Source organism: Micromonospora sp. NPDC006431, from assembly GCF_042870725.1.
Classification (GTDB): Bacteria; Actinomycetota; Actinomycetes; order Mycobacteriales; family Micromonosporaceae; genus Micromonospora.
Window position 1 is genome coordinate 1 of sequence record NZ_JBIAHQ010000036.1, and the last position, 42,440, is coordinate 42,440.

Below are 42,440 nucleotides of genomic sequence, written 5' to 3' on the forward strand. Positions count from 1 at the left end.
CCGAGGACCCCACGTCCACTTCCACCACTGTCCGGTCTGAACGCCTTCATCCGTGTCGCACCAATCAACACATTCGCGTTGCTGAGATCAGCTCACTGCCCGGTGTCGGTGCGCAAGCAACAGGCGCTCGACCGTTCCCAAGGCGTCCGGCTCCGCTTCCCTCCGAGCACAGGACCTGCCCGTCTCGGCGTCCCCGGTGGCGTTCTACCTCCGTCCAAGACCAGGGCGGCCACCGACAGTAGGGTGAACTATTAGATATCAGGGCACAGCCGGAGCTCACAGACTGTAGTGAATAGACGACATGATGTAGAGAGATCCGATTAATTCGGAAGAATGGTTTTGCAGACCGCAAACCCACACTAGACTGCCCGCCCATGTCGTACAGCAACTCCGGCCCCGACGACCAACAACACCGGTTCCACACCCAACCCACGGCGCCGTCCACCCAACCCACGGCGCGGATCGAGTACGTGGACGTGCACCACGACTGTGGCCCGGGGCCGTGCACCCCACCCGCGGCGGCCTACCCCCAACCGCCGACCCCGCAGTACCCCTCACCCGCAGCCGCCTACGGCCAGCCCCCGGCACCGCAGTACCCCTCACCCGCCGCGTACGCCCAGCCCCCGATGTCGCCGTACGCCCCATCTGCCTACCCGCCGCCGCACTATCCGGACCCGCCGGCGCCTCGCGAGCGGCACCAGGGAAATACCGCTACCATCGTCGCCCGCTTGACGGTAGGTGTGACCGGCGGCGTGGCTTTCATCTTCGCCTTGCACATATTTTTTTCCTTGGCCCAAGCGAACCAAAGCAACGGGGTCGTGCAATTCGTGTATGTGTTGGCCAAAGTGTTCGTACTAGGGTTCGGTGACGTCTTCACGCCGAACGACGCCAAGATAGGGCTCGTTCTCAACTACGGACTCGCCGCCCTGGCGTACCTGGTTGTTGGGCGGCTGGTTGCCCGGACGCTCCGGCAGTAGCCGTCCACAAGCGTCCCTGATCCGCTTAGCGATCCTGGGTCGGATGGGGTTTCCGGGATCGTTTCCCACCGTGGTGGAGATGCATGGACGTGGAGATGGAATCCTGCGCCCAGTGCTGCTCATCGTGGCCAGTGGTGGTGGGTGTGCTGGGCGTGTTCACGTCCTGGTGTCGGTGGGCTGCGCGGAGCAGCCTCCCGGTCCGTTGGTGCGTGTCCCTCCGGACGCTTGCCCGCCTGACCGTGGGGCCGGGTGGGGGAGGGTGCCCCGCATCGCCTGGGCGCGGGGCGTGAGGTGCGGGGCCGGGTGGGGCCGGTCTTCGACCGGTCCCTCCGGCTGGCATTAGAGGTGCTTGGGGTGACGACGGCCTGGTTTACGCCACCTCGACGTCCTCACCGCAGGTCGGCGGCGATTCGGTCGGCGTCGGCGGTCAGGGCGTCGTAGCCGTCGGCAGTGAGCTTGCCGCCGCGTCGCAGGTCGCCGAGCTTCTCGCGCAGCTTCTTGAGCTGGTTCTCTGCCTGGTCCGGGTCGTTCTCGGCGATCTCCTTCGCGATCGCGTCCACCTTGGTGTGCAGGTCCTTCGCGGCATCCGGGTTCAACCGGCCGGCTTCCACCTGTTCCCGGATCGACTGGCGCATGCCGGCGATCGGGTCAGCCGGTGGAGTGGGGCTCGGCCTACGGGAGGTGGCCCGAGGGCTCGGTGTGGGGCTGGCCGGGTTGCGGGTGGCGGACGCGACGGTGCGCAGCGTCGGCGTGGTGGGCGCCACGGCCGGCACGTGGGGCGCCACGGCGGTGGTGGCCGATGCCGGCGGCGTGGGCGGCCCCGCGATCGAGGTGTGGTCGTCGCGGTCGAGCAGCGTGACGCCGGTCAGGGCGAGCAGCGCGACGCCGAGCACGGCCGCCGCCAGCAACGCATCGCGCCGATGCCGTGCTGGGCGGTCGCCCCACCTGGGGTGTGCCGAGCCAACTGTGTCCGGCCGGGGCTGAAGAGCGATCACCGGCATGGACCGTCCCGGCCGGCCCGGTTCCGCTGGCGTGACCGACACGAGGGGAACCGGCGTGCCGGCCCGGGGCAGCAGGGCTGCGAGGCGGTCCCGGACCTCGGCCGCGTCGGCCGGCCGGTCGGCGGGATCTTTGGCCAGCAGTTGGGCGGCCAGGGCGTCCAGCTCGGCGGGTACGTCGGGCCGGCGCTCGCGCAGCGGCGGGGGTGGCTCGTTGACGTGCTGATGCAGCACGCTGAGCGGCTCGCCGGTGAACGGCGGACCGCCGGCGAGCATGGCGTAGAGGGTGCAGCCCAGCCCGTACAGGTCGGTGCGGTGGTCCACCGGCTGGCCGAGGGCCTGCTCGGGAGACATGTACGAGCTGGTGCCGAGCTTGGTCGCCGGCTCGGTGAGGGTATTTTCCTCCTCTGCCCAAGGAAGGCGGGCGATGCCGAAGTCGCAGATCTTCACTGTGCCGGCGGCGGTGACGATCAGGTTGCTCGGCTTCACGTCACGGTGCACCACTCCGGCCGCGTGCGCGGCGGCGATCCCGTCGCAGGTCTGTACGGCGATCGACAACGCCTGCAGGACGGTGAGCGGGCCTTCGGCGATCAGCGCGGACACGGTCCGCCCCTCCACCAGTTCCATGATCAGGTAGGAGTCGTTCGCCTCGGTGCCGAAGTCGTAGACAGCGACGATGTGCGGATGGGTCAGCCCGGCCGCCGCACGGGCCTCGCGGTCGAAGCGTTCCGCGGCCATCGGCTCCTGCAGGCCCGCCGCGGTCAGCACTTTGATCGCCACGGGGCGGTCCAGGCGCAGGTCGCGACCGCGCCACACCTCACCCATGCCGCCGCTGCCCAGCAGCTCCTCGCACTGGTAGCGGCCATCCAGCAGACGTCTCGGCAAGGCCCTCACTGCTCCAACCCTGCGCGCCGCTACATGGGGGCGGTGACGCGACGGCCGGCATCGGGGTCATCGGACGAACCATCAGGAGTTCCTCATGGTGGGCGTTCCCCCAAGCTGGACAACGCGCCATCGGCACCGAGGAAACGGCCGGCCGGCGTCACACACCGCCCATCGATCTACCGACCGTCGCGCGACAATCACGAACACGCTGAATTCAATGGAAACGGTCTCTTAAAGGGGTGTAGGCGGACGGAACGGGGGCGGCGAAGGCGAATCGTTTCCGCGACTAAGATCCCGCGCGTGGATCAAACCGCCATCATTCCCGCCGTACCCGAACCACCCCCGGTCTTTGTCGATCCGAGCGGTCGGCGGCGGCGGTGGCTGCGCCGCCTCGCGTACGGCTTCGGCGTGCTCGGTGTCGGCTACACGCTGGTGGTGGGGGTGAGCTTCGCCGGCGGTCCGGCACGTCCCGAGACCGTCTTACCGTTTGTCGAACCCACTGCAAGCCCGTCCTGGCAGCCGCCCCCCACCCTCTCGCCCGATCAGTCGCCCACCGCTGGTGCCTCCGCCAGGCCTTCGGCCCGGCCCACCTCGCTGCGTACCGGCACGCCGGCGGCCGGCTCTGGCGCAACACCCCGTAGCTCCGCGTCGGCCAGGCCGAGTGCGCACCGGCCCTCCGTCCCGACGTCGCCCAAGGCGTCGCCGAAGCCCAAGCCGGGGCCCAAATCGCCAGGCCCGACCGGACAGGGGCCCGCCGGTGAGTGACCGCAGTGGCGTGGGGCTGAAGGCCCACCGTCACCCGCGCCGGACGTACCGGCGTATTGTGCCGCGTCCCAGTTGGACGGTGCTCGCGATGGTGTTCGTGCTGCTCGGGGGGTTGCTCTTCGTCGAGGCGTACGCCAACGCCGCTTTCGTGCCCGATCACAAGGCCACCCCCAGAGGCCAGGACAACGTGCCCACCGAGGTACGCGACGGCGGCCCCATCCTCAACGTCGGCGCCGACGGGCGTACCCAGTCGCACCGCCTGCCGCCCCGTACCCTGGCGCTGACCTTCGACGACGGGCCGGATCCACGCTGGACGCCGGAGGTGCTCCGGGTGCTGGCGCGGCACCAGGTGAAGGCAACCTTCTTCGTCCTGGGCACGCAGGTTGTCCGGCATCCTGAGCTGGCCCGGGAGATGGTGGCGGCCGGACACGAACTCGGCGTGCACACGTTCACCCACGCCAACCTTGCCGACCTCCCCGCCTGGCGCCGGCAGCTAGAGTACGAGCAGACCCAGATGGCGATCGCCAGCGCCACCGGAGTCCGGACCGCCCTTCTGCGCTTCCCATACTCGTCGCGCGCGGACGCCTATACCGACGGGGACTGGCCGCTGCTGCGGCAGGCCGGTGAGCTGGGCTACCTCACGGTGGTCAACGACGTCGACAGCCTGGACTGGGCGAAGCCCGGCATCGAGACGATGATCGCCAACGCCACGCCATCGGGCTACGCGGGAGCAATCTCGCTGTGGCACGACGCCGGTGGTGACCGGTCGGGAACGGTCGCCGCCCTTGACCGGTACATCCCGCTGATGACGGCGCGCGGTTACCGCTTCACCACTGTGACCGAGGGGCTGAACCTCGCGCTGGCCGGGGCAGGTGTTGCGGTGGCGGGGCACACCCCGGTCAGGCTCGGCGAGCGGTGGCGCGGTGACGTGCTGGCGCTGGCGGTGCGCGGTGCCGATGCCACGTTCAGCGTCTTCGGTGTGCTCTTCGTGATCGTCGGGGTGCTCACGCTCGGGCGTACCGTCCTGCTGTTCCTGCTCGCCCTGCGGCACGCACGCCGGCGACGGCGTCACGACTGGTCGTGGGGTCCGCCCGTGACCGAACCGGTCTCCGTGGTCGTCCCGGCCTACAACGAGAAGGAGGGCATCGCCGCGGCGGTGCGGTCCCTGGCGGGCGGCGACCACCCCGGCGGGATCGAGGTCGTCGTGGTCGACGACGGATCCACCGACGGCACCGCCGACATCGCCGAGGCCCTCCGGCTGCCGAACGTACGGGTGGTGCGCAAGCCGAACGGGGGCAAGCCGAGCGCATTGAACACCGGCGTCGCGTTGGCGCGGTTCAACCTGATCGTCATGGTGGACGGGGACACCATCTTCGAGCGCGACTCGGTCCGGCGACTGGTCCAGCCGTTCGCTGATCCTCGCGTGGGTGCCGTGGCCGGCAACGTCAAGGTGGGCAACCGTGGCAGCCTGATCGCCAAGTGGCAGCACATCGAGTACGTCATCGGATTCAACCTGGATCGCCGCCTGTACGAGACCCTGCGGTGCATGCCCACCGTCCCAGGCGCGATCGGCGCGTTCCGCCGGCAGGCGCTCAACGAGGTAGGCGGGATGACCGACGAGACGCTGGCCGAGGACACCGACATCACCATGGCGCTGGGCCGGGCCGGCTGGCACGTGGTGTACGAGGAGACGGCCCGCGCGTGGACCGAGGCGCCGACCACCCTCGGACAGCTGTGGAAGCAGCGATACCGCTGGAGCTACGGCACCATCCAGGCGATGTGGAAACACGCGGCTTCGGTCTTCGACCGGGGCGCTTCCGGCCGGTTCAGCCGCCGCTGCCTGGCCTTCCTGGCGCTGTACGGGGTGCTGCTGCCGCTCGGCGCGCCGGTGATCGACCTGCTCGCCGTGTACGGCCTGCTCTTCCTCGACCGGACGGAGACCGTACTGGCGTGGCTGGCGATGCTCGGCCTGCAGTTCGTCACCGCGATCACGGCGTTCCGGCTGGACCGGGAGAAGCTCGGAGTGCTCTGGGCGCTCCCACTGCAGCAGTTCGCCTACCGGCAACTGATGTACCTGGTGCTGCTCCAGTCAGTGGTCACCGCGTTGACCGGCGGCCGGCTGGGCTGGCAGAAGCTGCGCCGGACCGGGCTCGCGCCGCCAGCACCCGGCCGAGCCTAACTGGGGTCTGTCTCGACGTGGGTTCCGTTCTGGCCTGGGGTTGATGTGATGTTGCGGCGCGTCCGGGATCAGCCGGCCGCGTCGCGGGCGAGCGCGAGGGCATACTCGGGCCACCAGACCCCGCGCTCGGGTTCGCCGGGGCGGCAGGCTCCGTCGGACTCACCCGGGTACTTGATCCAGAGCAGCGCGTCGACCCGGTCGAGGCCGGGGGCATCGGTGGGTTCCTCGCCGAGCGCCCGGCCCGGCGGGTTGCACCAGCTCGGTGCGCCGTCCACGGTGGCGCCGGCGGCCGGGCCGTTGCCGTTACGACTCGTGTCGATCACGAACCGGACATCGCCGCCAAGGGCGTCGGACAACCGGTGGCCGTACCGGACGTTGTCCCGGGTACGGAGGAAATTGGCGACGTTGAGCGCGAACCCGTCGGCGTCCCTGACGCCGGCCTGGCCCAGTGCCGCGGCCAGCGACGCAGTGTCGCTGATCCACTCGGGGTGCCCGGCGTCCAGGTAAACCCGGGCCGCGCCGGTGCTCTTGAGCACGGCGACCGCGTCGCGCAGCAGCAGGAGCCGTTCCTTGAGGTTGCGGACGCACCGATCCACGGCGTCCGGGACCGCGCCGGGTTCGAGGACCACGATGACCGGCCTGCCCTCGATCCCGCCGGCCAGCTCACGGATCCAGCGCTGGTACTCCTGGCCGGTCGCGGCTCCCCCGGAGCCCTGCCGGTCACAGTCCCGGTCCGGCACGTTATGAATGACCAGGACCGGTGTCTGGCCCGCGATCGTCGCCTGGGTCAGGTAGTCGTCAACCTCCTCGCGAACCGGAGCATTGCCGCCGACCAGCCACTTCGCGCTCGGGCGGGTGCTGATCCGGCGCAGCGTCTCCGCGTCGGCGACCCGGCCGGCACGCTCCCATCGGTCGACCTCCTGAGCGGCCTCGCTGTCCGGGTCCACATAGAAGACCGGTGGCGGCGGGGGCGGCGAGAACGACGCGGAGTTGCCGACCCCACGTTCCGCAGCGCCACCGCCGCAGCTCGACAGCAACGCGATCAGTACGACCCCGGCTGGCACAAGGGCCCAACGGCGTCGCCCGGGACGGTAAATGGTGCGTACCACGGCGGTCAGGCTACCGGCGTCGGCCCCGCATTGGTGTATCCCGCAGCGCCCGGTAAATCTCTCGGGCGACGTGTCGTTTGAGGCAGCGCAGGATCTCGGTCTTGGTCTTGCCCTCGGCCGTGCGGCGGGTGACGTAGTCCTTGGTGGGCTGGTGGCAGCGCATGCGGACCAGGGTGATGCGCCAGAGGGCGCTGTTGGCGTCGCGGTCGCCGCCGCGGTGCAGGCGGTGGCGGTCTGTCCGGCCGGAACCGGCGGGGATGGGGGCGACGCCGTAGAGCCTGGCGAAGGCGGCTTCGGAGTGCAGTCGGGGGGCGGGTCACCCGACCCGGTGGCAGCGGTCTGCCTGCGATGACCGGGGCGAAATTCATGGCTGATGTAAGAAACGGCGTGCCCGAGACATTTCTTGGTGATGGAGAACCTCTGACAGGAAGGGCCGAAGTCAGTGCCAGAACTTCAACCGGAGGATCATTTCACCTCTGTGTACCGGGCGCACTACCGGCAGGTGTATGCGTATGCTGTCGCGCGCGCTGGTCGTCAGCTGGCCGATGAGGTCGTCGCCGAGACGTTTCTGGTGGCGTGGCGGCGGTTGCCGGCGCTGCCGAGGGCTGCGCCGCTGCCATGGCTGCTTGCCGTCGCTCGCAATGTGGTGGGTGAGCGATACCGTGCGGAGGAACGGCGGCAGGCGGTCGCTGCCGAGATGCGCGCGTGGATCACCGACGAGGAGTTGTCCGTCGGTGACGTGGCAGACGGTGTCGCCGAGCGGGCTGTAGTGCTCGCGGCTCTGGCCCAGTTGTCCGACGACGACCGCGAATTGTTGACGCTGGTCGCCTGGCATGGGTTGGCGCCAGGTCACGCGGCTCGGGTCCTCGGCTGCTCTACAGCGACGTACTACGTGCGCCTGCATCGCGCCCGGCGTCACGTGAAGGCCGCGATGGCCGCCGCCACCGAGCCGGAATTGCCTCGATCCGCCGCCACGCTTATTCCGAAGGAGTCAATCCGATGAGCCGCTCACCAGACGTCCTGAATCTGCTTGCCAAGGCCAGGCCGGCACGACTGAACCCACCGCCGAACCGGGCCGAGGACACCGCACAGGCCATTGCCGGCATCATGGCCAATGCCTCAGCCGCCGACCGGCATGCGGCGCTCGACCAGCCCCGCACGCCCCGACGTCCGCGGGCGGTTTTGCTCAAGGCGGTAGGGGTGGCCGCGGCGGCTGTCACCGCCGTCGCGGTGGCCGTGGCCGTGGCCGGGCCGGGCGCCGCTCCGCGCAACGCACCCAATGCCGCACCCGGTATCGTGTCGCCGGCCCCGCAGAGGCCGATGGACGCTAGCCGGTTGCTGCTCGTAGCAGCCGAACGCAGCAACAAAACCTCGCCAGACAGCGGGCGTTATCTGACCATCCAAACGGAGAGCGGCTTCGCGGTGCCGGTCGAGGCCGCCGACGGCACGTACACCATGTTCGCCAGGAGCGGTAGCCAGTACTGGCTGGCCCGCTCCAGCGCCGACCGTAGTTGGGTCATTTCGCAGTCGCTCGGCGCTGCGCCCGCCACGCCAAGTGACGAGGCGGCCTGGCGTCGCAACGGTTCCCCGGCAGTCATGAGGATCACCAAGCCGAAGCCGTTCGACCTGCAGATCGCCCCGGGCAAGGTTCACGGCAACACGGTCGACGCGGCGCACCTCTTCGCCCTTGGCGACCGAAACGTGTCGCAGGCGGAACTCGACGCGCTACCGGCTGACCCGGTTGCCCTCCGCGGCGCACTGCTCAGCCGCTTTGACGGGGGAGGCGGTGACATGCCCACCGACCGCGACCAGTGGCTGTTCACCGTCGCCGCCAGCGTGGTGATCGACCTGCCGGTCAGCAACAAGGTCCGCGCCGCCGCATACCGCATGCTCGCCACGTTGCCGGGGGTCCGCGGGCTGGGCGTCGTGCACGACATGCACGGCCGGCCCGGGCAGGCGATCGCATTCGCCCAGGAAAGCCCCACGTTCGGCCGCTTTGAGGTGCGTCTGATCATCGACCCGGACACCGGGCAGGCCCTCGGCAAGGAGATGCGCGCGGTGGAGCCGCGCGGCCCGCGGTCGCGGATCGAGCCAGGCGCTATCAGCACGTACCAGCTGGTGCTGGTCTCGCAGAACACCGACGACAATCCGCCGAAGGTTGACGTCACCGACTGAGCCACCGCGAGAGGACAGGACACGTGCGAAAGCTGTACCGAACTTGGTGATGGTGACCCTCGCGTCACCCCACGAGTAGGCTAGGCCCCCACGGACGTCCAGTGGGGGCCTACCGGGTCGCCGGCGTGACCTGGGACCGTCGCGACAGCAGACGCTGCTGGCAGCCCTGCTGGTCGAAGGAGGATGACAGGTGCTCCGGGAAACGGCGATCGACCGGGCCAGGGGCACACGGCCGCCTGCGTCGGTGCGAGCCGCCGTGTATTCGTAGGTGACCCGGCTGCGCCAGGCATTGGTCGTGGCGGGACCCGAGGGGACCGATGGACCAGCCATCGTGCGCCGACCGGCCGGGGTACACGCTGAGGATCAACGACGAGCAGGTGGATCTGCACCGCTTCCACACGCTCGTCGAGCTGTCATGCGGAACGACATTGCCAGAGGACCGCCGTCGGACTGCCCTGCGGGAGGCGTGGAACCTGTGGCGGGGTACGCGTTGACGATGATCTGCCGCACATACGGCTCCGGGTCACGGCTCGGCAGTAACTGCGATCGTCTGGCCGCGAACCACTATCGGCCCTCCCTGGTAGGTCTCGGGCTCGTCGGGGTCCTCTATCTGGTCCCAGTTGTCTACTCGTTCGTGAAAGTCACCGCTTCCACAGCCAGGTTCGCCGCTGGTCAGGCAGTCGTCGAATACGTGGAGCACGTCGATGAGGTTGTCGGCCCCGTGGCGAGTAGCCGACCGTCTCGACGATGAGGGCCCACTGCCCAACGTTCAGGTACCCATGGAGCCGAGCATCGACGGCGTAGTAGTAGCCGTGGCCGAGGTCCGGAAAAGCCTCGGGTGCTGGACGGTTCGAGAACGACGGAGCGCTGGATCTCTGTGACGAGTTGCGCGACCTCGACGGTGAGGCCGCGCGTGGCCCGTTCATCGAGATGACAACGGCGGGGTCATGGTTGGGTGGCCGCTGCTGCCGGCCTTAGAACTCCAATACCAAAGATCGTTAACCGCGCAGCGGCTGGATCAGACCTGTAGATAGATCAGGAGGCCGATCGTGGTGTTGGCGACCACGTGGGCGGCGAACGGATAGCCGATGCCGCCGGTCCGCAGCCGGATCACGCTGAGCAGGTAGCCCCACACCCCGGCCATCACGATGCCGAGCGGCCCGGAAGGGATGCCGTTGGCGTGCGAGATGCCGAACGCCACCGACTCGATCACCAGTGCCAGGTGGATTCCCCAGGTGTTGATGAGTTCGGTCTGCAGAACGCCACGGAACAGCAGCTCCTCCCAGGCGGAATTGACGAGGGCGAATCCCAGGATTGCGGCGAACGCCTGCCACGGGGAGGCGTGCTGCAACTGGCCCAGGAACTCCGAGAGCTTGGGGTCGTCGATGAGGGTCCAGAGGAACAGCCCGAGGACGCTGGTGACGACGACGGCGATGAAGAGCGCGATGCCGCCGGGCGTCAGCGGACCCCACCTCAGCCACGGCGCAATCGGACGCAGCAGGCCGCGCCGGTGCAGCACCCAGCCCGCCACCGCCGGCGCGACCACGAACAGCGTCGTGACCAGCGCCGGCGGGAAGCCCGCGAACACGTACAGGGAGAACAGGAATGCGACCAGGTCGCAGCAGATCACCAGGCGGAGCACGGCGGGCGACGGCCGCAGGGCCGCGACCAGCGTGATGAGCAGCAGGGCGATGCCGCCAGCCAGGGTGAGGGCGGGGCTCTCCGGCACGAGGACCACGGCGATGGCGAGGGCGGTGCCCAGGGTCAGCGCTCGCTCGGTGCGGGAGGAGGAGGCCACCACCGGCACGGTCATCGAATCGTGCATCGTTCTCCTATCCGAATTGCGCCTCGAACTCCTCAATCTCCCATTGTTTCAGTTCGACCAGCGCCACGTCCGAAGGGGTGAGTCCGTTGGCCCCGGTCCGGGTGACATATTCGCCCAGTTCGTGAAGGATGGCGAGCCAGCGGTCTGCGATCTCGCCGGCCTTTCCCTCGTCGAGGACCTCTTCCGGCCAGGTCATTCGGAGGGACAGGCGGGGACCGCCCGGTTCCATCTGGACGATCGCCACGACGTCCAGGGCGTGGGTCAGCGGCATCTGCGGCGGCTGATCGGTCAGCGCGAAGGAGCTCTCGTCGGTCAGCCAGTAATCGTTGCCGCCCCCGGCCATCCGGAACCGGCCGAGGTAGTTGAACCGGACCTCGGGGGCCGGCAACGCGGCCAGCACCGGGCGGGTCACCGGGTTGAGGTGGCGCAGCAGCCCGTACCCGACGCCCCGGAGGGGCAGCGCGCGCAGTTGCTCCTTCACCCGCTTGACTGACTCGACCGCGCGGACGCCAGGAGGGAGGTCGCCGGCCAGGTCGAAGCGCACCGGATAGATGCTGGTGAACCATCCGACGGTGCGGATCAGGTCCAGGCCGTGCACGACGTCCTCGCGGCCGTGGCCCTCGAGGTCGATCGGTACGCCCGTGCGGCTGCCGGTGACCTCGGCGAGCGCCATCGCCAGGCCGGTGACGAGCACATCCTGCGCGTCGGCGCCGAACGCCTGGGCGGCCCGGTCGAGGAGCGCCTCGGTCTCATCGGCGCCAAGGGTGCGCACCAGCGACCCCACCTTGCCGGCCCGGTCCCGTTCCGCATCGAGGGGGCGGCTGGCCAGCGTGGGCGCGTCCGGCGCCAGCATGCCGGTCCAGACCTCCAGGGTGTCCGCCAGCGCGGGGTCCTGGGCCGCCAGCACCAGCTGCTCGGCCCAGCGCTTGACGGACGTCACGGGCCGGTCCACGGTGGCCTGCCCGGCGGCGGCCAGGTCGGCTAGCAGAATGTGCCATGACACGGCGTCCACCGCCAAGTGGTGGGCGACCAGCAGCAACTGCCCCGCGTCGGCGAACCAGACCACCTCCAGCATCCGCCCCGCCGCGGGATCCAGCCGATCGCGGGCTTGAACGAACTCGCTGCTCAGATCTCCACCGGTCACCCGCCGTACGCAGTTGCGGGCGTCAACCGCTCCGGCCGGCGGGACGGACAGGCCCCACACCGTGCCGTCGCCGCTGCTGACCAGGCGCGCCCGCAGCGCGTCGTGCCCGTCGAGGACCGCCTGGACCGCGGCGACGAGCTGCTCCTCGCCGAGCGGCGGTACCTTCACCACCAAGCTCTGGTGGAAGCCCTGGACGTCGCCGCCGATCTCGCGCAGCCAGTGCATGACCGGCGTGGCCGGGATCCGGCCGGTGCCGTCGTCCGGCGCGGCTCCGCCCGCGTCCTCGGGCGTCGCGGTCGACGCCGCGCCGGCCAGCAGGGCGGGCGTTCGATGCCGGAACACGTCCCTGGGGGTCAGCAGCATGCCCGAGTTGCGGGCCCGCGCGGCCACCTGGATGGCCAGGATGCTGTCGCCGCCGAGCACGAAGAAGTCGTCGTCGGCGCCGATCCGGGCGATGCCCAGGACGTCGCCGAAGATCCGGCACAGGTCGTCCTCCTGGGGCGTGGCCGGCGCGCGGCCACCGGACCCGGACGCCAGGTCCACCGGCGGCAGCGCCTTGCGGTCCACCTTGCCGTTCTGGTTCAGCGGCAGGGCGTCCAGCGGGACGAGCACGGTCGGTACGGCGTAGTCGGGCAGCTGGTCGGCGGCGTATGCGCGCAGGGCCTGCAGATCGGAGTCGCCGACGACGTAGCCGATCAGGACCTTCTGCCCGGCCGGGCCGTCCACCGCGACGACCACGGCGTCGGTCACGCCCGGCGCGCCGCGCAGGACCGCGTCGACCTCGCCGGGCTCGATCCGTTGTCCGCGGATCTTCAGCTGGAAGTCGCGGCGGCCGAGGAAGTCGAGCTGTCCGTCGGGGAAGTAGCGCACCCGGTCGCCGGACCGGTACATCCGGGCGCCGGTGTCGCCGGCGAACGGGTCGGGGAGGAACTTCGTGCAGGTCCGCATCGGATCGGCCAGGTAGCCGCGGCCCACCCCGATGCCGCCGATGTAGAGCTCGCCCGGCATACCGAGCGGCACCGGCTGCAAATTGTCGTCCAGCACGTATAGGCGGGTGTTGCGCAGCGGGCGGCCGACCGGCACCCGGGCCACGTCGTACGGGGAATCCTTGGTGAGCACGGCGTGCGAGACGTCGTCGGAGCACTCGGTGGCGCCGTACGCGTTGATGATGTTGACATTCGGGTGGAGGGCGAACCAGCGCACGCACATCTCCGGCGGCAGGACTTCGCCGTTCACGATGTACCAGCGGAAGGCCGGCAGGTCTGGCGCGGCGGTGGCCGGCCCGCCGCCGCTCCACGCGGCGAGCGTCGCGCGCATGAAGGACGGCACCACCTCGAGGATGGTGACCTTCTCGGCGGCGATCAGCTGGAACAGCGCGAGTGGGTCGGCGGCCATCTCGTTGCCGACGATCCGGGTGTGGCCGCCGACCAGCAGCGGCGCGACCATCTGCCACACCGAGACGTCGAAGGTGAGCGGCGCGTTGTGCGCCACCGAATCGGCGGCGGTCATTCCGAGGTCGCGGACCTTCGCCACAAGGTGATTGATCATCCCGTGCTGGGAGACCATCGCGCCCTTCGGTCGGCCGGTGGAGCCGGAGGTGAAGTAGACGTAGGCGAGATAGTCGTCGTCCCCGGCCAGCGGACCGAGGTTGTTCGGGGCGTCGCGGTCCTCGTCGAGGACCACGATCTCGATCGGCCGGTCCGCAGCGGCGGCGATCGCCTCCGCCAGCCCGGCGTGCTCAGGCTCCACGAGCAGAAGATCAATCCCGTTGTCGTGGACGAGCGAGGCGTTTCGGGTCAGTGCGGCATCCACATCCAGCGGGACGTACGCCGCGCCCGCGCCCCAGATGCCCAGCATAGACGCGACGACCTGCACTCCCCGGCCGGTCAGCACGCCGACGAGCACCTCCGGGCCGGCGCCCGCCTGCCGCAGCTTGCCGGAGATCGCGCTGCCCCAGCCGACCAGCGCGGCGTAGTCCAGGCTGGTCCGGTCGTCCACTGCCGCGACGGCCCGGGGTGACTCCGCGGCGACCTTCCGGATGCGCTGGACGACGTTCTCGAAGGACTCGCTCTCGTCGGTGGCGTTCCAGTCGACCAGCACCCGCTTGCTCTCCGCGGGCAGCAGGACCTCGGTGTCGGCGATCGGGCGGTGCGGGTCGGCTGCCAGCCGTTCCAGGAAAGCCAGCATGCGATCGGCGTGCAGGTCGAGGTCGTCCGCGGTGTAGCTGCGCGCCGTGGCCGCGAGGTCGAGCACCAGGTCGAGGCCGGCTCCCGGGTGCGCGGTGAAGGCGATGTCCTCGACCGGGCCGTACGACACGTAGCGCAGCGTTGCCGGCGTCCCGGCGAAGTCGAACCGCTGGTCGATCGGCAGGACGTTGACCTCAGGCCCGTACAGGCGGCGCCCGGAGTCGAGATAACCCAGGTCGCGCCGGAGGAACTCCTGGTTGTACCGCTGATGCCGGACCAGCCGCTGAGTCTGCAGGCTGACGGCCCGGATCAGGTCCACGACGGTCGCGCCCGGTTCGACGGTGAGCCGCAGCGGCAGGACGTTCGACATCATGCACGGCGTCCGGAGGGCGGCGGGAGTGCGCCGCGCGGTCACCGTCATTCCCAAGACGATGTCGCGCGCGCCCGTGGTGCGGTGCAGGTAGGCGGCGACCCCGGCGAAGAACGCACCCGGCCAGCCCTGGCTGGACAGGCCCGCGGCGGCGGTCAGCGAGTCCAGGGCCGACGGCGGGATCGTACGGGTCAGGCGCAGCTGGCCGTTGCCGGGCAGCGACACGGTGTCCGCGAAACCGGCGACCTCGGGCCGGTCGGCGAGGTGGTCGTTCCAGAAGGTCCGGTCACGCTCGAAGTCCGCCGAGCCGCGGTAGCCGGCCTCCTCCTCCAGGAGCTCCTCGACCGTCGCCCAGGATGCCTCGGGGCAGCGGGCCCCGGTCACGTCGGCGGTGTAGAGCTCGGCGACCCGGCGGGCGAGCAGGCCGGCGCCGTACCCGTCGATGACGACGTGGTGCCCGCGCATGTACCAGATCCAGTGCTCGTCGCCGAGGGCGAGTAGGGCGGTTGCGAACAGGTTCCGCCCGGTGAGATCGGCCGGGCGGTCGATGTCGGCGGCCATCCAATCCACCGCGGCCTGCCGGGGCTCAGCCGTACCGGTCAGGTCGACGTGCGGGAAGTCCATGTCCTGGGCCGGCGCGACCACCTGGTGGAAGCCGTCATCGTCGACGGACACCTGCAGCCGGATCGCCTCGGACTCCTCCATCACCCGGCGCACGGCCCGGTGCATGGCGGACCGATCGAGCGGGCCGGTGATCTCCACATACTGGCCGGCGGTGTAGGAGCGGTCGTGCGGGTTCAGGTACTGCGCCGTCCACACGCCGGACTGCGCGGCCGAGAGCGGGAGCCGTGACTGCATGCGTATCTCAGCCCTTCTGCACCGCGGAACGCGGCAGCGCGGTCGGCATGGCGGTACGGGGCACCCGGTATTCCGGGTCCACCTCGCGGGCGGCGGTGCGGCGGGCCAGTGCGGCCTCGATCGCCGGGGCCAGCCGCTTGGCCTTGGCCAGCTCCGCGCTTTCGTGCCGCTCGGCGAACTCCGGCATCACCTCGCGGGCGAACAGCTCCATCGAGGAGCAGATGTGCTCGTGTTTGATCCGGCCGGACTGGGCGATCAGCAGGATCTGGTCCACGCCGGCCGCCTCGTATTCGCGGAGCGTCCTGCGGATCTGCTCCGGGGTGCCGATGCCGCTGTACGCGCCCTCGAGCACCGCGGGAAACTCCTTGTCGACCTGGTCCCGCGGCGTGTCGAGCCCGAGGTCGCGAGCGAGGTCGCCCTTCCCGGGCACGTGCGAGCCCAGACCCCAGTAGTAGGCGAGCGACCGGGCGAAGAACCGGTGGTCGGCCAGCCCGCGCTCGCGCGCGGTGGCCTCGTCCTCGTCGCACATCAGGTAGAGCGTCATGGCGACCTGGGGGTTGACCGAGTAGCCGGCCGGCACGCATTCCTCCGACTCGATGGTTGCGTAGTAGTCGCCGATCCACTTCTCGGCCTCGTCTGGTGCGACGAAGGAGAAGGTGAGGGCGCCGAGGCCGTGCCGAGCGGCGTGCGTGAGGCTCTCCCGCTTGCTGCACGCGGTCCACATCGGCGGATGCGGCTTCTGCAGCGGCTTCGGCACGATGTTGCGCGGCGGCATCTGCACGTACGTGCCGTCGTAGCCGGCAAACGGCTCCTCGACGAACATGCGGGTGACCGCGTCGATTGACTCCCGCCATTGCGCTCGCTTGGCCGACATCTCGATGCCGAACGCGCCCAGCTCGACCTCGGTGCTGGACTCGCCGGTGCCGAACTCGGCCCGGCCGTTGCACAGCAGGTCGAGCATGCCGATCCGCTCGGCCACCCGGGCCGGTGCGTTGATCCCCGGCGGGAGCACCATGATGCCGTGGCCGAGCCGTATCCGCTCGGTGCGCTGGCTCGCGGCGCCGAGCAGCACCTCGGGCGCCGAGCAGTGGCTGTACTCCTCGAGGAAGTGATGCTCCACGGCCCACGCGTAGTCGAAGCCGAGCCGGTCGGCCAGCTCGATCTGCGTCAGCGTGTCGTGCACGATGCGCAGCTCTGAGTCAGGCCGCCACGGCCGAGGGAGCTGAAGCTCGTAGAACAGACCGAACCGCATGATCGTCCCTTCGCGAGGAATGCTGCCGCCGGGGAATACGATAAGAGGAATTCGTGGCCTGCCGGACCTGAGTTTGCCGCCGGTCCCGGTCGCTCTTAAGCGCCGATTAAGGTGCCTTTTATGGTCTGCTGTTACTGTCCTGACAGTCTCGCCCGCGATACCCAGTGCCGCGTCCGGAGGAAATAGCGATGTCAAAGAGCCTTGATATCAGGAACACGAGTGAGCTCCAGTCCTGGTTGCGGGAGCGGATCGCGTTCTATCTGGACCAGCCGGCGGACACCATCGATCCGGACACCGAGCTGGCACACTATGGTATGAACTCCGTCTATGCCGTCAGTCTGCTGGCCGACCTGGAGACCAAACTCGGCGTAGAAATCGATTACATGCAGGCGACATGGGGCTATCCCACGGTCAACAAGCTCGTCGAGTACCTCGAGGCCCTGCCGGCGAATCGCGAGGGTGAATAGATGACTGGATTGTTGTCCCCCGCCCAGGTGCTGGCGGGTGCCTTCGACGATTACCTGGGCGACCCCTACGCGGGCGGGACGCCGTTCTCCTACGACGAGATCGTCGCCGGTGATGAGGCCTCGGAACTGCCGCCGAACGCCCGCTCGACGATCGAGAAGTGGGGGTTCCACGAACTTCTCGTGCCGGTGGAGCAGGGTGGCCGGCTGCGCACCCTGGACGAGCTGCTGCACGTCTGCCGGGTCCTGTCCCGGCGCAACCCGACGATCGCCGTGATGTACGGCTCCGCCCTGCTGGCGGCGAACCCGGTGTGGCTGTGGGGCAGCGCGCGGCAGAAGCGGGAGCTCGCGGACGAGCTGCTGTCCGGTGGGCTGGCCTGCTTCGGGGTGTCCGAGGCCGATCACGGCAGCGACCTGCTGTCCACCGAGGGGACCCTGGTCCGCGAGAACGGCGGCCTCCGCCTGAACGCGGCGAAGTGGCCGGTGGGCAACGCCACCCGGGCCCGGTTCGTCACCGTGCTGGCCCGCACCGGCGAGCACGACCTCTCGCTGGCTCTGGTGGACAAGCAGCAGCTGTCCGACGGCGCGGTGCGCCACCTGCCGTTCGTGCGCACCCTCGGCCTCAAGGGGCACGACCTGAGCGGAGTCGAGTTCCACGACGCCGTGCTGCCGGGCGACGCGTTGGTCGGGCCGCCCGGCATCGGGGTGACCCAGGTGCTCAAGACCCTGCAGATCACCCGGACGGCCATCGCGGCGATGTCGCTCGGCGTGATGGACGCGGTGCTGCGCATGGGGCTCGGCTACGCCATGGACCGACGCCTGTACGGCGATCGGATCTTCGCCATTCCGATCATACGGCACCAGCTCGTACAGGAGCACGTCAACCTCTTCATCGGTGAGTGCACCACGCTGCCGATCTCCCGGGCGCTGGTGCTCGCGCCGGAGCGGCTGAGCCTCTGGTCCGCGATCGCGAAGTATCTGGTTCCGGTCATGGCCGAAAAGACGGTGCACAACGTCGGTGTGGTGATGGGCGCCCGCAGCTACCTGCGCGAGGGCGTCGCCTCCGGCGCCTTCCAGAAGCTGCAGCGCGACCATGCGATCGCGAGCGTGTTCGAGGGCACCACCCACGTGAACCTGCACTGGATCGCCGAGCAGTTGCCCGCCGTGGTGGCCGGCGCCGGCGAGCCGGACGACGCGGCGCAGGATCTGCTGCGGCAGCTGTTCGACCTGGGCGACAACACCGCGGCGTGGCACCCCGACGGGCGACGGCTGCGCCTGGCCAACGGCGGCCTGGACGAGATCACCGCGGCCTGGCCACTCGCCGTCCGCCGCGCCGAGGCGCTGCTGCGGGGGCCGCGCCCGCCCGCGGCCGGCGCCGAGATTCTGGACCTGTGCGCCCGGCTGAGCGAGCTGCGCGCCGCCCTGTACCACCGCATCGCGGCCACCGAGTCCTGGCAGTCAAGCTCGGTCGCCGCCATCACGGCCGCGAATGAGCACTGTGCCCACCACGCCGCCGTGTCATGCCTGCTGATCTGGCTCGACAATCGGGATCGCCTCGGCGGTGCCTTCGCCGACGGCGGGTGGCTGGTGCTGTCGCTTCAGCGGTTGCTGCAGCGCCTCGGAGTGACCGTGGCGGTCGACGAGCGGCACGAGGCGGAGCTGGCGCAGCAGTTGGAGCGCGGCGCCGAGAAGAAGGACTGGTTCACCCTGGCATCACTCCCGGCCGGATGAGCGTCGGCGTGTCCGACTCGCCGTGTAGCCGGTCGAGACACGCCAGAGCGAGAGCCTGGAGGCTGGACACCATGGCGTCGGCGGGCAGGCCGGCGGCTTCGTACGCGATGGGCAGTTCGGTACAGGCGGCCAGCACCGGAACCCGGTGCTGGCGCCACAGCCCGCGGGTCGCCGCCGCGAACACCTGCCCGGCTTCGGCCGTCCGTCCGGCCTTGACCAGGACGCTTGTCTGCTGAATGGAAGCCTGAGCCGCGGCGCCGGGCACGTGCAGCGGGTAGCCCAGCCGGCGGGCCCGGTGCTGGTAGAGACCGCTCGCCACGGTGCCGGTGGTGGCCGCGAGCCAGCCGCCGCCGGGCGCCCGCCGGACGGCCTCCCGCAGCGTGGCGTCGACGATGTGCACCAGGGGCAGCGGCAGCTCGTCGCCGATCCGGTCGATGAAGGCGTGCGCCGTGTTGCAGGGGACGGCCAGCAGGTCTGCCCCCCAGCGCACGAGATCCAGCAGGGCCGCCCGGATCGGGATCAGCGGGTCCAACCGGCCGGCCAGCACTGCGGCGCTGCGGTCCGGGATGCCCGGCTCGGAGATCAGGAGTACGCGCGGGTGCTCCTGATCGCTGGTAGCCGGCGATTCGGCGGCCAGCAGGCGGAGGAACTCGGCCGTCGCGGCCGGACCCATCCCGCCGAGGACGCCGAGGTTTCGCCGGATCGTCATGCGGCCGGGGAATCGCCGGCCGAGAGTTTGCCGGCCGGCCGCTCCAGCTGGGCCGCGATCCGGGCGGGATCGACACCGGCAGCCGGCCCGCCGGTCCAGTGCAGACGGAGTCGTCCGTCGATCAGGCTCACGCCGAGCTCCAGCGGATACACGGACGGCAGCGCGGTCAGGCCGTGGCCCGGCAGGGCTGAGGGCTGGAACGGCTCGGCCTGGCTGGCCTCCGCCCCGAACGGCCCGAAGTAATGCAGCCGGATGGGCGCGATGTCCGGCCCGGCGACGGGCCCGACGGCGAGAAACGGGCCGAGCGTGGTCTCGGACCCCGCCGTGTGGTCGACGACGTCCACGGTGAGCGGGGGAGTGCCGATCACGGCCAGCACAGCGGTGATCTCCGCGGGCTGGGCGGTGGGCGGAGATGCCCAGTCGAGCTGGGCGAGGAACGATCCGGCCGGCGGCGGCTCGGGAGCCGCGCCGTCGAGCCAGTCCCACACGTCGGCTAGATCGGTCAGCAGCAGCCGGAACGAGCGGACGTCGAGGACCAGGGCGTGCGCGGCGAACAGAAGCAGGCGTGCGTCGTCGGTGTCGACGACCGCGCAGCGCACCACCGGGCCGGCCACCGGGTCCAGCTGTGCGAGCAGCCGGTCCGCCAAGGCCGGCAGCAGGTCGACGCGCGGCTCGGGGCGCCCGGTGAGGTCGACCCGCGGCACGGCGATGCGCCCGATGCCGCCGTCGGCCTGCGTCCACCCGCCGTCCGGGCCGTCCGGGCCGGGCGGCGCGAAGCGCAGCCGGAGCGCGTCGTGGCGCAGCATGAGCCGCAGCACCGCGCGGCGGACCTTGGCGAGGTCCGCGTCGTCCGGCAGCCCGACCAGGGCGACCCGTCCGGGCGTGCCGCTCTCCGCCAGGATCCGCTGCTGCGCGGGGGTTAGAGGGAACGACTCGGCGGATGCTTGAGGGGATTTCGGCTCGACGGTGACCGGGGCCGGGGAGGGCAGTTCCTGCCGCTGCAGCACGCCGCCGTCGCGAGGGATGCGGTCGACCGCCACCCACTGCTCGGGAACGAGGAAGTCCGGCAGGGTCCGCGCGGAAAAGCTCCGCAGCGTACCCGCGGTGACCGGCCCGCTCGCCACGTAGTAGGCCACCAGACGGCGGCCGAGGCGCTGCCGGTCGGCCGGATCGGTATAGCCGATCTTGGTGAGCATGCGCCGGACCCGCGGGATGTCCACGGGCGTGCGGAGCTCCTCGTCCGCGGCGGCCCGCTCCAGGTGGCCGAGCCGCACCTCCCAGCGGGTGGGCGACTCGTAGTTGTGGTAGCCGCGCTCGGCACTGTGGACGTACACGCCGACGTCGTTTATCAGGCAGTTGGAGCTGCAGAAGCCGGTGTCGGTGGGCTGCGTCCAGGCGGTCGCCTCCTCAGCCAGGTAGCGCAGGATCTCGCCCTTGGTGACGTTGCTGTAGCGGAAGAAGTCGACCACCTCGGACGCCTCGACCGCGTTCGGGTCGACCCGCTCACCGATCTGGTGGTAGACCCGGCGCCCGACCGCCAGCTGCTCCTCGATCTCCCGCGGATCGAAGATGCCGCGCTGGTAGAACCAGCTCAGGCGCTCGTCGATGATCTGGCCGCGGGACAGCCCGGTGACGATGACCGGGATCTTGCGTTCCGCGGCCAGTTCGGTGCTCAGGCTCAGCAGCGAGCGAAAGCATCCGTTGCACACGCTCTGGTGCTGGCGGAGGCTCTCCACGAAGACCCGGTTCTGGTCCGCCCGGCCGAGGGTGACGTGCTCGATGCCCAGCTTGGCGGTGATGTTCTCGACATTGCGTAGCGCGGTCTGCGAGATGAACCCGTTGTCGAAGGTGAACGTCATCACCCGCAAGCCCAGGTCCACCAGGCGGTGCAGCACGTACGTGCTGTCCTTGCCGCCGCTGAACAGGAGCAGGACGTCGTATTCTGGAGCACCGCCCGCGGTCTTCTCCCGCACCTTGCGCAGGAAGCCGTCGACATCCCCGAAGTACGAGTGGATCGCCGCTTCGTTGCCGGTGTAGAGGCGGCAGAAGTAACAGGTGCCGCCGTCGTCCACGTCCGCACCGGGGTAGGCGGCGTCCATGCCGCAGCGCACGCATGCCCGCGCCACCGCGGCGGCCGGCGCGGAGCCCTGGTACACGACGGCGCAGTCCGCGACGTTCTCGTGCGCCAGGATCGCCGTCTCGACCTCCTGCTCAAGAACGCGCGCCTGGCCCTGCTGCAGCGTCGCCGGCTCCACCTGCGTCATCGCGTACCCCCCGCAACGTCGGTCAGCGCGTCGAGCAGGTCCTCGGCCTGATCGGGCTCGCTCGCCAGGGCCTCCTCGAGCTGCCCGGCCAGCGCCTCGATGGTGCGCGCGGTGAGGAACGCCTGGAGGTGCACCTCCACGCCGAACTCCGCGCGCAGCCGGGAGAGCATAGTCATGACCAGCAGTGAGTGCCCGCCCATGTCGAAGAAGTCCTGCCGGACGCCCACCTCCGCCACCGGAAGCAGCTCCGCCCACAGCCGGGCGAGGGCCTTCTCGGTCGGCGTGCGCGGCGGCACGACCTCCTGGTCGTCCTGGTCGTCCTGGGCGGCCGGAACCACCGGAACCGGCAGGGCGCGCCGGTCGATCTTCCCGCTGATGGTCCGCGGGAGCTGGTCGAGCGGCACCAGCACGGCGGGTACGGCGCTGGGCAGCAGCCGCTGCGCGACGTGCCGGCGGATCTCATCGTTGTCCGACGGGCTGGCCAGCTCGAGGAAGGCGCACAGCGAGGACGCCCCATCGGGCTGCTCATGCACCACCACCGCCGCGTCCCGTACGGCCGGGTGGGTGCGCAGCACACTCTCCACCTCGCCCAGCTCGACCCGGACGCCGCCGACCTTGACCTGGTGGTCCTTGCGGCCGATGTACTCCAGCTCGCCGGTCGCCAGCAGACGGCCGAAGTCGCCGGTGCGGTAGACCACGTCCGCCGGGTCCCCGGTCAGCGGGTTGGTGACGAACGCGGCGGCCGTCTCCTCGGGTAGGTCGCGGTAGCCGAGCGACCGGTGCGGCGTCCGCAAGTAGATCTCGCCCATCCGCCCCTCCCGGCAGGGCCGCCCGGCCGCGTCGAGAAGCAGCACCTCCGTCTCCGGCATGGGCCGGCCGATCGGGATCGAGGCGGCCTGCGTGTCCTCAGCGGTGACGAAGCGGTAGGTCTTCGTCATCGTCGTCTCCGACGGGCCGTACAGGTTGAGCAGGCGGATCCGCTGGCCGTACCGCTCGAACCACCGGGCCGCGTCGGCGGGGGACAGCCGCTCGCCGGACATCGCGATGCAGCTCAGGTGCTGCAGCTCGAGCCCGTCCACCGAGGCAAGGCCGCGAAAGATCGACGGGACGCAGTGCACCAGCTGGATGCGCTCCGCATCGATCCAGCGGAGCAGGCCGGGCGGGTCGAGGAGCAGGTCCGGCGGCGGAATGACCACCGTCCCGCCGTTGGCGAGCGGGACGAACAGGTCCCGCAGCATGGCGTCGAAGGCAGGCGAGGTCAGGTGGCTGACCCGCCAGCCGTCCTGCGCGCCGAGCAGCTCGGTCTCCCAGCGGATGTAGTGGTCGATGGCGCCGAGCCGGCCCACGATGCCCTTCGGCCGGCCGGTGGAGCCTGAGGTGTGCATGACATAGCACGGGTCGTCGGCCGCCGGGATGTGCCGGACCGCCTCCGCGTCGAGCGTGTCCTGATCCGGGTCGCCCACGTCCGCGCACAGCAGGCGGGCGCCCGGCAGGTGCGTACCGCAGAACTCCTCGGCCGCCGCGCCCTGCACGATCGCGTGCCCGGCGGCGGTGCCGGCGAGGATGTCGCCGTTGCGCGCCTGGGGCGCCGCCAGGTCGACGGGGACGAAGACGGCACCGATCTTCAGGACGGCCAGGATGGCGATGATCGTCTCGTCCCGGCTCGCGGTGAGCACCGGGACGAGGTGGCCGGGCCCGACTCCCGCCGCGCTCAGCCGGCCGGCGAGCCGGTTCGCCGCGTTCTCCAGCGCCGCGTAGGTCAGGGTGCGTTCGGGGGACGACACCGCACGGCGTCCCGGCGACCGCTCGGCCGCGGTGCGGACCAGCGAATGGATCGCCTCGAAAGCCATCCTCTTTCCTTCCTCCGTTACGGCCATGCCAAATGCCGGAATCAATGGTGGTCGGGCAGGTCGAACTCATCGAGCAGCACCCCGAAGCTGAGGACGACCAGCAGCAGGTCGTCGCCCACATGCGGATGCACGTCGAAATCGGCGCTCAGGTATTGGGATTTGAGCCGCTCGACGGTGTCGGGATTGAAGTAGCCCTGTCGTTTGATGCGGGCGTGTGACAGCAGGTCGTTCGCCCATTCCGGATGCTGGCGCAACAGCCAGGGGCTGCTGGGCGCCCGGAAGCCGAATTTCTCCCGCTGAATGATCTCGGTGGGCACCAGCCCGTGCGCCGCCTGCCGGAGTAGGTGCTTCTCGCCGCCCTGCGGGGTCACCATCAGGCGCGGCGGAATGGTCCGGGCGAAGTCGATGACGTCCAGATCGAGGAAGGGGTAGCGCGACTCGACGGCGTTGGCGAGCCCCATCCGGTCGCCGTGGTCGGCCAGCAGGTGATCGGAGAGCCGCAGCTTGAAGTCCAGGTAGGACCGCTGGTGCAGCGGATGCCGGTTGCGCAGCATCTCATGGTCGACGAGCGGCAGGGCCAGACACTCGAAGGTGTCGAATTCGGCCGCCGCCTCCGCCGAGTACAGCTCCAGCTTGGTGTCGCTCCAGGCCAGGTAGTCGCGTTCGTAAAAGACCTTCTCATCGCCCCACAGGTGCTGCCGGGCCTCGGCCTCCAGCAGGTCGAGGACGCCGCGACGGTGCGGCAGGCCGGTGCGGTCGATCTGGTCGAAGCGATAGCCGGGATAGCCGCCGAACAGCTCATCGGCGCCCTCCCCGGTGAGGATGACCCGGACCCCCGCCCGCCGCACCGCGGCCGACAGGGACAGCGAGCAGGTGTTATAGGTCTCCTTCACCGGGCACTCGGCGTGCCGGATCATCCGGCGGAAGCTCTCGGCGGCGTCCGCGACGCCGAAGATCTCCTCGTGATGGACCGAGGAGAGCTTGGCCGCCATCAGCCGCTGGAAGGGCGACTCGTCGATGCCGGCGTCTCGGAAGGCGATCGAGAAGGAGTGGCGCCGGGTGTGCGGCGAGACCTCGCCGACCAGGGCGCCGATGAGCGACGAGTCCAGTCCGCCGCTCAGGTAGAACCCCACCGGCACGTCGGCCAGCAGCCGCCGCTGCACCGACGTCGCGAGCAGGCCGCGCAGCCGCTCGACGTAGAACTCCTCGGGCCGTTCCGCGGGCCCCTCGCCGAGTTCGGGATAGTCCAGGTCCCAGTAGCGGACCTTCTGCACCTGCCCGTCCTGGACCAGAAGATAGTGGCCACTCTCCAGGCTGTGCACGCCGGCGAACATGGTGCGCGGGCTGATCAGCCCGGGAAACGTGAGCACCTGGTCGAGGCCCGCCAGGTCGACCGCGCGCGGGACGGCCGGGTGGCTCAGGACGGTCTTGTTCTCCGAGCCGAAGACGAAATGGCCGGCGGTCCGCGCGTAGAACAGCGGCAGGATCCCGACGTGGTCCCGGGCCAGGAAGAGCCGGCGCCGCGCCCGGTCGTAGATCGCGAAGGCGAACTGCCCGCGAATCACGTCGAGCAGCCCCGTCCCGCGCTCCTCGTACAGGTGGACCAGAACCTCGACGTCGCTTCCGGTGCGGAAGGTGTGCCCGCGGGCGGTCAGCCCGTCCCGGAGCTCCCGGTGGTTGAAGATCTCGCCGTTGCACACCAGGACCACGCTGCCGTCCTCGTTGGTGATCGGCTGAGCGCCGGTCGCGAGGTCGATGATGCTCAGCCGCCGGAAGCCCAGTCCGATCCCCGGGTCGGTGAACCGCCCGGCACTGTCCGGGCCCCGGTGCTCCAGCGTGGCCGTCATCGCCGACAGAACCTCCTGGTCGACGGGGTGGTCCCCGCGGAGGTCCAGATACCCAGCGATTCCGCACATGGCTCCGCACTTTCCTCGGGGCTGATGGCCGCATACATCATGCGGGCCGGTGCGGTATTCAGTCATCGGGCCCGAACCGGCCTGTAGACATCCTTTGCCGACCACCATGCAGCCGCTTAAGCCGCAGCTAAGTCGAGTGTTAGGAGCGATTGTTAGCCTGCCGGAAGCCAGTACCGGAATCCATTCGAGACGGACCGGAGCATCGCCGTGACGAATCCTTTCGACGACGAGGGCGCGCCCTTTGTGGTTCTCGTGAACGATGAGGGTCAGCATTCCCTGTGGCCGACATTCGTAGACGTGCCGGCCGGCTGGACCGTGGTGTTCGGCGAGGCTGACCGCGCCGCCTGCCTGACCTACGTGTCCGAGAACTGGACCGACATGCGGCCGAGGAGCCTGGTCCAAGCAATGGAACGGCAGGCGTGACGTGGCGGACCGGGTCCGAGTGGTGGACATCCTGCCACTGACGCCCTTCCAGGAGGGCGTGCTGTTCCACGCCCTTTACGACCGGGAGGGCCCGGACGTGTACCACGTCCAGTACTCCCTCGACCTGGCTGGAGACCTGCACCCGGCCGCGATGCGTGCCGCCGCGGACGCTCTGGTGCGGCGCAACGCGGCCTTGCGCGCCGCCTTCCGCCAGCGCGACAACGGCCAGTCGGTGCAGCTGATCGTCGAGGGCGTGGCCGCGTCATGGCGCTTCGAGGACCTCCGGGAGGTGCCCGCCGAGCGCCGGGACGTTGAGGTGGCCCGGCTGACCGCGGCGGAGCTGGACCGGCGCTTCGACCTGGCGCAGCCCGCGTCGATTCGCTTCACCCTCATCCGCAGCGCGGACGACCAGTGGCGCCTGCTGCTCACGAACCACCACATCCTGCTGGACGGCTGGTCGATGCCGGTGCTGCTGCAGGAGCTCTTCCGGCTGTACGAGCGGGGCGGCGACGCCGGCGCGCTGCCGGCTCCGGTGCCGCACCGCGACCACCTCGCCTGGCTGGTCCGGCAGGACGCCGAGAAGGCCCGGGAGGCATGGCGGGCGGCCCTGGCCGGGCTGACCGAGCCGACGCTGGTCGCCCCGGCCGACCCGGCCCGGCTGCCGGTCATGCCGCACAAGCACACGATCGTGCTGCCGGCCGAGTTGGCGGCGGCGATGACCCGGCTGGCGAAGGGGCACGGCCTCACCGCGAACACGATCATCCAGGGCGCCTGGGCGATCCTGCTGGCGCGCCTCACCCGCCGGGACGATGTGTGCTTCGGCGCCACGGTCAGCGGCCGGTCCGACGAGGTGGCCGGCGCCGAGGAGATGATCGGCTCGTTCATCAACGTTGTGCCGGTCCGGGTTCGCCCGCGGGCGTCGCGCCCGGTGGTCGAACTGCTCGCCGAGCTGCAGGAGCAGCAGGCCGAGTTGCTGCCTCACCAGCACCTGGGCCTGACCGATATTCAGCGGACGGCCGGCCTGAGCCAGCTCTACGACACGGTGGTGATCGTCGAGAACTACCCGCTGGACCTGGCGAAGTTCAAGAACCTCGGCGCGGGGCTGTCGCTGGCCGGTGCCGACGTGCACGACGCGGCCCACGTCCCGCTCCGGCTCGTGGCCATCCCGTTCCCCGACTGGCAGCTGCAAATCGACTACCGGCCGGACCTGTTCGCCGCGGCCGAGGCCAAGACCATCGGCGACCGGCTCATCCGGCTCCTGGAGCAGATCTCCGGCCACCCCGAGCGCGCGCTGGGCCGGCTGTCGATACTGCGTCCCGACGAGCAGGCCCGGCTCATCACCGAACTGACCGGGGCGCACCGGCCCGAGGCCATGAGCAGCCTGCTGGAGCGGGTGCACGAGCTGGCGGCGGCCCGCGGCGAGGCACCAGCGGTGATCGCGGACGGCGTCCGAATCACCTATGCGGAGCTCGTCGGCCGAGCCGGCGCGCTGTCCCGTCAGCTGTTGTCCCTCGGCATCCCGCCCGGCGGCAGATGCGCCATCTACGCCGAGCGCGGCGTCAACGTCATCGTCGGGGTGCTCGGCACGCACGGGGCCGGCCACGCCTTCCTGCCGCTCGACACCCGCGCCCCGGCCGCCCGCAACGCGTCGCTGCTGCAGTCGAGCGGGGCGGATGTCCTGCTCGCCGGCCCCGAGCACGCCGAGACCGCCGCGGAGATCTCCGCGGCTGCGGGGGTGCGAGTCGTCGTCCTCGGCGAGGCTGCCAAGCCGGCCGGCATCGAGCCGCCCCCGGTCCGGCCGGATCAGGCGGCGTATCTGCTTCACACCTCCGGCAGTACCGGACTGCCCAAAGGCGCCCTCGTCCATCACCTCGGCATGGTCAACCATCTGGCGGCCAAGAACGAGGACCTCGACCTGGTCGCCGCCGACGTCGTGGTGCAAAACGCCCCGCTGACCTTCGACGTCTCGGTGTGGCAGATGCTCGCGGCGCTTACCGTCGGCGGCTGCGTCCTGGTCGTCGACGACGACACCGCCCTCGACCCGGTGGCGCTGTTCCGGCAGACCGACCGGGAGCGGGTCACAGTACTGGAGGTGGTGCCGTCGCTGCTGCGCGCCGCGCTGGACGCCTGGGACGACGGCGCGCCGCTGCCCGGGCTGGAGACGCTCCGCTGGCTGCTGGTCACCGGCGAGGCCCTCTCCGCCGACCTGTGCCGGCGCTGGTTCCGGCATTTCCCCGGCGTGCCGATGGTTAACGCGTACGGGCCCACCGAGTGCTCGGATGACGTGACGCACGGGTTCATCCGAAGCGCGGCGGACGTCGCCGGCGTGGTCGCGCCGATCGGCCGGGCGGTCCGCAACACCGAGCTCTACGTGCTGGACCAGACGCTCCAGCCGGCCCCGGCGGGCACGGCGGGCGAGCTGTACGTCGGCGGGCAGGGCGTGGGACTCGGCTATCTCGGCAATCCGCTCGGCACGGCGCTGGCGTTCGTGCCGGATCCGTTCTCCGGCCGGGCCGGCGCGCGCCTGTACCGCACCGGCGACCTCGTACGCAGACTTCCCGACGGACAGCTCGAGTTCCTCGGCCGGACCGACCACCAGGTGAAGATCCGCGGGCGGCGGGTCGAACTGGGGGAGATCGAGGCGGCGCTGCGGACCACGCCAGGCACCCGCGACGCGGTGGTGATGCTGCGCGCCGACACGGCCGGCCACGAGCGGCTGGTGGCCTACCTGGCCGGGCCGGTCGACCCGCAGGACGCGCACAAGACGGCAGAGTCCCTGCTGCCGCCGCACATGGTGCCGGCCGTGTTCGTGGTGCTGGACAGCCTGCCGGTCTCCCCGAACGGGAAGATCGACCGCAAGGCCCTGCCCGTGCCGCAGAGCCCCGCCGGCAGCAGTGGGCGGGCACCGCGCACCGCGACGGAGAAGACGCTCGCGGACCTTTTCGCCGACGTCCTCGGCACCGCCGGCGTGACGATCGACGACAACTTCTTCCAGCTCGGCGGGCATTCGCTGCTCGCTACCCGGCTGGTCAGCCGGATCCGGGCCACCCTGAACACCGAGCTGCCCACCCGGGCCATCTTCGAGGCACCCACCATCGCCGCCCTCGCTGGCCGCCTCACCGAGGCAACCGGCGGGAGCCGGCCCGCGCTGACCGCCGGGTCGCGGCCGGCCGGACCCCCGCTGTCCTACGCGCAGCGCCGCCTGTGGTTCCTGGCCGAGCTCGAAGGTCCGAGTGCCACCTACAACCTGCCCAGCGCGCTGCGGTTCGACGGCCCGATCGACCACGACGCCCTGCACGCCGCGTTGGGTGATCTGATCGGCCGGCACGAAAGCCTGCGCACCCTGATCCGGGTCGTCGAGGGGGAACCGACCCAGCACGTCCTCGAAGACTTCTCCGTGCCGCTGCAGCGGCACGACAGCACCGCGCCGCGGTTGCCCGACGACCTCGCCGCCGCCGCGCGCCGGCCGTTCCACCTGGACCGTGAGCTACCGCTGCGCGCGGACCTGTTCACTCTGGACGACCAACAACACGTGCTGCTGCTGACCCTGCACCACATCGCGGGCGACGGCTGGTCCTTCGCGCCCCTCGCCGAGGACCTCACCACCGCCTATCAGGCTCGCCGGCAGGGACAGGCCCCCGGCTGGGCGCCCCTGCCGGTCCAGTACATCGACTACACGCTCTGGCAGCAGAAGCTGCTCGGCACCGTACGCGACGAGCAACTCGCTTACTGGCGCCAGAAGCTCGAAGCGCTACCGGACCACCTTGTCCTGCCCACCGACCGGCCCCGGCCGGCCATCGCCAGCCATCACGGCGCCACCACACACTTCACCATGCCGGCCACCCTGCATCGGGACCTCACCCGCCTGGCCCGGCGGCACGACGCCACGCTGTTCATGGTCATCCACGCCGGACTGGCCGCCCTGCTGACCCGCCTCGGAGCCGGCACCGACATCCCGATCGGCGCACCCATCGCCGGGCGTACCGATCCCGCTCTGGACAAGCTGATCGGCTTCTTCGTCAACACCCTCGTGTTGCGCACCAGCACGGCGGACAACCCCACCTTCACCGAGCTGCTGCAGCAGACCCGCGCCACCAACCTCGACGCCTACACCCACCAGGACCTGCCCTTCGACTACCTGGTCGAGGCCCTCAACCCCAACCGCTCCCTGGCCCGCCACCCGTTGTTCCAGGTCATGCTCGTCCTGCAGAACGTCGCGAAGGTCGACTACGCGGGCCTGGGAATCACTGACGAAGAGATCTTCAATCCGATCTCCCGGTTCGACCTGGTCATCGAGGTGAACGAGCGCTTCGGCGACGACGGCAGCGAGCGGGGGCTGCAAGGCTTCATCCAGTACGCCGACGAACTCTTCGACCGGGCGACCATCGAATTCTTCGTCGCCGCCTGGGAGCGGCTGCTCACCGCGGCCGCCGCGGACCCGGCGTTGCCGGTCGGCCGTCTGCCGGTGCTCGGCGAGCAGGACCGGCACGATCTGATGGCGGCCGGCAACGCCAGGCAGTCGTTCGTGCTCGACGACGCGCTGGAGCCGGTGCCGTACGGCGTGCTTGGCGAGCTGTACGTCAGCGCGGACGGGCCGGCGGCGGACACGGTGGCCAACCCGTTCGGACCCCCGGGCACGCGTCTGCGGCGTACCGGGAACCTGGCCAAATGGACGCGGCAGGGAGAGTTGCACGTCGCAGGCCGGGTCGAGGACCAGGTTTTGATCGACGGGGTGCCGGTGCACCCGGCGGAGATCGCGGCCCGACTGGCGGACGGCGACCTGCTGTCCCAGGCCGTCGTGGTGGCCGACGAGGGCGGCCTGTTGGCCTACGTGGTGCCCAGGCAGTCCGGCACCGCAGTCCACGCCATCCGGCGGGCGTGGAGCGAACGGCTGCCCGACTACCTCGTCCCCCGGCGACTGGTGCTGCTGGACACGCTGCCGCTGACCGCCGCAGGCACGGTGGACACGGACGCGCTGCCCGCCCCGCCGGAGCCGGGCGCGGCGGGGCCGGCCTCGGCCGGCGGGCGGGAGACGATCCTGCGCAAACTCTTCGCCGAGGTCCTGGAGGTGCCGTCGGTCACCGACGACGACAACTTCTTCGACCTCGGCGGGCACTCCCTGTTGGCCGTCCGCTTGCTCAGCCGGATCCGCAGCGAGCTGGGCGTCGAGCTGAACCTGCGGGACGTCATGATGGACCCGACCGTTGCCGGCGTGGCGGAAGCCCTGGCCGGCGCGGCGCAGACGACCCGGCCCCCGCTGCGGCGCATGCGGTGAGCGACATGGGCGTGATCCGCGTGGTGGCCCTGTGCGGAAGCCAGGCGCCGCAGTCGTCCACGGAGAGCCTGCTGCGGGTGGCGGCGACGCACGCCGAGCTGCTGGGCGCAGACGTGTGCTTCTTCCGGGGCGAGCAGCTGCGGCTTCCGCTGTACGGTTCGCCGGCCGACGCCCGCGACGCGGCGGCGGTCGGCGAGCTCCTCGCCTCGGTAGCCGCGGCCGACGGCGTACTGCTGGGATCGCCCTCCCATCACGGCTCGCTCTCGGGACTGCTGAAGAACGCCATCGACTACCTGGAAGGACTCCGGGACCACGCGAATCCGTACCTTACCGACAAGGCGGTCGGCTGTGTCGCCGTCGGTGCGGGTACGCAGGGCCCAGTCAACACGATGCGTTCCCTGCGCGACACGGTGCACTCCCTGCGCGGCTGGCCGACCCCGCTGGGCGTGGCGGTGGACCGCGCGTCGGCGCTGTGCCAGGGGATACCGAGCCCGGCCGTTGCACACCAGCTCGCCCTGGTGAGCCGGCAGGTGGTGGAATTCGCGCTGGCACGCCGCGCCGGCGCTGGAGAGAGACGGGTAGGCAATTGAGCAGCCAGCAGGACGAGGCGCAGGGCACCCTGCTCCTTCCCGGCGACGGCGACCGCCGAGGGTGGGGGACCGCACACGGCCACCACGGCGAGCTTCTGCAGGGTGTCTTCGAGTTCGCCGGTTCCCTGCACCGGGGACTGGTCACGCTGCCCTGCCCGATCATGAGCACCGAGGTGAGCGTCGTCGTCACCGAAGAAGCTCCGGAGTGGACGGTGCATCCGCCGTGGAAGACCAAGGCGTTGCTGGCAGCCCGCGCCACCGCCGACATCCTGGGCGAAAAGGCCGGCGGGGCCGTGTCGGTGCAGAGCAACATCCCTACCGGCTTCGGCATGGGGTCGTCCACCAGCGACGTCACCGCCACGATCCGGGCCGTGCTGAGCGCGTTCGGCGGCGCCCTGCCCACCGACCGGATCGCACGCATCGCGGTCGAGGCCGAGCGCGCCGCGGACCCGCTGATGTACGACCGAATGCTGCTGTTCGCCCACCGGGAGGGCCTAATCCTGGAGGACTTCCAGGTGCGCATGCCGCGGATAAAGGTGATCGGCTTCGCCGCCCGCCCCGAGCCCATCGACACCCTGGCACTCGCGCCGGCCCGGTACAGCCGGTGGGAGATCGAGAGCTTCCGCGCGCTGCGGGGCATGCTGCGCCGGGGCGCGGCCGAGGGCGACGTGGCGGCGCTGGGCCGGGCGGCCACCGCGAGCGCCCGGCTGAACCAGCGGTTCCTGCCGATCGAGCACTTCCCGCGGCTCCTCCAGGTGACCGAGGAGACCCGGGCGGCCGGCATCGAGGTGGCGCACAGCGGCAGCGTGGCCGGCCTGCTCTTCGACGCCGCGGACCCGAATCTCGCCGGCAAGACCGACCGGGCCCGGCGTGAGCTCTTCCGCATCGGTATCTCCCACACCTGGGAGTTCTTCACGGACGGGGACGATGAGCGCCTTCCGGATTCGTAAGCCCTTCACGGACGTCGTGGATTCGGCCGTCCTGCCGCGGCTCATCCACCTCTCCGGCGACCTGTACGCCGCCGCCTTCCAGCTCATGAAGCTCCTGCCCGCGCAGTTCGTGCTGCAGCGGGCCCTGGAACAGGGGCAGCTGACCGAGCGCAGCACGGTCATCGAGACCACCTCCGGCACGTACGGGCTGGGGCTGGCCATGGTGTGCCGCCGGCTCGGGCTACCGCTGATCCTGGTCGGCGACACCGCCATCGACAGTCACCTGCGGCGCCGGCTGGAGGCGCTCGGCGCCCGGGTGAGCATCGTCAGCGGACAGGCCGCCCGGACCGGTGGGATCCAGCAGGCGCGCCTCGACCGGGTGAAACGCATCCGGGCGCGGCACCGCTCGCCATTCACCCCCGGCCAGTACGACAACACTATGCACGCCAACGCGTACGGCCGGGTCGCCGAGCTGATCACCGAGTCGTTCCCGCAGGTGGACGCACTGATCTGCCCGGTCGGCTCGGGCAGCTCCTCGACCGGCATCGCCGGTTTCCTCCGGCTGCTCTGGCCCGATCTCGTGCTGATCGGCGTCGACACCCCCGGCAGCGTCCTGTTCGGCGCGCCGAACGGCCGGCGCCGGCTCCGCGGCCTAGGCAACGGGCTGCTGCCGAAGGTGCTGGACCATTCACTGTTCGACGAGGTGCATTGGGTGCCGGCCGGGGACGCGTTCGCCATGACCCGGCGGCTGCACGCCGACCACACGCTTTTCATGGGCCCGACCAGCGGTGCCGCCTACCAGGTGGGCCAGTGGTGGAGGCGGCACAACCCGGGCGGCACGGTGCTGGCCGTGATGCCCGACGAGGGGCACCGCTACCAGCGGACCGTCTTCCACGACGCGTGGCTGCGGCGGGAGGGGCTGGCCGGCGTCGAGGCGCCCCGCGAGCCGACGGAGATCGCGCATCCGGGCGACCTGGAGGACCGCTGGAGCCGGTACGCCTGGGGGCGGCGCACCCGCGACGAGGTCGTCGACCTACGGGCGGCGGTGGGCACGCGATGAGCGACCGCATCCTCGTCCTGGTGGAGAGCAACACCTCCGGCACCGGACGGCTCTTCGTCCGGCGCGCCCGGGCGAGCGGCCTGAGGCCCGTGCTGCTCACCGAGAACGCGTCGCGCTACCACTGGGGAGACGACGAGCCGGACGTCGTCGCGGCCCGGACGGACGACCTCGACGACGTGGTGCGCGCGTGCGCGAACCTGGCCGGCGATCTGGCCGGGGTAGGCACCAGCTCGGAGTACTACGTGGGCATCGCGGCCGCGGCCGCGGGCCGGTTCGGGCTGCCCGGCGCCGACCCGGCCGCGGTCGAGGTCACCCGGGACAAGGAACGGCAGCGCGAGCGGCTGCATGCCGGTGGCATTCAGGTCCCGCCCTTCGCCGGCGTCTCCGATGTGGACGAGGCGGCGGTCGCGGTTGACCGGCTCGGCACGCCGGTCGTCGTCAAGCCGGTCTCCGGCAGCGGCAGCCGCGGCGTGCGCCTGTGCGGCACCGCGGAGGAGGCAGTCCGGTACGCGGGCAAGCTGCTGGGCGAGCGAGTCGACGAGCGCGGCCGGCCGCTGCCGCAGCGGATCCTGCTGGAGCAGTACGTCCCAGGGACGGAGTTCTCCGTCGAGCTCTTCGGCGGTGTCCCGGTCGGCGTGACGCGCAAGCATCTCGGCGCACCGCCGTCCTTCGTGGAGACCGGCCACGACTTTCCGGCGACGCTTTCCCCGCCGGACGAGGACGCTTTGCGAGACGCGGCCCGGCGGGCGGTGTTGCGGCTCGGGCTGTCCTTCGGCCCGGCGCACGTGGAGCTGCGCCTCGGCCCGGACGGCCCGGTGCTCATCGAGGTCAACCCGCGGCTGGCGGGCGGCTGGATTCCCCGCCTGGTGCAGGAGGCGACCGGCCTGGACCTGGTGCTGGAGACCGTCCGCGGGTTCGCCGGCCTGCCGCCGCGGCTGTCCCAGGACGTCGCACCGCGACCCAGCTCGATCCGTTTCCTCATCCCGGACGCCGAGGGCGAGCTGGTCGCCGTGCACGGCGTCGAGGACGCCGCGGCGATCCCCAGCGTCGTCGAGGTGCAGATCTACCGCGAGCCGGGCACCCTGCTGGCCCGCAACGGCGACTTCCGCGACCGCATCGGCCACGTCGTCGCGCAGTCCGGCGCGGCCGCCGAGGCGGCGCTGCACAAGCTCACACCGGAGATCCGGAAGGAACCCTGAGATGCCGGCGACAGGAGGGGCGGACACCGGACGGCTGACCACCGGCCTGGACCCCGAGCTTCAGCGCATGCTGCTGGAACCCCGCTGGAAAGTCACCGCGCCGTGGAAGGCCGAGCTGGACCGCATCGCCCGGGTGGACCTGGCGCATGTGGTCATGCTCGCCGAGAGGGGCATCGTCGGGCGGGCCGCGGCCGCGGCCCTGCTGGCGGCCGTCACCGATTTGCGCCGGCAGGACTTCCGGCCGATCGAGGGCCGGCCCGCGCCGCGCGGCCTGTACCTTGCCTACGAGGGCCACCTGATCGAGACGCTGGGCGAGGGGGTGGGCGGCCTGCTGCACACCGGCCGCTCGCGCAACGACCTCAACGCCACCTGCCTGCGGCTCGGCTTGCGCGAGCCGCTGGCCGAGCTGATCCACCGCCTGATCCGGCTGGAACTCGTCCTGATCAACCGCAGCCGGCGGTACGGCGAGTGCGTCATGCCGGCCTACACCCATTTCCAGCCGGCGACCCCCATCACGTACGGGCATTACCTGACCGGCCTGGCCGGCGGCCTGGCCCGGGAGGTGGACGCGCTGCTGGCAGCGGGCGAGGGGCTGGCGTACAGCTCGCTAGGTGCCGGTGCCGTCGGTGGCACCTCAATCCCGATCGACGCGGATCGGACCGCCGAGCTGCTCGGCTTCGCCGGCCCGCTGCGCAACTCGATCGACGCGGTAGCCGCGCGGGACGTGGTGCTGCGAATCGGGGCCGCGGCCGCGACGCTGGGCGTGCTGCTGAGCCGGGCCGCGACCGACCTGCTGCTCTGGTCGTCACAGGAGTTCGACCTGCTGACGGTGCCCGATGACCTGGTGGGCTCGAGTTCGATGATGCCGCAGAAACGCAATCCGTTCGTCCTTGAAAACGTACGCGGCAAGTCCTCGGCTGCGCTCGGGGCGTTCGTGACCGCGGCCGCGGCGATGCGCAACGAACCGTACACCAACTCGATCTCGGTGGGCACCGAGGGAATCAAGCCGATATGGGACGCGCTGCGCGAGAGCAGCGACGCCGCCGCGATCCTGGTCAAGGTGTTCTCCCGGACCACAGTGAACCGCGCGGCCATGGAGCGGCGCGCCCGGGACGGCATGACCGTCGCGACGGCGATCGCCGAGGAGCTGGTGCGCAGCGGCGTCCCGTTCCGGCGCGCCCACCACGAGGTGGGCCGGGCCGTGCGGCTCGTCCTGGACGCGGAGGCGTCGTCGATGGGTGAGGCGCTGAAGGACCGCATCGAGGACGTGCCGACGGAACCGGCGGAGGTGTGCGCCGCGGCCGAGTACGGCGGCGGCCCGGGTCCCCGGTCCCGAGCCCGGGCGATCGCCGAGGCCGGTGAGCGCGCGGTGACCCACCGGCGCCGCCTGCTCGGCTGGACGACGGGATGGGAAGCGGGAGAGGAGCGGCTGGCCGCCGCCGTGCAGGGGATCATCACCGGCACGCCGACGGCGTAAGACTCACAGCCGCCAGCGTAACCAGCGGGCCGACCCGATCAGGCCGAGCAGCGCCATCCCCGTGAGAACGACGAGATCGACGGTCAGCGTCGACGTCCGCCACCCGGATCGATCCCGATGTCGGCGTGAGCAGTCCCAGGATCTGCATGACCATGGTGGTCTTGCCCGCGCCGTTGGCGCCGAGCAGGCCGAACACCTGACCCGGCGCGACGGCCAGGTCGATGTCGACGTTGGCGTGCACCAGGGCGCCACCCTTGCTCCGGTACGTACGGGTAAGGCCGTTGATGTCCAGGAATGGCTCGTCCATGGCTAACCCGCGGGGAAGAAGCCGGCCACCGGGCTTCCTCCGCCGAGTCCGGCCACCCGGTCGTAGACGTGCTTGCCGACGGCCAGGTCGAGCACGCCCAGGCCGAACGGGGAGAAGACGACGGCTCGCCCCGGGTCCCGGGTGAAGCCGCCCGTCAGCACATCGGCGAGCGTGCCGTCGATGAAGTCCTGGTGTCCGAACCGCTCCGCCGCGAGGTGCAGCGAGGTCCGCTCGCGCACGACGTGCCCGATGTCGTCGGTGACGTTCTGCGCCGCGGCGATCAGCGCCGGGTCGAGGTCGCGGAGCGAGACGTGCAGCACGACAGGGGCGTGCCGGAGGAGCTGCGGGTCGGCGAGGTGCGGCGTGCCCGCGACGGTCGCGAGGATCACCAGGTCGCACGCGGAGAACGCCTCGCGGACGTCGCCGACGGCCCTGACGTCGGGCGAGCCGGTCTCGCGCAGCGTCTGCGCGAACCGCTCGGCCGCCGCCGGATCGGTGTCGAACAGCCGGTACCCGCCGATCTCCCAGCCGAGCTCGGTGAGAAAGCGCCGGATGTGCTCGGCGATCAAGCCGGTGCCGACGAAGCCCACCCGCCCGGCACGCCGCCCGCCGATCAGTTCCTCGGCGGCCAGCGTGGCGGACCCGGCGGTGCGGGCGGCCGAGATGAGCGAGGACTCGAGGCACGCGTACGGGAACCCGGTTCTGGCGTCGTTGAGCAAGAGGACGGCCGACGCCCGCGCCAATCCGTGCGTGATGTTGCCGGGAAAGCTGGCGATCCACTTCACGCCCGAGACCCGGAACCGCCCGCCCAGGTAACCGGGCAGCGCGATGATCCGGTCCCGTTCTCGGTCCGGGAAGCGCAGGAAGCTGCTGTGCGGCAGCGACGAGTCGCCACGGGCGTGCGTCAGGTAGGCGTCACGCACGATGTCCTGAACCGTCTCCCGGTTCCCTTCGATCTGCTCGGCGACCTCGGCGCTGCGGACGACGAGGAGTGCTTCGGGCGGGGCGTAGGGCATGCTCTCTCCTCCAATCACACCGATGCCGTTGAGGAGATCAACACGTCGTCGATCCGCTCCGGATAGGTCTCGGCGACCCACTGTGGGTTGAAGACGGTGTCGGCATAGGCGTTGCCGCGGTCGGCGCACAGGAACACGACCCGCGGGCGGGGCCCGCGGTAGCCGGCGAAGTAGCGCTGGACGGCCGCGTAGACGCTGCCGCTGGACCCGCCGGCGAAGATGCCGTGCCGCTGCCACAGCTGGATGCAGCCGACGATGCTCGCGTACTCGGACACCAGCAGGGTCTCGTCGATGAGCGCGTGCTGCAGCAGCGGCGGGACGATGCTGGAGCCGATGCCGGGGATGCGCCGGCGGCCCGGGGCGCCGCCGAAGATGACCGATCCCTCGACGTCGACGGCGATGACGCGTACGCGCGGATCGGTCTTCTTCAGACGACGGGACAGACCAGCGATGGTGCCGGCCGTACCGACACCGACGAAGACGTGGGTGATACGGTCCAGCGCGTCGCACAACTCCGATGCGGTGAAGCGATAGTGCGCGTCCGCGCCGTCGGGGTTCGCGTACTGGTTGGGCCAGTAAGAGTCCGGCAGTTCCGCGCGCAGGTCCTGCACCCGTCGGAGGCGCGACTTCAGGAAGCCGCCGGTGTCGTCGATGTCGTGCACCCGCTCCACCCGGCTGCTGAGCGCCCGCAAAAAGTTTTCGGTGCTCCGGTTGACGTTCGAGTCGATCACCGGGACGAACTCGAGACCGAGCGAGGCGCAGAGCGACGCAAGGGCGATGGCGAAATTGCCCGAGGACGACTCGACCAGGACCGACTTCCGGGTCACCTGCTCGCGCAGGATCGCCTGCCGCAGGATCCACAGGGCCGACCGGTCCTTGGCGCTGCCGGAGAAGTTGCTGAACTCCAGCTTGGCGTAGAGGTCCAGCCGCTCGTCGGCCAGCGGGACCAGCGGTGTCGGCATCATCGCCGCGGCCAGCGACTCGACGTGCCGCATCAGCCCGTTGCGGTCCCGGTTGCCGCTCGTCATGCCAGTCTCCGGCCGAGGACGGCGCCGATCTCGTCCACCGCCGGTTGCTCCATCATGTCGTTGTGCGCGCCTGAGACCGGGTGTTGTTCGACCTGTCCGGTCACGTAGGGTTCCCAGCCGAGGTGTGGCTGGTCACCCTCGACCGAGAAGAACAGCACGTCACCCTCGAACACCTCAGGCTTGGACTCCCTGACGATCGCGCGGGTGTTGATCGCGGCGTCCACGAACGCCGGGAAGATCCAGTCGCCGAGATGCTCCCAGCCGCCGTATTCCTCCCGCAGCAGCGCCAGGACAGCTTCCCGGTCCCGCCGCCGGCCGTCGTCCCGCCCGAGGAATTCGATGATCCGGCGCAGGACCATGTCCTCGTCGTCGTCACCCCGCCGGCGGTGCCAGTCCGGCACGTACGAGTCAAGCAGCGCCAGGAAGCTGACCTGCTCACCCTCCTGTTGCAGGGCCGTGGCCACGGCATGCGCCACATTGCCGCCGGAGGACCAGCCCAGCAGCCGGTACGGCCCGTGCCGCGCGACCGAGCGGATCTGCTCCACGTAGTCGAGCGCCATCTCCGCCACCGAGCGGGGCAACCGGTCGGGCTCCAGGATCCCGCGGGCCTGCAGGCCGTACACCGGAACATCGGCCGGCACGTGCTCGGCGAGCCGGCGGTACGCCCAGCTCAGCCCGTACAGCTCATGGATGCAGAACAGCGGCGGCTCGCTGCCCCACGCCCGAATCGGCAGCAGCACGGCGACATCATCCCGGCCGGTCCGCTCGCCGATCCGCTCGGCGAGCGCGGCGACCGTGGGCGACTCGAACACAGTCCGGATGCTCACGTCCGCGCCCAGCTCGGCGCGCACCCGGCTGACCAGCCGGATCGCCAGCAACGACTGGCCGCCTAGCTCGAAGAAGTCGTCGTCGATGCCGATCTCCGGCACGTCCAAGATCTGGCCGAACAACCGGCACAGCGCCTCTTCACGGTCGGTCCGCGGCGGCCGACGCGGCCCCCGGTCCGCCCGGGCCGCGTTGGGCAGGGCGCGCCGGTCCAGCTTGCCGTTGTGCGACAGCGGCAGCCCGTCGAGCACGACCATGGCGTCCGGGACCATCGGCAGCGGCAGCCGCTCCCGCAGGTGCCCGCGCACGTCCTCGACCAGGCGGTCCGGGTCGGACCATCGCTTCACCGGTGGCGGAATGGCGCCGCCGCGCACCTCGCGGACGGCGTACAGCGTCACCAGCCGGGTGCGGTGCAGCGCCGAGGTAACGCCGGAAGTGACCTGGAAGCCCTTCCCCTTGAGGAGATCGGTGATCGCGTCGAGGCGGCCGCCCACGTCGTGCACCTCGGCGACGACCTGGTCGATGATCGGCCAGTGCGCGTCCTCGATGCCGCGCAGGATGTCCTCCTCGCTCTTCTCCGCGTCGACCTTCAACAGGTCGATGCGGTCGACCCCGGTCTCGCGGATCATCTGGGACAGTGTGCGCACCCGGGTCGACACGATCTCCTGCCGCATCCGGTCGCTGACCAGCTCGTCCACCATCGCACGCAGGCCCTCGACTCCCGGCTCGGTGACCTCCTGCCAGGTCTGTTCCGTGTACGCCTGGACGACCGTCCGGTCCTCGTCGGTGTCCGCGTAGCGCCCGGACATGATGGACAGCTCCGGGTAGTAGGCGAACTTCACCGTCCCGTCGGCGTCGGACAGGCCCATCGGGTGCAGCCGCGCGTTGACGCCGTGCAACCGGGTGTTGAGCGCGAGCACCTGGAACAGGTCCGGGATCGGCTCGAAGGCGTGCACCACACCCTTGGGGGCGCGCGCCGCGGCGTACAGCGTGAACATGCCGATGTGCGCGCCGACGTCGAACACGCACGCGTCCTCCGCGATGACGATGCCGTTGCGCAGGTACTCCTCGTCCTCCCAGATCTCCTCGCGCAAGAACGTGGTTTCCGACCGGTTGCGGTAGAAGACCGACATCCCGTCCGGGAAGGTCATGCGCGGTACGCCGTCGGCGGTCCGGTCCTTCTCCAGTGCTAACAGCGCCCGGACCGCGGCCGCCCTGGACCCGTCCGGCACCAGGTAGCCGACCAGCCGCTGCTCGCCGCGCTGGTCGACGTCGAGCGTCACGACGGCCTCGCCCACCGCCTCGTGCTCCAGGATCGTGCTTTCGATCTCGCCGAGCTCGATCCGCATGCCGCGGAGTTTGACCTGGTGGTCGACGCGGCCGAGGAAGTCGAGGGTGCCGTCGGGGAGCCAGCGGGCGAGGTCGCCGGTGCGGTAGAGGCGGCTGCCGGGGGTGCCGTGCGGGTTGGCGGTGAAGCGTTCGGCGGTGAGGTCGGGGCGGTTGTGGTAGCCGCGGGCGAGTTGGACGCCGGCCAGGTAGAGCTCGCCGGGGACGCCGGGTGGCAGCGGCCGGAGGCACCGGTCCAGCACGTACACCTGAGTGTTCCAGACCGGCCGGCCGATCGGCACCGAGGCACCCTGCCGGCCAGGGGTGCAGGGGGCGAAGGTGACGTCCACCGCCGCCTCCGTGGGCCCGTAGAGGTTGAAGAGCCCGGCCTGCAGCGTCGCGTGGAACTTCTCGGCCAGGTGGGCGGGCAGCGCCTCGCCGCTGCAGATGACCCGCTTCAGGCTGCGGCAGGCCGTGGTGGCCGGCTCCTGGAGGAAGGTGGCGAGCATCGACGGTACGAAATGGATGGTCGTGATCCGCTCACGCTGGATCAGGGCGGCCAGGTAGTCGGGCTCGCGGTGGCCGTCCGGCTTGGCCATCACGAGGGTTGCGCCCACGAGGACCGGCCAGAAGAACTCCCACACCGAGACGTCGAAGCCGGCCGGCGTCTTCTGCAGAACCCGGTCCTCGGGCGTGAGCCCGAATTCGGCCTGCATCCAGTCGAGGCGGTTGACGATCGACCGATGCGACACCATGACGCCCTTGGGCCGGCCGGTGGACCCGGAAGTGTAGATGAGGTACGCGGTGTGGTCCGGGTGCGTTCCGGGCGTCGGGTTGGTGGTGGGCCGGGCGGCCACGGCCGCAGCGGTTTCCGGGTCGTCGAGGTAGAGAACGGGGACGCCCGTCGCGCCGTTGCCGGTGGTGGTGATGAGCAGCCGGGGCCGCGCGTCCGCGAGCAGCTGCTGGATGCGGGTGGCGGGGTGCTCCGGGTCGATGGGGAGATAGGCGGCCCCGGTCTTGCCGATGGCCAGCAGAGTGATGAGCAGCTGGGTGCTGCGGGGCACCGCGACGGCGACGGTGGTGTCGAGGCCTGCGCCGAGGTGGTGAGCAAGCTGATTGGCGCGGTCGTTGAGCTGTTGGTAGGTGAGTGTGGTGGCGCCGTCGGTGACCGCGATGGCGTACGGAGTGCGCGCGGCTTGCTGCTCGAAACGTGTGCTCAGCGTGCCCGGGCGATGGCCGCTCGTGGTGTTGTTCCAGGTGGTGAGGATCTGGTGGCGTTCGTTGGGTAGGAGGATGTCGAGGTCGTCGATGGGGGTGTGTGGGTGGTT

General features: G+C 70.7%; 28 protein-coding genes and 1 pseudogene. 13 read left to right on the plus strand and 16 right to left on the minus strand.

Features of this window, described 5'->3' with window-relative positions; genetic code table 11:
* Positions 1 to 728: 728 nt before the first annotated feature.
* Complete coding sequence (locus tag ACFYM6_RS33315; protein WP_387281444.1) at positions 729 to 977, plus strand: hypothetical protein; 249 nt, start codon at positions 729 to 731, stop codon at positions 975 to 977.
* 389 nt (positions 978 to 1,366) lie between these two features.
* Here the strand turns inward: ACFYM6_RS33315 and ACFYM6_RS33320 are convergent, their stop codons facing one another.
* On the minus strand, positions 1,367 to 2,860 hold the full coding sequence (locus ACFYM6_RS33320; RefSeq protein WP_387281445.1) for a protein kinase: 1,494 nt from the start codon (positions 2,858 to 2,860) through the stop codon (positions 1,367 to 1,369).
* Between the two features lie 853 nt (positions 2,861 to 3,713).
* On the opposite strand from ACFYM6_RS33320, the gene ACFYM6_RS33325 reads away from it, so the two are divergent.
* The gene (locus ACFYM6_RS33325) at positions 3,714 to 5,804 is read left to right on the plus strand and encodes a bifunctional polysaccharide deacetylase/glycosyltransferase family 2 protein (RefSeq protein WP_387281470.1); all 2,091 of its coding nucleotides are present in this window, start codon (positions 3,714 to 3,716) and stop codon (positions 5,802 to 5,804) included.
* Between the two features lie 68 nt (positions 5,805 to 5,872).
* Here the strand turns inward: ACFYM6_RS33325 and ACFYM6_RS33330 are convergent, their stop codons facing one another.
* Complete coding sequence (locus tag ACFYM6_RS33330; protein ID WP_387281446.1) at positions 5,873 to 6,913, minus strand: glycoside hydrolase family 6 protein; 1,041 nt, start codon at positions 6,911 to 6,913, stop codon at positions 5,873 to 5,875.
* Positions 6,914 to 6,923: 10 nt separating this feature from the next.
* Positions 6,924 to 7,220 (minus strand): annotated as a pseudogene (locus ACFYM6_RS33335) (transposase); the annotation flags it as partial.
* 171 nt (positions 7,221 to 7,391) lie between these two features.
* Here ACFYM6_RS33335 and ACFYM6_RS33340 point away from each other — a divergent pair.
* Together ACFYM6_RS33340 and ACFYM6_RS33345 are read left to right on the plus strand one after the other, a co-directional pair.
* Positions 7,392 to 7,916, plus strand: coding sequence for an RNA polymerase sigma factor (locus ACFYM6_RS33340; RefSeq protein WP_387281447.1), 525 nt, complete (start codon positions 7,392 to 7,394; stop codon positions 7,914 to 7,916).
* Positions 7,913 to 9,088 carry a CU044_5270 family protein gene (locus ACFYM6_RS33345; RefSeq protein WP_387281448.1) on the plus strand — a complete coding sequence of 392 codons (1,176 nt, stop codon included), beginning with the start codon at positions 7,913 to 7,915 and terminating at the stop codon, positions 9,086 to 9,088. The genes ACFYM6_RS33340 and ACFYM6_RS33345 overlap by 4 nt, the downstream gene beginning before the upstream one ends.
* 523 nt (positions 9,089 to 9,611) lie before the next feature.
* On the opposite strand, the gene ACFYM6_RS33350 is transcribed toward ACFYM6_RS33345, so the two are convergent.
* From ACFYM6_RS33350 to ACFYM6_RS33370, 5 genes are all read right to left on the minus strand, one after another.
* Entirely contained in the window at positions 9,612 to 9,788 is a 177-nt protein-coding gene (locus ACFYM6_RS33350; protein WP_387281449.1) for a DUF7003 family protein, read from the minus strand.
* Positions 9,730 to 10,014 (minus strand): DUF7003 family protein, encoded by a 285-nt coding sequence (locus tag ACFYM6_RS33355; RefSeq protein ID WP_387281450.1) that lies wholly within the window; start codon positions 10,012 to 10,014, stop codon positions 9,730 to 9,732. The genes ACFYM6_RS33350 and ACFYM6_RS33355 overlap by 59 nt, the downstream gene beginning before the upstream one ends.
* Positions 10,015 to 10,106: 92 nt before the next feature.
* The gene (locus ACFYM6_RS33360; protein ID WP_387281451.1) at positions 10,107 to 10,913 is read right to left on the minus strand and encodes a CPBP family intramembrane glutamic endopeptidase; all 807 of its coding nucleotides are present in this window, start codon (positions 10,911 to 10,913) and stop codon (positions 10,107 to 10,109) included.
* Between the two features lie 7 nt (positions 10,914 to 10,920).
* Complete coding sequence (locus tag ACFYM6_RS33365) at positions 10,921 to 15,471, minus strand: amino acid adenylation domain-containing protein (RefSeq protein WP_387281452.1); 4,551 nt, start codon at positions 15,469 to 15,471, stop codon at positions 10,921 to 10,923.
* Positions 15,472 to 15,478: 7 nt separating this feature from the next.
* Positions 15,479 to 16,723 (minus strand): LLM class flavin-dependent oxidoreductase, encoded by a 1,245-nt coding sequence (locus tag ACFYM6_RS33370; RefSeq protein WP_387281453.1) that lies wholly within the window; start codon positions 16,721 to 16,723, stop codon positions 15,479 to 15,481.
* Positions 16,724 to 16,911: 188 nt separating this feature from the next.
* Between ACFYM6_RS33370 and ACFYM6_RS33375 the strand changes: the two genes are divergently transcribed.
* Together ACFYM6_RS33375 and ACFYM6_RS33380 are read left to right on the plus strand one after the other, a co-directional pair.
* Positions 16,912 to 17,190: an acyl carrier protein gene (locus ACFYM6_RS33375; RefSeq protein ID WP_387281454.1), complete on the plus strand. Its 279-nt coding sequence runs from the start codon at positions 16,912 to 16,914 to the stop codon at positions 17,188 to 17,190.
* Entirely contained in the window at positions 17,191 to 18,918 is a 1,728-nt protein-coding gene (locus tag ACFYM6_RS33380) for an acyl-CoA dehydrogenase family protein (protein WP_387281455.1), read from the plus strand. It begins immediately after the preceding gene.
* On the opposite strand, the gene ACFYM6_RS33385 is transcribed toward ACFYM6_RS33380, so the two are convergent.
* From ACFYM6_RS33385 to asnB, 4 genes are read right to left on the minus strand one after another with little or no spacing between them, the layout of a single operon-like run.
* On the minus strand, positions 18,890 to 19,627 hold the full coding sequence (locus ACFYM6_RS33385) for an aspartate/glutamate racemase family protein (protein WP_387281456.1): 738 nt from the start codon (positions 19,625 to 19,627) through the stop codon (positions 18,890 to 18,892). The genes ACFYM6_RS33380 and ACFYM6_RS33385 overlap by 29 nt on opposite strands.
* The gene (locus ACFYM6_RS33390; RefSeq protein WP_387281457.1) at positions 19,624 to 21,891 is read right to left on the minus strand and encodes a 7-cyano-7-deazaguanine synthase; all 2,268 of its coding nucleotides are present in this window, start codon (positions 21,889 to 21,891) and stop codon (positions 19,624 to 19,626) included. The genes ACFYM6_RS33385 and ACFYM6_RS33390 overlap by 4 nt, the downstream gene beginning before the upstream one ends.
* A complete protein-coding gene (locus ACFYM6_RS33395) occupies positions 21,888 to 23,741 on the minus strand; it encodes an amino acid adenylation domain-containing protein (protein ID WP_387281458.1) in 1,854 nt (617 codons plus the stop codon). The genes ACFYM6_RS33390 and ACFYM6_RS33395 overlap by 4 nt, the downstream gene beginning before the upstream one ends.
* A gap of 41 nt (positions 23,742 to 23,782) precedes the next feature.
* Entirely contained in the window at positions 23,783 to 25,930 is a 2,148-nt protein-coding gene (asnB, locus tag ACFYM6_RS33400; RefSeq protein WP_387281459.1) for an asparagine synthase (glutamine-hydrolyzing), read from the minus strand.
* Here asnB and ACFYM6_RS33405 point away from each other — a divergent pair.
* From ACFYM6_RS33405 to argH, 7 genes are read left to right on the plus strand one after another with little or no spacing between them, the layout of a single operon-like run.
* Positions 25,865 to 26,080, plus strand: coding sequence for an MbtH family protein (locus ACFYM6_RS33405; RefSeq protein WP_357446539.1), 216 nt, complete (start codon positions 25,865 to 25,867; stop codon positions 26,078 to 26,080). The two genes, asnB and ACFYM6_RS33405, sit on opposite strands and share 66 nt — an antisense overlap.
* 1 nt (position 26,081) lies before the next feature.
* Entirely contained in the window at positions 26,082 to 31,355 is a 5,274-nt protein-coding gene (locus ACFYM6_RS33410; protein ID WP_387281460.1) for an amino acid adenylation domain-containing protein, read from the plus strand.
* Between the two features lie 5 nt (positions 31,356 to 31,360).
* Entirely contained in the window at positions 31,361 to 31,945 is a 585-nt protein-coding gene (locus tag ACFYM6_RS33415; protein ID WP_387281461.1) for an NADPH-dependent FMN reductase, read from the plus strand.
* Positions 31,942 to 32,895, plus strand: coding sequence for a hypothetical protein (locus ACFYM6_RS33420; RefSeq protein ID WP_387281462.1), 954 nt, complete (start codon positions 31,942 to 31,944; stop codon positions 32,893 to 32,895). Before ACFYM6_RS33415 ends, ACFYM6_RS33420 begins: the two co-directional genes overlap by 4 nt.
* Positions 32,873 to 33,934 (plus strand): cysteine synthase family protein, encoded by a 1,062-nt coding sequence (locus ACFYM6_RS33425; protein WP_387281463.1) that lies wholly within the window; start codon positions 32,873 to 32,875, stop codon positions 33,932 to 33,934. The genes ACFYM6_RS33420 and ACFYM6_RS33425 overlap by 23 nt, the downstream gene beginning before the upstream one ends.
* The gene (locus tag ACFYM6_RS33430) at positions 33,931 to 35,133 is read left to right on the plus strand and encodes an ATP-grasp domain-containing protein (RefSeq protein ID WP_387281464.1); all 1,203 of its coding nucleotides are present in this window, start codon (positions 33,931 to 33,933) and stop codon (positions 35,131 to 35,133) included. Before ACFYM6_RS33425 ends, ACFYM6_RS33430 begins: the two co-directional genes overlap by 4 nt.
* A gap of 1 nt (position 35,134) precedes the next feature.
* On the plus strand, positions 35,135 to 36,610 hold the full coding sequence (argH, locus tag ACFYM6_RS33435; protein WP_387281465.1) for an argininosuccinate lyase: 1,476 nt from the start codon (positions 35,135 to 35,137) through the stop codon (positions 36,608 to 36,610).
* Here the strand turns inward: argH and ACFYM6_RS33440 are convergent.
* From ACFYM6_RS33440 to ACFYM6_RS33455, 4 genes are all read right to left on the minus strand, one after another.
* Positions 36,588 to 36,917 (minus strand): ATP-binding cassette domain-containing protein, encoded by a 330-nt coding sequence (locus ACFYM6_RS33440; RefSeq protein WP_387281466.1) that lies wholly within the window; start codon positions 36,915 to 36,917, stop codon positions 36,588 to 36,590. The two genes, argH and ACFYM6_RS33440, sit on opposite strands and share 23 nt — an antisense overlap.
* Before the next feature lie 2 nt (positions 36,918 to 36,919).
* A complete protein-coding gene (gene sbnB, locus ACFYM6_RS33445; protein WP_387281467.1) occupies positions 36,920 to 37,933 on the minus strand; it encodes a 2,3-diaminopropionate biosynthesis protein SbnB in 1,014 nt (337 codons plus the stop codon).
* A gap of 14 nt (positions 37,934 to 37,947) precedes the next feature.
* On the minus strand, positions 37,948 to 38,961 hold the full coding sequence (gene sbnA / locus ACFYM6_RS33450; RefSeq protein ID WP_387281468.1) for a 2,3-diaminopropionate biosynthesis protein SbnA: 1,014 nt from the start codon (positions 38,959 to 38,961) through the stop codon (positions 37,948 to 37,950).
* On the minus strand, positions 38,958 to 42,440 hold a 3,483-nt coding region (locus ACFYM6_RS33455; RefSeq protein ID WP_387281469.1), incomplete at its 5' end, for an amino acid adenylation domain-containing protein. The genes sbnA and ACFYM6_RS33455, both read right to left, overlap by 4 nt.

Coding starts and splice junctions, on each gene's coding strand:
- ACFYM6_RS33440 (WP_387281466.1), bottom strand. CDS start 36,917: ATGGACGAGCCATTCCTGGACATCAACGGCCTTACCCGTACGTACCGG.
- ACFYM6_RS33380 (WP_387281455.1), top strand. CDS start 17,191: ATGACTGGATTGTTGTCCCCCGCCCAGGTGCTGGCGGGTGCCTTCGAC.
- ACFYM6_RS33375 (WP_387281454.1), top strand. CDS start 16,912: ATGTCAAAGAGCCTTGATATCAGGAACACGAGTGAGCTCCAGTCCTGG.
- ACFYM6_RS33325 (WP_387281470.1), top strand. CDS start 3,714: ATGGTGTTCGTGCTGCTCGGGGGGTTGCTCTTCGTCGAGGCGTACGCC.
- ACFYM6_RS33430 (WP_387281464.1), top strand. CDS start 33,931: ATGAGCGACCGCATCCTCGTCCTGGTGGAGAGCAACACCTCCGGCACC.
- ACFYM6_RS33395 (WP_387281458.1), bottom strand. CDS start 23,741: ATGGCTTTCGAGGCGATCCATTCGCTGGTCCGCACCGCGGCCGAGCGG.
- ACFYM6_RS33365 (WP_387281452.1), bottom strand. CDS start 15,471: ATGCAGTCACGGCTCCCGCTCTCGGCCGCGCAGTCCGGCGTGTGGACG.
- ACFYM6_RS33360 (WP_387281451.1), bottom strand. CDS start 10,913: ATGCACGATTCGATGACCGTGCCGGTGGTGGCCTCCTCCTCCCGCACC.
- asnB (WP_387281459.1), bottom strand. CDS start 25,930: ATGCTGACCCTCATCGTTCACGAGAACCACAAAGGGCGCGCCCTCGTC.
- sbnB (WP_387281467.1), bottom strand. CDS start 37,933: ATGCCCTACGCCCCGCCCGAAGCACTCCTCGTCGTCCGCAGCGCCGAG.
- argH (WP_387281465.1), top strand. CDS start 35,135: ATGCCGGCGACAGGAGGGGCGGACACCGGACGGCTGACCACCGGCCTG.
- ACFYM6_RS33415 (WP_387281461.1), top strand. CDS start 31,361: ATGGGCGTGATCCGCGTGGTGGCCCTGTGCGGAAGCCAGGCGCCGCAG.
- sbnA (WP_387281468.1), bottom strand. CDS start 38,961: ATGACGAGCGGCAACCGGGACCGCAACGGGCTGATGCGGCACGTCGAG.
- ACFYM6_RS33390 (WP_387281457.1), bottom strand. CDS start 21,891: ATGACGCAGGTGGAGCCGGCGACGCTGCAGCAGGGCCAGGCGCGCGTT.
- ACFYM6_RS33425 (WP_387281463.1), top strand. CDS start 32,873: ATGAGCGCCTTCCGGATTCGTAAGCCCTTCACGGACGTCGTGGATTCG.
- ACFYM6_RS33345 (WP_387281448.1), top strand. CDS start 7,913: ATGAGCCGCTCACCAGACGTCCTGAATCTGCTTGCCAAGGCCAGGCCG.
- ACFYM6_RS33355 (WP_387281450.1), bottom strand. CDS start 10,014: ATGAACGGGCCACGCGCGGCCTCACCGTCGAGGTCGCGCAACTCGTCA.
- ACFYM6_RS33385 (WP_387281456.1), bottom strand. CDS start 19,627: ATGACGATCCGGCGAAACCTCGGCGTCCTCGGCGGGATGGGTCCGGCC.
- ACFYM6_RS33370 (WP_387281453.1), bottom strand. CDS start 16,723: ATGCGGTTCGGTCTGTTCTACGAGCTTCAGCTCCCTCGGCCGTGGCGG.